Source organism: Ruegeria sp. TASC047 (assembly GCF_059612445.1).
The window spans coordinates 111,703-167,976 of the sequence record NZ_JBXWQP010000019.1; the positions used below are offsets into that span (position 1 = coordinate 111,703).

Consider the following 56,274-nt stretch of genomic DNA (forward strand, 5'->3'; position numbering starts at 1 on the left):
ATTCGCAAATAGAGCTGACGAGCTGCATAGCTTTTGTCTATACGTATCGTCATGGAATTGTTACACTTGTTCCATGGCCCGCATTTTGCATCTTGCTCTATTATGCCTGTTTCTTGGTCTCGCCTTGCCTGCGCAGGCCAAGTCCCCCATAGCTGAGGTTTTGTGCGAACCGACGCCCCGGTTGCACCAGAAACTGGAAAGGCAGTTCGGTGCGCGGCGCGTGGCATCAAGTGTTCGCGGGCCGGAACAGATTATGGAAGTCTGGGCAAGTCAGCACGGGGACTGGACCATGGTTGTCACCTACGCGACAGGCACATCCTGCATCGTTGCCATGGGCGAAAACTGGAATACCCACGCCGACGCCAAGCCCGCGCGAGGGTAATGGAACGAAACCGGTGGGGGATGGATAACGGCCGGAAATTGGCCGTCATCCTTAATGATCTACCGCGTGTTTAGCGGGATGTCGTTACAGTGGTTTCAAATCAGCTGCCATTTGGCGGCCGTCGCGTCCGTCCTGCAACTCGTACGAAACTTTTTGGTTGTCTGCGAGTCCGGTGAGGCCGGACCGTTCTACGGCCGAGATATGTACAAACACATCTTTGCCCCCTTCGTCAGGGGCAATAAATCCATAGCCTTTGGTGGTATTGAACCATTTCACGGTGCCGGTTGGCATGTCCCGTGTCTCCTTCTACTTACGCATTGTCCCACAAATTGGTGGGGGCTGTGGTCAGCGTCACCACGGAAAAAACTGCGTAGCGCGTGCTGAACAGTCCAATTCGTGCGTTTCGCCTTTTTCAACATTGCATGGTGAAGTAAAAAATCAAGAATAACCGCAAGAAACGGGCAAGATTGCCTAAAAAGGAAGCAAGGGCAGGAGCGTCAAAGACATGCAGCTTTATGGATTGAAAAACTGTGACGCCTGTCGCAAAGCATTGAAATCACTACCAGACGCCAAGTTTTTTGACGTACGCAGCGACGGCGTGCCCGATTCGGTGCTGTCACGGGCCTTTGCCGAGTTCGGCAATGACTTGCTTAATACCAGATCGACGACATGGCGCGGATTGGACGAAACCCAGCGTGCCAAGCCCCCTTTGGAGCTTTTGAAAGAGCACCCGACCCTGATGAAACGCCCATTGATCGAAGTCGATGGCAGGCTGTTGTTGGGTTGGACAGCTGAAACCCGTGCTCAGCTTGGCATTTCCTGAACGGGTGCTTATCTGCGTGAAAGCTACAATGAGGATTTTCAATGCGTAATGCCGCAATGTTATTGGGTGTAATCGCCGGGTTGATCGGAATGATCGTCGGGTTCTTCGGCTATGCGAAGGTGGTCGTGGTTGACCATGTCGGCGAGATTGACGGAGTTCTAAGCCAGGTCGACAATCCTGATCTGGTGCAAGCCATTTCGATTATCGCGCCCTTGCTGGCAATCGCGGGCGGGGCCATGGCACCAGCGCGCGTGTTGATTGGCGGGGTCTTGTTGCTGGGGTCAGCGGCTGCGATGTACTACGCCTTTGGTTTTGGTGTTTTCACCATGTTCCCGATCACATTTGCCGGGATCGCCGGGATACTTGGGCTGGCCGCGGGAAAACCGGACCAGCCCAAGGCACATTTCTAAGTTACTTAAGGCGAAGGATCCGGTCGAGCGAGATCGGCCCTGCGCCGTTGATGACGATCACCAGCATCAGGAAGGTCCACATCGTGCGCTGATCCATCAGGGACGGCGCCGCGTCGAACAGGCTGCCCAGTTTCACGCCATGGCCGGTGACGTCGACAAGAGTCTGTACCCAGATAAAACCGATCATGCCCAAAGCCGCCAGACGCGAGAACAGTCCAACCAGAAGAAGGGTCGGAAGAACAAATTCGGCAATTGTTCCCATGAAGATGACGATGCGTTGGAAGAACGTCATTTGGGAGACGTCATAAAGAACAGCCTCGGCCGCTTTTGGGAATATCTGACCAAAGGCACCTGCCGAAGGCGAAAAGATCGATCCGTCGATCTTCAGCATGGCTGAGTTCCAGTAATAAACCAGAAGAACCGCAACAAAGACCAGTCGTGCCAGCGTAGGGGTCAACCAGCCAGACGCAAGGTCCAGTTTTCCCATGGTGTTATTGTAGGTTGAGATCAAAGCAGTCATGTCTCCAGCCTTTCGATAGTCACAGAGGTTATTGCACCGCCCTGCAACAGCAGTGCCAGAGTGGTTCCAAGATCAAATTCAGGCAGTTCGGCAGTCGTTTTTTCAAATGCTTCACCGATTGTGTCGCCGCTCAGCATATGGGCGATCCAATCTGCACCACCTGCCGGAAGCAGATTGGGTGTGGGATCGAATTCGGCGCGGGTGATCAACACATCCTCGGCCCGTGCATCCGGTTTCGGAGCATTGGTTTCCATGTTGAAGCGCCAGATTGCGTGAATGGGCCAATCCGAGCGGATCACCTGCATGGCCGGTGCAAACTGCAATCGGGCCTGCATGACCTGTGCGGGCTCGACCGCTAGGACATCTGCCGGTGCAGGTTCGCTGTCGGCGGCGTGGTAGGACTTGCGCAAGGCAATCTCCAAGCGGGCCACGTCCGGCAGGTATCCAAGGTGGGAAAGTTGAGGCATTCCGGCCAGAAAATCAGGAAACGCCTCGCCATAAAACATCATCAGCGGAGAGGAGGGCGGATGTTGACGCAGGAAAATTCCGGCCAGCCCATCCATGTTCTGCGCCCCCAGCAATTTGGCAATCACGGGAAACGCCTGATGCATCGCCTCGGTCAGCGACACCGCAACATTGTTGCGGTACACGCTGAACCTGCGACCGGCAGGGCGCGCGCCGCCATCCAGTAATCCACCGGGAACGGGCGCTGACGCATCCATCATGGCCGCGCGGAATTCAGATTGCGAAACGCTCATACCGGTATCCGGTCCAGTGCGGATTGCGCGCGAACGGCCTCATCCCGCAGAACGGGCCAATCCGGCACATCCGTGTCCCATTCGATCAGAACGGGTTTTGGCCCCGAACGCTCCAGCACATAATCCAGCAGAGCCCACACCGGGTCGACCACTTCTCGTCCGTGACTGTCGATTAGCAGCGGATGACCGTGATCGTCTTCATCCTCATCATGGCCGCCAAGGTGAATTTCCGACACTTTTTTAAGCGGATAAGCGTCAATATAACCTTGCGGCGAGAAATCCAGATTGGTGGCTGAGACAAAGACATTGTTTACGTCAAGCAACAGGCCGCATCCGGTGCGCTTTGCAATCTCCCTCAGGAAATCAGGTTCGGACCAGGTGCTTTCCTTGAAGGCCAGATAGCTGGACGGATTTTCCAGCAGCATCTGCCGCCCGACAGTGTGCTGGACCTGATCGATATGTTCACAAACCCGCGCTAGAGTTTCGTCTGTATAGGGCAGGGGCAGCAGGTCGTTGTAGAAATGGCTGTCATGGGTGGACCAAGCCAAATGTTCGGAAAAGCTTGCGGGGTTCAGCCAGCCGACCAAGTGTTTCAGCCGGGCCAGATGATCGGGGTCCAGCGCGCCTTCACCGCCAATGGACAGGCCAACGCCATGGACCGAGATTGGGAAATGTTCGGAAAGGTGGCGCAGCTGCGCCAAGGGCCGCCCGCCGTCGCCCATATAGTTCTCGGCATGGATTTCCAGCCATGCAACGGGCTGTGCGTGTTCAAGTATCTGAGCAAAATGTTGCGGCTTGTAGCCAACGCCTGGTGCTGCGGGCAGGCGGTTTGACCGGTGGCTGTCATCCAACATGGGCCAGTTCCTTGATCACGAAAGGGAAAGGGCGGGCGATGGTGCCCGCCCCTTGAAATCGTCAGGCCAATCTTATGCCGGCAGGTCGCGTTCCAGCGCTTCCAACGAACCTTTGCGCGGCGTGCCGTTTGCTTCCGCAGGCAGTTCGATGTCGGCGCAAGTGCCTGCGTCAACCAGGGTCCATGCGTTGCCCTGATAATCAACGGTCGAGGTGCCTGCGCAGGTGGTGCCGGGGCCTGCGGCACAGTCGTTCTGACCGGCCAGCGATACACCATAGCACTTTTCTTTTGCTTGTGCGCTGGCTGTGGTTGCGGCACCCGATACGGCGGCTGCGACTGCGGTTGCGATAACCAGGGATTTAGCTGTTTTCGACATCTCGGTAATCCTCTTGATGACTGGGTATGTCTGCTTGTGACAATGACAAAGGTAGTGGCTTGGTGGGCAGAGTTGAATTCACGAGCCCGTGTCTCACAAGCGCGTCATGGGGCGGCCTGCCCCCTTGCAGCGTAATACACTGTTTTTGATGAAGAAAGGGTGAAATGTTACAATCCGACCCCATATGAGGGGTCGGATTTTTTTGGATATGGTGCTGTTTGTTACAGCAGATCTGGCGGGGTGGCGGCGCGTGCCAGCTCATTTGTTACAACATCAAGCGGTTGTACCTGGGTCTGTTTTTCACCCAGTCGCCGCACGCTAACGGTGCGTTCGTCAACTTCGCGGTGACCGACGGCCAGAATGACAGGTACTTTGCCGACCGAATGCTCACGGACCTTGTAGTTGATCTTTTCATTGCGGATGTCAGCCTCGGCCCGCACACCCGCAGAACGCAGGGTTTCGACCACTTCGGCGACATAGTCGTCCGCGTCTGATGTGATGGACGCGACGACGACCTGACGCGGGGCCAGCCAGAACGGCAATTTGCCTGCGTGTTCCTCGATCAGGATACCGATAAAGCGTTCGAAGGATCCCAGCGTGGCGCGATGCAGCATGACGGGGCGGTGCTTGGCCCCGTCTGCGCCGATATAGGTGGCGTCCAGCCGTTCGGGTAGAACGAAATCGACCTGGAAGGTGCCGCATTGCCAGTCACGCCCGATGGCGTCCGTCAGCACGAATTCCAGTTTCGGCCCGTAGAATGCACCTTCGCCCGGGTTCAGTTCCGGTTCGATCCCGGCGGCACGGGTGGCGGACAAAAGCGCCGCCTCGGCCTTGTCCCAGACCTCGTCCGATCCGGCGCGGGTTTCGGGGCGGTCAGAGAACTTCACCGAAAAATCCTCGAATCCCAGATCCTTGTAGATCACGCTGAGGAAACGGATGAACTCGGCGGTCTCCGCCTCGATCTGTTCTTCGGTTGAAAAGATATGGGCGTCGTCCTGCGTGAACCCGCGCACCCGCATGATGCCATGCAATGCGCCAGAGGGTTCGTACCGGTTGCACGATCCGAACTCGGCCATACGTAGCGGCAGGTCGCGATAGGATTTCAGGCCTTGCTTGAAAATCTCGACATGGCAGGGGCAGTTCATCGGTTTGAGCGCGTTGACGGCCTTTTCGCGGGCATGTTCCTCGTCGACTTCGACAATGAACATGTTTTCCTGATACTTGTCCCAGTGGCCTGAACGTTCCCACAGTTTGCGGTCAACGACCTGCGGCGTGTTTACCTCGACATACCCACCCCTGCGCTGCTGACGGCGCATGTAGTCCTGCAACTGGGTGTAGATGGTCCAGCCATTGGGGTGCCAGAAAATCTGACCGGGGGCTTCTTCCTGCATGTGAAACAGGTCCATCTCGCGGCCCAGTTTGCGGTGGTCGCGCTTTGCGGCCTCTTCCAGCATATGAAGGTGGTCTTTCAGCTTTTCCTTGCCGGTGAAGGCCACGCCGTAAATACGTTGCAACATCGCGCGGTTGCTGTCGCCGCGCCAATAGGCACCGGCGATGGACATCAGCTTGAACGCATCACCGGGGACCTGACCGGTATGTTGCAGATGCGGACCGCGGCACAAATCCTGCCAGTGGCCGTGCCAGTACATGCGCAACGGCTCATCCCCAGGAATGGCTTCGATCAGCTCAACCTTATAGGGTTCGTTGTTGGCCTTGTAGAACTCGATGGCCCGCTCGCGGTCCCAAACCTCGGTGGTGACTGGGTCGCGCTTGTTGATGATCTCTTTCATCTTTTTCTCGATGAGGCCAAGATCTTCGGGCGTGAACGGTTCTTCCCGGTCGAAGTCATAATACCAGCCGTTTTCGATAACGGGGCCGATGGTGACCTTGGTCGCAGGCCAGATTTCCTGCACGGCGCGGGCCATGATGTGGGCCAGATCGTGGCGGATCAGTTCGTTGGCCTGTGCGTCATCCTTCATGGTGTGGATGGCAATCTGTGCATTGGCTTCGATCGGCCATTGCAGGTCCCAGTGTTTGCCGTCAACGGTGGCCGAGATGGCCTTTTTGGCCAGCGAACTTGAAATATCGGCAGCCACCTGCGCAGGCGTAACCCCTGCGTCATAGGAACGTGCATTGCCATCTGGGAAAGTGAGAGAGACGGATTTTGAATCCAGGGCCATGTCGGCTCTCCTCGTCGGTTTGGCGCCCACTGAACGCCCGGTTGCGGGTTATTTGCGTCTGGCTGATGTGGCAGGTGGATATGCCTGTGTCAAGTGTAGGGGCGAGGGGCCAGCCCCTCGCGCTCCCCGGAGTATTTGAAAAAAGATGAAGTGGGCGGAATTGCACTCGGGGGTGGGGCGTGCATGATGCAATAAAAGGAAAGAAGGTTTCATGGCAGCGACGAATTTTCTGGAGACGCCGCAGGGGCGGCGACTGGCTTATCACAAGACCGAAGGGGCAGGGCCGACCATCGTTTTTCTGGGTGGGCTCATGTCGGATATGGAAGGCACCAAGGCAGTCCATCTGGAAGCTTGGGCGCAGGAGCGGGGGCGGGCCTTTTTGCGGTTTGATTATTCCGGTCACGGCGAAAGCTCTGGTGCTTTCACGGATGGCTGCATTGGGGATTGGCATGAGGACACTGTTGCTGCGGTCGATGCCTTGACCAAGGGGCCGCTGATCGTTGTCGGCTCGTCCATGGGGGGGTGGCAGGCGCTTTTGCTGGCCAAGGCCATGCCGGACCGGATAGCAGGTATGGTCACGATCGCCGCCGCGCCGGATTTCACGGAAGATGGTTATTGGGCTTCATTCAATGATGACCAGAAAGCCGCCCTGGAAACGGTCGGGCATGTCGAGTTGCCGTCCGATTACATGGAGCCTTATATCGTCACCAAACGGATGATCGAAGATGGGCGGCAGCGTCTTGTTCTGCGCGACACGTTGAACCTGCCGTTCAAGGTTCGTTTCCTGCAGGGAACAGCGGATACAGCCGTTTCGACTGAAACGGCCGTTCGGTTGCTGGACCACGCAACAGGGCCGGACATGCAGCTTCATTTGGTCAAAGATGCCGATCACAGGTTCTCGGATGATGCATGTCTTGGCTTGATCGAGGCGGCGGTTCTGGACGTGTTGGGAGACGCATGATGCGGCGTTTGGGATGGCTTCTGGGGCGCTTGTTCCTTGCGTTGATTGCCCTCGGCGGCCTTGTCTACTGGTTTGGCCCGAGCGAAGTAGTGAACCTGAGCCCAAGCTTTGATCCGCGCAAGTTTGGTGAGGGCGTACAGGTTTATTTCGAAAGCACCGAAGCCGCGTTTGACGATATCGTTCCGGGTGTCGAAAAACGAGTGATCTGGCAAGATGGCCATAACGAGCGGCGCACCCCGTATTCCGTTCTTTACATCCATGGCTTTTCAGCAAGTTCCGAGGAAATCCGGCCAGTACCAGACCTTGTGGCAGACGCGCTGGGAGCCAATCTGGTTTACACACGCCTGCAAGGTCACGGGCGAAGCGGATCAGCCATGGCGGAAGGCACTGCCTCGGGCTGGATGCAGGACACCGCCGAGGGGTTGGCGGCCGCGCGTGCTGTTGGGGACAAGGTGATTGTGATCTCAACGTCGACCGGTGCGACGCTTGCAGCCGCTGCTGCTTTGGATACCAGCCTTAGCGAAGATGTTGTCGGCATGGTCTTTGTCTCTCCTAATTTCGGGGTCAACACGTTTGCGGCATGGATCCCCACTTTGCCATGGGCAAGGGATTGGTTGCCGGTCCTGATGGGGGTCGAACGCGATGTATCGGGGCCAGACCCGGAAAAGAACAAATATTGGTCTACTGTCTATCCTTGGGAGTCGGTCGTGCCGATGTCCGTTCTGGTCGAAAAAGTCTATGCGCTGGATTTCTCGAATGCCCTGGTGCCCGTGCTGTTCTGGTTCTCGGACAACGATCAGGTGGTGCGCCCTGACCGAACCCACGAGGTCGCCAAAGCGTGGGGTGCGCCAGCATCCGTCAAACTGGTGACAATGGGCCCCGAAGATGATCCGTCATCCCATGTTATTGCCGGTCGCCTGATGTCGCCAGGGCAGACCGACGCGGCTGTGGACGGTATTCTGGATTGGCTAAAAGGGCTGGGGGTGGAATGATGGCGGCCTCGGGTCGAGGGACGATGCGAAAGCCGGGCAGTATGTGGAGCCTTGAGACGTTGGGGCGCGTTCGTCTGTCCCGTTATTTCTTCATGCGCGATTTCCTCTATTCCGAGATCGGGAACTTTCACCAGAAACAGAACATTCCAGACAACCCGGATCTGGCTATCGAGACAGGACGTGCGTTCTGTGAAACTCTGCTGGACCCGCTGGAAGAGACCTTTGGCAGGATCGCCGTGCGCTCGGGCTATCGCGCACCGTCGCTGAACAGGTTTGGCAATGAAAACAAACTGAACTGCGCCCGGAATGATCACCCGTTGGAATGCCACATCTGGGATCGTGGGGCCGGGGACGCAAGGATTGCCGGGGCGTCTGTTGTAATTCCCTGGTTCGCGGATCAGTATGCGCAGGGCAGGGATTGGCGGGATCTGGCATGGTGGATGCATGATCACCTGGATTACTCCGAGATCTGGTTTTTTCCGAAACTCTGCGCTTTCAATCTGGTGTGGCGCCCTAAACCGCAGCGCCGGATTGACAGCTACATTGCGCCACGCGGATGCCTGCTGAAACCGGGCGCTGAGCCCGAGGAAAGTGCAGCTTCACGACGGTCCCGCTATGCTGACTTTCCGGCTTTTCGGGCAATCGCCTATCCGTGACGTTCCGCTGGTTTGAATGTGATAAACTCTCAACCTGACTACAAACCCAAAGCAAAGGCTCGGAATACCGAGCGCATGGAGGCCCCGTGTGATCGAGCCGCTGGTACTGCTACCTGGACTGATGTGCGATGCCCGACTGTATCGCCCTCAGATTGAGGTGTTTTCGCGGACGCGACCCGTAACCGTTGCGCCGATTTCCGCAGGTGAGCGTATCGAAGAGACCGCCTCGGGTCTGCTGGACCAGCTTCCACATCGGTTTGCACTGGCTGGATTAAGCATGGGTGGTGTGGTGGCGTTAGAGCTGATCCGCCGGGCGCCGGAACGTGTGTCACGCCTGTGCCTGATGGCCACTGATGCACAGGCGGACACGCCTCAAATGGCTGCCAGTCGCGAAGACCTGATCATTGGCGCGCAGGGTGGCCGGTTGGAGGAGGTCATGCGGAAACTTGTGGGGTCCGACACGCTGGCACCGGGCCCGCAGCGTATTCCCATCCTGAACGGCTTGTTGGCAATGGCACAGGATTTGGGTGTTGAAACCTTCGTGCGTCAGATGCGTGCTCTGCAACGCCGCCCGGATCAACAAGCCGCATTGCGTCGCATCAAGGTGCCCACGTTGGTTCTGTGCGGTGCGCATGACACTCTGACACCGGTCAAACGGCATTCTTTCATGGCAGAGCTCATACCCGGTGCGGAACTGCTGGTTATTGAAAAGGCCGGTCACTTGCCGACCCTCGAAACGCCCGACATCGTCATTGAGGTGCTGCAAACCTGGTTGGACGCCCAGCAACGGTTTGATTACTGGTAAAGCGTCGCGCGTTCGGTCTTTGAAATGACAGTTGGCGTCACCACGGGTTTACCAGTTTTCGGTCAAAAAACGGTGCGTTCTTCCACCGCCCGGACAGTCGCGATCCGGCGGCCCTGCGCAACAGCCCAAAAATGGCGGGGCCGGGATTGTCGTGCTTCTGCTTTCCGTCCGGTTGGGGAACAAACCCACGTGTCGTGACGGGTCCCAGCGCCGAAGCTCCACCCGCAACCCGGCCGACGATAACGCCAGCAAACGGGAATTTCGCGGATTTGGGCGTTGCCGCCAAAGGTGCGTTACAGCAACTGGCGTACCAACGCAGCATACCCTTGGGGCTGAGTTGCATCGCCGCAAGATACTGACTTCCTGCGCTGATTTCGATTTCATCCGGTGCGATCTGAAAAATCCCGACAGGTCCGGGTGCTGGGTCCGGCTGCTTGAAATATAGTTGAGCGGCCCGGCAATCATGGCAGAAACACTCAACATGTGTGCCTTGCCGAACACCGCGGGGTGAAATACGCCCCTGCAACGCGCCGCATTGGCAGGAAAAGGTAAGGCCATTTTGCGATGGCCCGCTCATGTCGCTTAGGCAACCTTGTTGGAATTGGCCGCGCGACGGTTTGGTTTTCGTGCATTTTCGTTCATGAAATCAATCACAAGAGGGCGAATGTTGTCGCGCCAGCTGCGGCCTGCGAAGATACCATAGTGACCGGCGCCGGGTTCAACGTGGCTTGCCTTTTTGCTGTCGGGCAGGCCGGTGCACAAATCCAGCGCGGCAATACACTGGCCGGGTGCAGAGATGTCATCATTTGCACCTTCGACAGTCTTCACCGCAACATCGGTAATCTTACTGATGTCCACCTTGTGACCCGCGACCAAGAACTCGTTTCTCGCAATCTCTCGATTCTTGAAGACCCGCTCGACCGTCGAAAGATAGAACTCGGCAGTCATGTCCATCACGGCCAGGTATTCGTCGTAGAAGCGGTTATGGGCATCCTGATCCGAGGCTTCGTCCCGCATGACGCGCTGGATCTGGTCGGAAAACGCTTTGGAGTGACGATCTGCGTTCATGGACATGAACGAGGCCAATTGCAGCAGTCCCGGATATACCATGCGCCCTACGCCCTTGTACTTGAAGCCAACGCGCTGGATCATTGTTTCTTCCAACTGGCCCATAGTGACGCGACGGCCGAAGTCTGTCACATCGGTCGGCGTTGCGTCCGGATCGACGGGGCCACCAATCAGCGTCAGGGTGCTTGGCTGGGCTTTGGGTTCAATCTCGGCCAGGTACGCCGTTGCAGCCAATGTCAGAGGCGCCGGTTGGCAAACGGCAACAACATGGGTGTCTGGCCCAAGCTCTTTCATAAAATCTACAAGATAGAGCGTGTAGTCTTCGACATCGAATTTACCTGCGGATACAGGGATATCGCGCGCATTATGCCAATCTGTGATGTAGACTTCGCAATTGACCAGAAGGCTTTTCACCGTCGAGCGCAGCAACGTTGCATAGTGCCCGGACATCGGGGCAACCAACAGCACTTTGCGCGGTTGTTCTTTCCGGCCATTGACGCGGAAATGTACCAGATCACCAAAAGGGCGTTCCAGAACAGTCGTGATTTCAACCAGGTGGTCCTTGCCATCTTCGCAGGTGAATGTGCGAATACCCCAATCGGGCTTTGCCACCATCCGCTGGAACGTACGCTCGGTCACTTCACCCCAGGCGGCCATCCAGTTGAATGCGGGGTTCGGCACCATGGAAAACATCGGATAAGACGCCATCGCGCTGGCGGTTGCACCAAGCCACTGGTTGGTGTTTCGCGCAGTTTCCATCAGGTCGTAGGTCATCATGTAGCGCATAAATGGGGCCTCCTGAGTGTCAGCCTGATAGTTCGGACCATTCGTCGCTTTGCCCCCCAGCACCCACGACGTTATTCTGCATAGCAGCGAGGTTAGGGGGGAATTGTTAAAATGACAACTAGTGAAGACCACATGCCAGACGTATCCGAAGAACACATTGAACGCCTTAAAGAAAATATGGAAAAGGTTGAGAAGTTATCGAAGCGCCTGATTGAGGTCATGGCTGTAAAACGGCCCCACACGCCCGCGCTGGACGGCCCGAATCAAGAACTTTTCGCACGAGCAGCAAGTGCCTATTGGGCCGAGGCTTGGCAAAATCCCGCCAAATTACTGGAACAGCAGATAGAATTCTGGGGCAAGTCAGTGTTGAACTTTGCCGAGGCGCAGAAAGCACTGACTGCGTCTGACGTGGAAAGCGAAGCACCCAAGCCAGAAGACAAGCGATTTTCGAACCCCCTTTGGGAGACCAATCCCTATTTCCGTCTGATCCGCCAGCAATACCAGACCAATGCGCAAGCAATCGCGCAGGCTGTTGCGTCCGTGGATGATCTGGATGCCAAAGACAAAAGGCGGCTGCAATATTTCTCGCAACAAATCGTCGACATGATGGCGCCGACAAATTTTCTGGCGACCAATCCGGATGCCTTGCAAAAAGCGGTCGAAACCGAGGGCCAGTCACTGATCAAGGGGTTGGAAAACCTTGTGTCAGATCTGGAGGCCAATAATGGAGAATTGGTCGTCAAACTGGCAGATGAAAGTGCCTTTGAGGTCGGCGGTAACCTGGCGACGACGCCGGGGGAGGTGGTTTATCGCAACCGGATGATGGAACTGATCCAGTACAAGCCAGCGACTGAAACGGTCTACGAGACTCCGATTGTTCTGTTTCCGCCCTGGATCAACAAGTTCTATATTCTGGACCTGAAAGCCCAGAACAGCATGATCAAATGGATCACCGAACAGGGGTATACCCTGTTTGTTGTAAGCTGGGTCAATCCGGACGAAAGCTATGCCGAAACAGGCATGGAAGACTACATTCAGGACGGTTTCCTGACCGCAATCGAGACAGCCAAGAAGATTTGCAAGGTCAAACAGGTCAACGCTGTGGGGTATTGCATCGCGGGCACCACCCTGAGCCTGACGCTGTCTCTGCTGAAACAGCGAGGAGACAAATCGGTCAAATCGGCGACCCTGTTCACCGCATTGACGGATTTTTCTGATCAGGGAGAGTTCACGCCCTTCCTTCAAAACGATTTTATCGACGGAATCGAAGAAGAAGTGAAAAAGGAAGGTGTTCTGCGGTCGTGGATCATGGCGCGCACAATGTCCTTCCTGAGATCACGTGACCTGATCTATGGCCCGGCCATTCGCAGCTATATGATGGGTGAAGTGCCCCCGGCCTTTGATTTGCTGTACTGGAACGGTGACGGAGCCAACCTGCCGGCGAAAATGGCGGTGGAGTACTTGCGTGGACTATGCCAGCGCAACGAATTTGCCACCGATGGCTTTGAGTTGCTGGGGCATAAGCTAAAGCTTGGTGACGTTGATGTGCCCCTTATGGCCATCACATGCGAAACCGATCACATCGCGGCGTGGAAAGATTGCTATCGCGGTGTGCAAAAGATGGGCTCGCGATCAAAAACTTTCGTGGTTTCCGAGTCGGGTCATATTGCGGGTATTGTGAACCCGCCCAGCAAGAAAAAGTACGGGCATTACACCAACCCGGATTTGAAACCAGACGCCGCCACCTGGTTGAAGGAAGCCGACTTTCATGAAGGGTCATGGTGGCCCATGTGGGATGCCTGGCTGAAAAAACGGTCGGGCAAGCAGGTACCGGCCCGCAAACCCGGCGATTCGAAGCACCCGAGCCTGGCTGCTGCACCCGGAACGTATGTAGTGGCAAAACCAAACGCCTGATTTCATTCTGAAACTTAAATTTTTCTGCAATGCAGCAAAAAAAACTTGCAATGCTGCGTTGCAGCAATCATATTGTCCTGAAGCTGATGAAACCCGGGGTGGGCCCGGACTGGCTAAAAGGATTATGACAATGGCTAAGACCCAAGACTTTACCGCGATCATGAAAGACATGATGGGTGCATTCCCTGTGGACACAACCGCAATGGAAGGCGCATTCAAATCGACCGCTTCGCTGAACGAAAAGCTGTCGGGCGTTGCTCTGGAAGCAGCTGAGAAATCGGCAGAGATCTCGAGCAAATGGACCAAAGACACGCTGGCCAAACTGACCGAGATGTCGAAAGCCAAGGCAGAGCCTGCCGACTACGCAAAAGCAGCAACCGATTTCGCAAGCGCGTCCGCTGAAGTTGCAGCCGAGAACATGGCCGCTTTCGCAGAAATCGCAAAAAAAGTTCAGACCGAAACCGTCGAACTGCTGATGGCTGCTGGTAAAGAAGCTGCGGAAGAAGCATCCGCTGCTGTTAAAAAAGCAACCAACGACGTGACCACAGCCGCTAAAAAAGCTGCTGCTGCGAAGTAAGAAAAGTCAGCGAAACGCACCCGACCCTCCCTATAGGTGCAATCGCGGTGGGCAGGTCCATTGACCTGCCCTTTCTTTTTGTGCTGCACTCGCATAACCTGTGCTGCAACGCATCATCCTTGGGGAGGGAACACGGTGTCGGACCAAGAAAAACCGCTGCTGATCAAGCGCTATGCCAGCCGTCGGCTGTATAACACCGAGACCAGCGATTACGTGACGCTCGAAGATATCGCGGGATTCATTCGTGACGGGCGCGAAGTACAGATCATCGACCTGAAATCCGGCGACGACCTGACACGGCAGTATCTGCTGCAAATCATTGCTGAACATGAAAGCCGCGGCGAGAATGTGCTGCCGGTCAATGTTCTGAATGATCTGGTGCGCAGCTACATGCTGCCGGGCGGGGGCATGATGCCGCAATTCCTGCAAAGCTCGTTCGATATGCTGCGCGAAAGCCAAAGCAAGATGATGGAAAACATGAACGCTATGAACCCGATGTCCCAGATGCCGGGTTTTGAAGCGTTGCAAGCACAGCAGCAGGCATTTCTGAAGGCTATGACAGGTGGGTTGTCTGGCAGATGGTCCTCGCCAGAGAAGGAAAGTGAAAAGTCAGAGCCGAAAGAGGATCTTGACGATATCAAGAAACAGTTGGCTGAACTTCAACAGAAGCTTTCGAAACTGAATTAAGGTGAGCCGGAGGAAAAGGCCCACCATTTAAGTGAGCCAGTTCTAGTCTCAGGTACCGTAGACCGGCATTGGGCCGGTCACTTCGCCAACGGCGGCCAGCAGAATATCTGCAATCACGTCCAGCTCTGCGCGCGTCAGGCGTACGGGCAGTCGGACGTCACACGCTTTCATCAGCATGTCACGTGTTTGCGGAAGCTCGAACGTTTCCGGTAGGAATTGCCAGTTCCAGAAGGCGCGCGCATTGTCCTGGCTCAGGCCAAAGACCTGAACTTTGACACCGCGTGCCTCGGATGCGGCGGCAAATGCGCGAATCTCGTGTTCCTGCAACCCAACCAGATTGAACTGAATCGAATCCGGCGCGCGCTGTTCGGGGAGCAAGGGCGCGGGCACGTTGATATGGGGTGAGGTATTCAAGCGTCCGGCAACATAGTCGTGGTTCGCCAGACCGTCGCGAACACGACGGGCCAGTTCCGGGATCTGCGGGCGGATAACAGCGGCGCTCAGGTTGTTCAAACGCAGGTTATAAAGCGGCAACTTGTTCTGCCAGCGAGCGAAGGCCTCTTCCAGCTCGGGCGAGTTGTCGCCGTGCGGTCCTTTGTGTTTCTTCCAGTTATGTTCGTACGCGCCCGACATGATGACGGCACGGGCCACCAGATCAGCATCGTTTGAGATCAGAATACCGCCTTCGCCCGCATTGATCATCTTATAGGACTGAAACGAGAAACAGCCGACCTTGCCGATGGTTCCGATATTTTTGCCATGCCAGGTCGTGCCCAGCGAATGCGCAGCGTCTTCGATAACCGGGATGTCACGCGCGTCGCACAGCGCCATGATCGCGTCCATATCAGATGTGTGGCCGCGCATGTGACTGATGATAACCGCTTGAACGCTGTCGAGCTTGGCCTCGAAATCGGCCATGTCGATGCGATAATTCTCACTCACTTCGCACAGAACCGGGATGCAGTCCGCGTGAATGACTGACGAGGGAACCGCGGCAAATGTGAAGCCGGGGATCAGGACGCGCGCATCGCGCGGCAAACCCAGTGCCTTGAGTGACAGAAACAGCGCAGCAGAACAGGATGAAACAGCGAGAGCGTATTTTGTGCCCAGAAGTTCGGCAAACTCGGCCTCTAGCAAAGACACCGGGGCATCTTGCGGGGCGGTATAACGAAACAAGTCGCCCGACTGCATCAGGGCGTCGATGGCTTCTTTTGCTGCTTCTGGGATGGGTTCGGCGTCATGAACGTTTGGTGGAAGCGTCATATTTGGATTTCCCGAATTCTATCTTTGGTAAAGATAAAGCTATTCAGGTGGCAATCCAAGCCCTCAATCGCCGCGCCAGCGGAAATTCACCAATTTGTCACAAGTAACGTGGATCAGATCCCAAGCCGGTCCCGCAAGGCGAACCATGTCATTGCTAGCACCAGCAGCGGGTTGCGCAGGGCGGATCCGCCGGGGAAGGGCAGGGTTGGCACGCGGGCCATTGTATCGAACCCTTCTGCCTGTCCCTGAATGGCCAGCGCCATCAGTTGCCCGGCATGGGTCGCCGTGCCTACACCATGACCGGAATAGCCGGAAGCAGACAGAATATTGGGTGCGATACGCACCAGATAAGGCATCCGCCGCATGGTAATGGCCAGCGTCCCACCCCAAGCGTAGTCGATTTTGACATCGCGCAGATGTGGGAAAATCTCGGTCATCGGCTTGCGGACCTTCGCAGCGACATCCGCAGGAAAACGATAGCCATAGCTTTCGCCGCCACCGAACAAAAGCCGGCCATCGGCGCTAAGGCGGAAATAGTTCACCACGAACTTGGTATCCGCGACCGCGACATCCTGCGTCAGGACCCGCGCAGCCTCGCTACCAAGGGGTTCGGTCGCTGCGATGAAGTTGTTGATGGGCATGACACGGGCCGCGACGGTCCGGTTGAGATTGCCAAGATAGCCATTGCAGGCCAGCACAACATGGTCGGCCCTAACGTTCCCCCTGGCGGTCCGGATCAGGGCAGGCCGGGTTTCATCAATACCGATGACTTCGGTGCCCTCAAAGATGCGAACACCCGCTTTGGCCGCAGCCTGCGCCAACCCCAGCGCAAAGTTCAATGGGTGCAGATGAGCGGCCCCCATGTCCAGATACCCACCCTTATAAGCGGGTGAGGGGCACAGTTTGTGGCCTTCGTCTTCATCCAGCAGCTTGATCTGGTCATAGTGATACCGGTCGGACAGATGGCCTGCATGGTCATGCAGCTCTTTTCGTTCCGAAGCTGACAGACCCAGAACCGCGACACCGGGTTGCAAGTCGCACGCGATCTGATGCTTGGCGATCAGTGATTTGACCAGATCCTTGGCGTCTTCGGCCAGGTCCCACAGCTTTGCGGCATCCGGGTCGCCAACAAGACGCTCAAGGTCTTCCTGATCCATCCGCTGCGCGCTGCCCAGCTGGCCACCATTGCGCCCTGAGGCACCAAATCCGACACGGTGGGCTTCAAGCAGAACGACATCGAACCCCGCCTCGGCCAGATGCAATGCTGCGGACAGGCCTGTGTAGCCGCCGCCCACAACGCAGACATCCGCCGTAATATCTTCGGCCAAAACAGGAAAGCGTTCCGTTGGGTTTGCCGTCGCGGCATACCAGCTGGCAGGGTATTCGCCCTTGCGGTCATTGGAATAGAGCAGGTTCACGAAAAGTCTCAGACGTTGATCAGCAGATGTTCCCGTTCCCACGGAGAGATGACCTGCAGAAATTCTTCATACTCGGCCCGTTTCACGATGCCATAGACACGGGCAAACTCGGGGCCAAGGATTTCGTGCAGGGCTGTGGCTTCGTCAAACAGATCCAACGCATCGCCCATGACCTGCGGGATATCCCCTTCGCCTTCATAGGCGTCACCATAGAATTGACGACGCGGACGCTCCTGTTCGACCAGACCCAGATAGCCGCACGCCAGCGACAGGGCGATGCCCAGATACGGATTGCAATCCATACCGGCGATGCGGTTTTCGACACGGCGCGATTCAGGTCCGGACAGAGGAACGCGAATGCCTGTAGTGCGGTTGTCGCGAGCCCATTCCAGATTAATCGGCGCCGCGTGGTCTTTCACGTAACGACGATACGAGTTCACATAAGGTGCCATCACGGCCAGACCGGCGGGCAGATGGTTCTGCAACCCGGCAATGAAGTGATAGAACGCGTCCGTTTCGCCGCCCTGCGGGCCCGAGAAGATGTTCTGGCCGGTCTCCATGTCGATAATCGAATGATGGATATGCATGGCCGAACCCGGCTCTTCCTCGATCGGTTTGGCCATGAAGGTTGCAAAACAATTATGCCGCAATGCCGCTTCGCGGATCAGGCGTTTGAAGTAGAAAACCTCATCAGCAAGTTTGACCGGGTTGCCGTGGCGCAGGTTGATCTCCAACTGGCCCGCACCGCCTTCCTGGGTGATGCCATCGATTTCGAACCCCTGATGTTCGGCAAAGTCATAGATATCGTCGATGACCGGGCCGAACTCGTCCACCGCAGTCATCGAATACGCCTGCCGCGCCGCAGCCGGGCGGCCAGAACGCCCCATCATCGGCTTGATTTCCTGTGCGGGATCGACGTTGGGGGCGACCAGAAAGAACTCCATCTCTGGCGCAACAACCGGTTTCCAGCCTCGGTTGTGATACAGCTGGACCACGCGTTTCAAAACGTTACGGGGGCTATAAGGGATCGGATCACCATCCCGGTCATAGGCGTCGTGGATCACCTGCAGCGTCCAGTCCCCGGTCCAGGGCGCGGCTGAAGCCGTCGAATAGTCGGGCTTCAGGATCATGTCCTTTTCGATGAACCCGTCGTCACCCGCGGCTTCACCCCAGTCCCCCGTGATGGTCTGGAAGAAGATGCTGTCGGGCAAGTGAAAGTAGGATTGCTTGGCAAATTTCGTGGCAGGCACGGCCTTGCCGCGCGCAATTCCGGGAAGGTCCGAGATGATACATTCGACCTCGTCCAGCCGCTGTCCGTGGAAATAGGCTTTGGCGGCTTCCGGCAGTTTATCAGTCCAATCAGCCATCAGGCTCTCTCTTTCTTTAAAAACTCGGCCATATGGCGCGCGATTGTGGCGTTGTCATCCGGAGCGGTTTCGCGATTTGCGGCCTCGCGCATCAGGTCTTCGGGAACGATGCCTTTTCCCCGTGTGCGCATCAGGCCCGCGACAAACCCATTGGTGAATTCAGGGTGGGCCTGAACTGTCCAGATCGTGTCTCCATAAGCCAGCATAGCGTTTTCGCAAAATGCGTTCTGACCCAGAACGCGCGCCCCTTCGGGTAGCTCGACGACCTGATCCTGATGCCAGGCATTCAGCCAGACTGTGTTGCCGTCAAACTCGTATTCAGTGCGTCCGACAGCCCATCCGCCCTTGAATTTCTCGACCTTGCCGCCCAGTGCCTGCGCGATGATCTGATGTCCAAAGCATACGCCGATCAGTGGCTTTCCGCTTTGCTGTATCTCTCTGACCAAGTCTTCCAGTGGGGCGATCCATGGCAAGTCTTCGTACGCGCCGTGGCGCGAACCGGTAATGACCCAGCCATCTGCGTCATCCGCGCTGCCTGGGAATATGCCGTCGACCACGGCGAAGGTCTGGAACTCGAATCCGTTGCCACCGAGAAGAGCAGGAAACAGCTCATCATAGTCGCCGAATTCGCCATGCAACGCATCTGGTGTGTGGCCGGTTTGTAATATGCCGATTTTCATGTGTCACCAAATTTGATCAAATTCACTCTAGCTGAGTCCGAATGAGGCGGCAAGGGGGGTCAAACCGCCTCGAGATAGCTCAGCCAGTGATCTTCAGGAGTGATACGCTCAAATCGTTCAACTTCCTGTCGCTTAGTCATGGTCAGGTACTGGATCAGGTCAGCCGAGAAAAGTCGGGCGACCAGGGGGTCGGTTTCAAACCTGTCAATTGCAGTTGCCCAGTCCGGCATCAGTTGGGGCAGGTCTTCAATATCGTAAGCATTGCCTGTGATCGGGGCAGGGGGGTGCAGGCCGTCTTCGATCCCGACAAGGGCTGCGCCCAATACCGCCGTCAGCATCAGGTAAGGGTTGATGTCACCACCCGCGACGCGGTGTTCGATGCGCCGCGCTGCCGGTGCTCCACCCGGGATGCGAATTGCGGCTGTTCTGTTCTCATAGGCCCAGCAGGCCCCGGTCGGCGCATGCGCACCCGGTACAAGCCGGGTGTATGAATTGCCATGCGGAGCAAAAATCAAGGTGCTGCCTGGCATGGCCGCCACACAACCCGCGACAGCGGAATGCAGAATGCTGGTCCCTTCAGGCCCGCCATTGTCGAACACATTGCGCCCGCGTTGGTCCAGCACTGAGAAGTGCACATGCATCCCATTGCCCGCATCATCGGCATAGGGTTTTGACATGAATGTTGCGGCAAACCCGTGTTTGCGCGCCAGGCCGCGCGTCAACGCCTTGAAAAGCCACGTATCGTCGGCGCAGCGCATGGCATCCTGATGATTCAGGTTGATTTCGAACTGGCCAACGCCACTTTCCGAGATGGCGGTTTGCGCGGGGATGTCCATGGCGGCGCAGCCATCGTAGAGGTCTGTAAAGAAATCCTCGAACGCGTCCATTTCAGCGACCGACAGAACGGATTCGTGCAGCAGGCGGCGCCCGGTGATCGGGTTCAACGGAGGTTGCGGTTGCGCGCCCGAGGCATCGATGAGTGTGAATTCCAGTTCGGTCGCCGCGACGACCGACCAACCGCGTTTGGCATATCGGTCAAGAATGGCAGACAGAGCGTGACGCGGATCACCCGCAAACGGAGTGCCTGCATCGTCATACAAGCTCATCGGAACCAGCGCCGTTTCTTTCGGAAGCCAGGGGACAGGCACCGGGCCTCGGTCGGTTGGTCGCAGCACGCCATCAGCATCGCCGGTTTCAAACACCAGCGGGCTGCCGTGGATGTCCGCGCCCCAGAGATCGACATTGAGCGCCGAGAACGGCATTCGCACTGCGCCTTTCTCCAGCTTGCTCGCATATTCAGGGGGCACGCGCTTGCCCCGCATCTGACCGTTCAGGTCACAGGCAGTCACACGAAAACTGTGCAGGGCGCTCAGGTCCATTTGGGGCTCCGTCAATTCTGTTTCCCCGTGATGTACTTCAATGGATCGGATTTGTCACCAAATTTGATCAAATTTTGATTTTTGGGTCAGATGTGGCTGCTCGACATAGTTTTTGGTTGAGTGCAAAAGTGGTCCTGCCGACAAAGCTCGCGTCTCGCATTTCCAGCAGTGAAAACACCATGGGAGTATCTGTTAATCCATTGAACATATTCCACAATGGTGTTGTCTGCGGCAAGTCAGAGAGTGGTTAGATTTTCCCAGTGTTGAAAGCGCGGCGATCGGATTTGATGCGACGCCTGAACCCGCAAAGCAGCTTCTTTTGGCGACTCCTCAAAAATTGGCTTATTTCGACGATTTTTCTATGATAGCTGCGGGTTTCGTACTCTTGAGGATGGTTGAGTTGACTGCACGTGGAAGAGATAACATTCAACACCATGCCACGCTGAGCATTGCGCCGATGATGGACTGGACCGACCGCCACTGTCGGTATTTTCATCGACTGCTTAGCTCGGAAACCCTGCTGTATACCGAGATGGTAACCGCACCGGCGCTTGTTCGGGGTGGGGCGCTGCATCTGTTGGACCATTCACCGCAGGAACATCCCGTGGCTTTGCAGTTGGGTGGGTCCGATCCGGAGGAGCTGGCGCAAGCGGCGCGTTTGGGTGCTGATGCAGGATATGATGAGATCAATCTGAACTGTGGATGCCCGTCGGACAGGGTGCAGTCTGGTACTTTCGGGGCGGTTCTGATGAAAGATCCGGCGCGGGTTGCAGAATGCGTCGCAGCAATGCGCGACGCGGTAAATGTGGATGTCACGGTCAAATGCCGCATCGGCTTGGATAATCAAGAGCCAGAAAAAGTTCTGCCTGCGTTTCTTGAGCAGATCAGCGCGGCAGGTTGTCAAAGAGTAACGATCCATGCGCGCAAGGCGTGGTTGCAGGGGTTGAGCCCCAAGGAAAACCGCGATGTTCCACCGCTTGATTATGACCTTGTGCATCGGATGAAAGCCGCGTTTGCGGATCTGCATATATCGATCAATGGCGGTATCGCCAGCTTGGACGAAGCAGCCGCACATCTGGACGCGGGTCTTGACGGTGTCATGATCGGTCGGGCGGCCTATCATCAACCCGGTGATATCCTGGCAGATGCTGACCGGCGCGTATTTGGCGTTGGAACCGTTCGCGATCCGATGACGATTGTTCAAGAAATGGTGCCCTATGTTGAGGGGCACCTTGCCAATGGCGGGCGTTTGCACCAGATCACGCGGCATATGCTGGGTCTCTTTGCAGGGCGTCCCGGTGCGCGGGCATGGCGGCGCGCCTTGTCCGAAGGGGCCGTGCATGAAGCGGCCGGGCCAGAAGTCATGCTACAGGCCCTGAACCACATAGCGCCGATGGTCGAGGTTTAAACGGCAAAAGGGGGGACGATGCCCGAGACAATGTTGCTGGCCCAGATGATGGGCCTTTTGCTTGTGATCGGCGCGCTGGCCGGTGTGCTCGCCGGGCTGTTGGGAGTGGGCGGCGGTATCGTTCTGGTCCCCGCGTTCTTCTATGCGTTTCAAACGCTTGGCTATGGTGGTCCGCAATTGATGCAGCTCTGTCTGGCGACGTCGCTGGCCACGATCATTGTAACGTCGATGCGGTCAGTTCTTGCTCACAACAAGAAGGGTGCGGTGGATTGGGATATCCTGCGCGGTTGGGGGCCGGGTATTGTCGTCGGCGCAATTGTCGGAGTGCTGGTCGCATCGGCCCTGCGGACCGAGGCTTTGCAGGCACTGTTCGGAATTCTGGGCATGGTGATCGGTGCCTATCTTGGGTTGGGTCGCACAGAATGGCGGTTGGGCGACGCAATGCCCGGCGGTATCAAACGGGCCGTCCTTTCCCCTTTGGTCGGGTTTCTTTCCGTTCTGATGGGCATCGGCGGCGGCAGTTTCGGTGTGCCGCTGATGAGCCTCTATAACACCCCTATCCACCGCGCGGTCGCGACAGCTGCCGGGTTTGGGGTGATCATCGCCGTGCCCTCGGTCATTGGGTTCTTGTTTGTGGATATCACGCCCGAGCATCGCCCCCCGTTGACCATTGGCGCGGTTAATCTTGTGGCCTTCGGGATCGTTGTCGCAATGACAATGATCACCGCGCCCTGGGGGGTAAAGCTGGCCCATGCAATGGACCCAAAACCGTTGAAACGTGTCTTCGCCGTGTTCCTGACGCTGGTCGCGCTGAACATGCTGCGCAAGGCCGTGGGCTTATGAGCGATTTTTCGGCCCGGGGCTGGGTGAAATTCCCGTATGATCCGGTGCTGGCCGAATGGATGAACCACGCTTTGCCTGCCGCACGGGCGTCTACAAAGGATCCGGCCCATGCGGAATGGTTGGATTGTGAAGGGACGTGGTTCATCGGTGTCGACGCACTGCCCAATGACACGAAGGGCAGGGTCGGGCAGTCCGGGCCGTTGAACGGCAAGGCCATGGCATTCATCGACGAACACTTTGGAGATTTACCGCTGCACAAGGGGCAGGTTTCTGTTGTTTATCCGGGTTATCCGCGCCCGCGCCGGGGTGAGAATGAAGCGGCCACCCGCTACCGTCGAAACAGGGATGCGGCCCATGTGGACGGTTTGCGCCCAACAGGGCCGGATCGCCGCCGCCGGGTTGACGAACCTCATGCCTGGATTCTGGGCATTCCACTGACCGAGGCCAGCGCAGACGCGTCTCCGATGGTGGTGTGGGACGGCAGTCATGACATTCTACGGGCCGCGTTCAGGCAGGCGCTTGAAGGGATGCCGCCTGAGGTCCTGCACGACGTTGACATAACGGATATCTACCAATCCGCCCGTCGCGAGGTGTTTGCGACCTGCCCAAGGATCGAGGTGCCTGCAAAGCCGGGAGAGGCCTATCTGCTGCACCGCCATTGCCTGCACGGGGTTGCACCTTGGGCCGCAGGGGCGACGGCGGGGCAGGATGGTCGAATGATCGCCTATTTCCGCCCCGAATGCTCCGGTGGAGTAGCAGAATGGATCGAATCCGCCTAACGTCCTGTCATTATTTGGCTTTGGAGGTTTTGACCGATGATGACGGTTCATACGAATTCTGACGGTGCACTCATAGAAGTTGAGTTGTCGGGGCAAGTGACCAGCGCCGATTACGCCAATACTCTGGTTCCCGCGATCGAGGCTGCGCTAACCGAACATGACACGGTTCGGCTACTGGCGATAATACAACCTGAATTCCAGGGGTACGATCTGGGCGCGGCCTGGTCCGACACCAAGCTGGGGTTAAGCCATTGGCGAGGTTTCGACCGGATCGCAGTTGTTGCTGACCAGAGCTGGGTGCAGACAAGCGTTCGTCTGGCGGCCCCCATCCTGCCCTGTCCGGTTCAGGTGTTTGATCTGGTCGAGCTTGAGGCGGCCCGACGCTGGATGCGTGAGTCCCTGGGATCGATCCACGTGACTGACCTGAGCGGCCCATGTGTTCAGATCAGCCTATTGGGCAAGCTGGACCCTGAATGGTACAAACAGGCAGAACGTGATCTGGATGCCTTGTTACAGGACCGGCCAGGGTTTCGCCTGCTGATAGACCTCAGGGAGTTTGACGGCTGGCAAGGGCTGTCAGCGCTTGCGGCGCATTTTCGGTTGGCCAGCCGGCACATCGGACAACTGGACCGAGCTGCCATCGTTGGGGACAAAAGCTGGCAGCGTATGGCGCAGAAGGTCGCGAGCCACGTGTTAGGGACCAGGACTCAGTTTTTCCCGTCTGAAGAATACGACAACGCTAGGGCATGGCTTGCCGCCGGATAAAACCCTCGACTGTGAAACGCCTGAGCAGGCATCACCCAATCGGTCAAGGTCCGTGACGCAGTCACTGATCCGGTTGTGCGATGTCAGGCATGATTCGGCTACTGACGGCGGATTTTCACAGCTTCAGCCCCAACTTTCCCAGTCTTGGCAAAGTCGGATCGAAAAGTGACGTAAGGAAATTATGTGCTTTTGTGAGTTTTTCTTGATTGAGGCGTCAAAAACGATCAAAGGCCGCGTGTTTTCCCCCTACTTGTGACGGGAAATACCTTTAGCCACACCCTGTCGCTGCGGGTTACCACTCACGTTGAACCACAATGTTCAAGAGCTAGACCCCCACGGAGCTCGAACTCGACCCGCAGTGGCACGGTTACTGGAAACGGGACGTCCGCAATGCCACTAAAGACTTTGATCGGAAGACTCACTAATACCAAAAAGACCAAACGTGCGGCTGACGTGCTGCAATCGGAATGCGTGGGCAATGATGATCGGCGGTCCAAAACCAGCCAATCCGAGATTGCGTTTCTGTTTCAGAAAGAATTACGGGGCACCGCGCCGAACGCGCCTATCCCGAAAAGCGCTGCACAGCCGGCAGAAATGTCATCAAAACGTCTAGGCTGATCGGTCAGGAGCCATTCATGCGAGCGGCACGCCCGCCGCGCCGCTTGCTGAGCCGCGGTTTACGAGACGGCAGGTCGTTCATGATTTCAGCGCGTTCGCTGCTGTCCATCCTGGACCAGCGAGAGATCTCGTCAATCGTGCGGTAACATCCGGTGCAGATACGCTCGGCTGGATGGACAACACAAATCTGGACACAAGGGCTTTCGACCTCATTGCGCTTCCAAACCATGTTCGTCATCGATCGGTCTCCGACCTGTTACAAAAAGCGCAGCCTGTCCAGCGCTCCCTGCAAGATATAACCTGCTGCAACGTGATCAATAACCTGTCCGCGACGTTTTCGTGACGTATCCGCCTCAAGCAGTGCTTTTTCTGCCGCAACCGTACTCAGCCGTTCATCCCAGAATCCGATAGGTAATTCCGTCAGACGGGACAGGTTTCGCGCAAATGCCCGCGTAGATTGGCAGCGCGGCCCCTCTGTGCCGTCCATGTTTTTGGGAAGACCCAACAGAATGCCGCCAATCTCGCGATCCGTAGCAATTTCAATCAACCGGGCGGAATCGAGTGTGAATTTCTTGCGCCTTACAGTCTCCAACGGGCTGGCCACGCCCCGCATCCGGTCGGAGACTGCGACACCGATGGTCTTTTCGCCCAGATCCAGCCCAATCAGCGCTTGCATCGGGGGCAGCGCCTTGGCGAAGTCTTCGAACACGTCGTGGATCATTTCGCAATCCCGGCTTGCAGGGCTGCGGCATCAATGATCTGCAACGCCTCGGTGTTTCCGGCAAACACCTCCAGCGCCTCATTGTGGATATCCATGGCCCGTTGGCCCTGACCCAGAACACCCAGTGCGGCGATCAAACGAGCCCATTCCTCGGGCGCGCCGCCTTCTGTCGCCAGGCGGTCGGACAACTGATCCACCATTCCCTGAATCATCTGCTGCCGTTCCTCGGGGCTCATTTCCGCTGCTGCGGCCATGTCTTCGCGACTTGGGCCGGACGGAGCGCTCAGGTCCGGTGCGTTGAAAACCCCTGCCCGAAAGGCCAACTCATCTATCTGATCCCGGATCGCGCCTGCCCATGGTGCGCCTGTTGGGGCTTCCCTCAGCGTTTCAACCCAAATGCGGTAGGCAAGGTCTGGTCGACCTGTCTGAACCAGCATTTGCCCCCAGTAATACCGGGTCGGACCGTGATGAGGATCGCGTTTCAAAGCTTCGGCAAGGGCCTGTTCAGCTTCGGGCGACACATATCCACCCGCAGCCAGGATCATCATCTCGGCAAAATCCGCGTAATGCTCGGCTGTGGCTGCGTCGCCTGACAGTTCGATCACCCTTTGTTGCGCGGTATATCCGTCCTTGAAGTTCCCTGAATTGGTCTCATGCTGCGCCAAAAGCATCTGCCCCTGCAAATCATCTGGGCGGGCCGCAACGGTCTCTCGCAACTGCTTGAGAAGGGACGCGTAATTTTCGTCAAGCTGCGCCGCTTGAGGTGGGGTTGCCAGTTCTTCTGCGGCGCTTTGGGACGGACGATTGGCGCGCACCTCCTCGGCCAGTTCCAGTCGCGCGGTCAGGGGCATGTCGGGCAACCCGACGGCGCCAATACGATGATACATCGCCATCGCGCCCCCGATGATGATCAGCATGACAACCGGGATTGTCACAATCGAGACGGTCCGAGATGGCCCGGCACCCGAGCCACCCATTTTCATCTGTTCGTCAGCGGCAAGAATTCGTCGGGAGATTTCGGTGCGGACCCGTTCCGCATCTGCCTCACCAATCACCCCGCGCGCCAGATCCCGGTCCACACCGGTCAGCTGTTCGCGATACACCCGCAGATCGTACGCCGCCGCAGGTTCATCCCCGCGGCGTTTGCGCAGCAATGTGAAGCTCAGAAATGCCGCAATCAGAAGCGCGACAAGAAAAATCAGAACCCAGAACGTCATGGCCCCTCCGAAGATACTGCCCTGACTTAGACCTGTGGGGCGTCCGACAAAAGGGACAAATGGCCGCGAATGAACGACATGTCGCAATAGTGCGATATTGCGGCGTTGCGCGGCGCGGTTAAACTGTCGCCGCGCGGCATATCTGCGCGCAATCACCGAACCGGATGGATTCGCTTATGAAACACTACTCAGCCTTTGCTGTCGCGCGGGAGGCCCTGCGCTATCACACCGGATGGGAACGCGCCTGGCGTTCGCCCGAGCCCAAGAAACGTTATGACGTCATCATCATCGGTGCTGGCGGGCATGGTCTTGCGACCGCGTATTACCTTGGCAAGAACTACGGCATTCAGAATGTCGCGGTGATCGACAAAGGCTGGCTGGGTGGTGGTAACACGGGTCGAAACACAACGATCATCCGTTCGAACTACCTGCAGGATCCTTCGGCGGCGATCTACGAGAAAGCACGTGGCCTTTATGAGGATCTGAGCCAGGATCTGAACTACAACATCATGTTCAGCCCGCGTGGTGTGATCATGCTGGCGCAGACCCAGCATGAGATTCGCGGCTATCAGCGCACGGCCCATGCAAACGCCCTTCAAGGTGTGAAGACCGAATGGATCGGGCCCGAACGCGTCAAGCAACTTGTGCCTATCATCAATCTGGACGGTCCCCGCTATCCGGTTCTGGGCGGGCTCTGGCAGGAACGCGGGGGCACTGCGCGTCACGATGCCGTGGCGTGGGGCTATGCGCGCGCCTGTTCGGCGATGGGTATGGATATCATCCAACAATGCGAGGTCACCGGCGTACGCTCGGAAAACGGTCGTGTCGTCGGCGTAGACACCACCAAGGGTGCCATCGATTGTGACAAGCTGGGTATCGTCGTTGCGGGCCACTCCGGTCAACTGGCCGAGATGGCGGGCTTCCGTCTTCCGCTGGAAGCCGTCGCATTGCAGGCACTGGTATCCGAACCCATCAAACCCTGCATGGACGTGGTCGTGATGGCCAACACCGTTCACGGCTACATGTCGCAGTCTGACAAGGGCGAGATGGTGATCGGTGGTGGTACCGACGGGTTCAACAACTTCACCCAACGTGGCAGCTTCCATCATATCGAGGAAACCGTCCGCGCCTTGGTCGAAACCTTCCCGATGATCTCGCGCCTGAAGATGCTGCGCCAGTGGGGTGGGATTGTGGACATGACCGGTGACCGCTCGCCTATCCTGTCGAAAACTCCGCTGCAGGGCTGCTTTATCAATGGGGGCTGGGGCACCGGCGGCTTTAAGGCAATCCCGGGCTCGGGCTGGGGCATGGCGCAGCTGATGGCCACAGGTCATTCACCTTTGACCGAGGCCTTCTCGCTGGACCGCTTCAAGGAAGGCCGCTTCATCGACGAAAGCGTGGCCGCCGGGGTTGCCCACTGAAGGTGGGTCCGAGGTTGCCAAGAAACAGAATTCTGGTTGGCCGCGGCGCCAACCAACCGCCAAAAGGATGACAACATGCTGATCCTGAATTGCCCTTACTGCGGCGTTGACGCCGAAGAAACAGAACTGGCCGCCGGTGGCGAGGCGCATCTGAAGCGTTTTGGTCCCGGCTCGTCGGATGACGAGTTCCACGACTACCTGTTCATGCGCGAAAACCCCAAAGGCGTACACTTTGAACGCTGGCGCCATGCCAATGGCTGTGGCAAGTGGTTTCACGCGGCGCGCTGCACAAGCACGCTAGAAGTGTTCGGCACTTACACGGCTCAGACCTCCGAGCCGCCGCAGGACATCAAAGAGGCCATCGCCGCAAAGCGCCCTGGATGGACCTGGAGAGAATTCTCCTGATGCTTCATCTTTTCACAAATACTCCCGCCGGAGGCTCCGACGCCTCCACCCGCGAAAGGTCCGCACAATGAGCACCCGTCTCGCAAAACAAGGCCGGCTGATTGACCGGTCGAAAAAGGTCACGTTTACCTTCAATGGCACGTCGATGCAGGGCTATGAGGGCGACACGCTTGCCTCGGCGCTGCTGGCCAACGATCAGATGATGATGGGCCGGTCGTTCAAATACCACCGCCCCCGCGGCGTTGTCGCCAGCGGTGCGGAAGAACCAAACGCTCTGGTCGGGCTGGGGCAGGGCAACCGGTTTGAACCGAACCAGCGCGCCACCACGACCGAGCTGTTCAACGGCCTGACTGCGGTTTCGCAAAACCATTGGCCAAGCCTTGAACACGACATCGGCGCGGTGAATACGGCATTCGCCCGGTTCCTGCCGGCTGGCTTCTACTACAAGACGTTCATCCACCCCAAACCGTTCTGGAAGCACGTCTACGAGCCGTTCATCCGTCAGTCTGCCGGTCTGGGCAAAGCGCCCGACAAGGACAGCCGCGATGCCGATACCTATGAGCACTTCTATGCCTTCACCGATGTTCTGGTCATCGGTGGCGGTGTGGCTGGCCTACAGTCGGCAAAGGCGGCGGCAGCTTCGGGTGCCAAGGTTCTGCTGATTGAGCAGAGCGCACATTGGGGCGGTCGCGCTCCGGTTGACGGCGGCACAGTCAATGATGAGCCTGTGGATAAGTTCGTGGAGCAATTGGTTTCCGAACTCGAAACAATGGACAACGTCACCATGCGCTCTCGCTGCATGGGCGCGGGTGTTTATGACCATGGTTACGTTCTGGGTTATGAACGCCTGACAGACCACACGCCGGGCGTGCAGGGCCCGCGCCACCGCCTTTGGCGTATCCGCGCCAAGCAAATTGTGACTGCAACCGGCGCAATTGAACGCCCGTTGTCCTTTGCGGGTAACGATGTTCCGGGTGTGATGCTGGCCTCGGCCATGCGCGATTATGCCGTGAACTGGGGTGTAACCCCGGGCGAACGTGTCATCGTCGCCACCAACAATGACGACGCCTATCGCACCGCGATTACGCTGAAGCAAGCGGGTGTGGATGTTTTGCGTATTGTTGACGCACGGGCAACGGCTGGACTTTTGGCAGAGGAAGCCCGCCAGTTGGGTATCCGCGTTGATCCGGGCAAGGCCATTGCCAAGGTCAAGGGCGGCAAGCGCGTCAAAAAAGTCGCCATCTGCAACCAGGAAGGTGTTGGAGGCGCTCGTGAAGAGGTTGAAGCAGATGCAGTGGCCATGTCGGGCGGCTGGTCGCCGGTCGTTCATATGTGGTCTCATTGCGGTGGCAAGCTGACCTGGGATGACGCGAATGCCTTTTTCCGCCCCGATCCCTCGCGCCCGCCGCTGGGCGCAAATGGCGAAGGTTTTGTTCTGGCCGCCGGGGCATCGAATGGCGCGTTGGCGCTGGGCGATGTTCTGACTGACGCCCACACTGTAGGAAAAGCAGCAGCCAAGGCGGCCGGATTCAAGCCCAAAAACATCAAGGCTCCGGTTGGCGAAACCACTGCAGAAGCTCCTATGGAGGCTGTCTGGCTGATGCCGGCAAACGCCGAAATCCAGCTGCGCATGAAATCCTGGCTCGACTTCCAGAACGACGTCAAAGTCTCGGACGTCCAACTGGCTGCGCGCGAGGGCTATGAGAGCGTTGAGCACACCAAGCGTTACACCACACTTGGCATGGCGACGGATCAGGGTAAATTGAGCAATATCAATGGCTTGGCGATTCTGGCTGATGCGCTGGAATCCGAAATCCCGAAGGTCGGCACCACGACCTTCCGCCCGCCTTATACCCCCATCTCGATGGGCGCGATCGGCGGTGAAGCGCGGGGTGAAGTGTTCCAGCCGATCCGTCAGACCCCAATGCACAACTGGCACGACAAGAACGGCGCGGACTGGGAGCCGGTCGGCCACTGGCGCCGGACCTACGCCTATGTCCGTCCTGGTGAATCCGTGCATGACGCCGTGAACCGTGAGGTGAAGAACACCCGCGAAAACCTTGGCCTGCTGGACGCCTCGACGCTGGGCAAGCTGATCGTCAAAGGCCCCGACGCAGGCAAGTTTCTGGACATGTTGTACACCAACATGATGTCCACGCTGAAGGTTGGCAAATGCCGCTATGGGCTGATGTGTTCGGAAAACGGCTTTCTGATCGACGACGGCGTGGTCGCCCGCATCGATGAGGACACCTGGCTGTGCCACACCACCACCGGCGGGGCCGAGCGTATCCATGGTCACATGGAAGAATGGCTACAAACCGAATGGTGGGACTGGAAAGTCTATGTCGCCAACGTGACCGAGCAATATGCTCAGGTCGCTGTGGTCGGCCCGAACGCCCGCAAGGTTCTTGAAAAGCTGGGCGGTATGGATGTCAGCCGCGAGGCACTGCCCTTCATGGAATGGCGCGATGGCAAGATCGGCGCGTTCGACTGCCGCGCCTATCGCATCTCGTTCTCGGGCGAGTTGTCCTACGAAATCGCCGTTCCTGCCTCGCAGGGTCAGGCGTTCTGGGACGCCCTGGTGGAGGCAGGCAAGGAATTCGGTGTGATGCCTTATGGCACAGAATGTCTGCACATTCTTCGGGCCGAGAAGGGCTTTATCATGATCGGCGACGAGACCGACGGCACCGTGATCCCGCAGGATCTTGGGCTGCACTGGGCGCTGTCGAAAAAGAAAGAGGACTACCTCGGTAAACGCGCCCATTCACGGACTCACATGGCCGATCCAGAACGCTGGAAATTGGTCGGTTTGGAGACTGTGGATGGATCAGTTTTGCCGGACGGTGCCTATGCGGTCGGTGAGGGTGTGAATGCCAATGGTCAGCGCAACATGATCGGGCGTGTGACCTCGACCTATTACTCGGCCAACCTCGGTAAAGGGATCGCTATGGGCCTGATCAAGCACGGCCCGGACCGGATGGGTGAAATCGTCGAGTTCCCGGGCACGGACGGCAAAACCTACAAAGCCAAGATCGTGGACCCGATCTTCTTCGACAAGGACGGGGAGAAGCAGAATGTCTGAACCCATCAGCGCATTGAACCACGCCAGCTATGATGGCATCGCCAATGTCAGGGAATGTGGCCTGCAGGGTATGATCACCCTGCGCGGCGACTTGTCCGACAAAAGCCTCGCCAAGGCCGTAAAGGATGCGACTGGACAGAACGTACCCGGTCAGCGCGAGGCGTTGGTCAGCGGCGATACCGGCGTATGCTGGATGTCACCGGACGAGCTGCTGGTGCTGGTCCCTTATGCCGAGGTCGAGGCCAAACTGGCCGCAATGGTCAAAACTTTGGGAAAAACTCACGCACTGGCCGTGAACGTCTCGGATGCCCGCGCGGTATTCACGATATCAGGCGCCAGCGCACGAGAAGTGTTGGGCAAAGTCGCCCCGGTTGATCTGTCGGCCGAGGCCTTCCAACCCGGCCAAATCCGCCGCTCGCGCCTGGCGCAAGTGGCAGGTGCGTTCTGGATGGACGATGCCGAGACCTTCCGCGTGGTCTGCTTCCGTTCGGCAGCGGATTACGTTTTCAAACTGCTGAAGGTTGCGGCGCAACCGGGCAGTGAGGTTGGCGTTTACTGACAGTTTCCTCGGCCCGAAAATACAAGACCGCCCGCTGATTGCGGGCGGTTTCTTTTTTCAGGACAGCCAACTCAATATTCCTTTTCAACCTGGGCTTACGATTATGAGCGCGACGGCCTTGCATCCATTTGGAGAAAGTGCTTCAGTCTGTTCGCGCTGGAAGCGAAAGAGCGTCTGACTTAAAATTTGGTTGCAAATCAAAGCACTTGGTTTAGATGGCATGGTCATTTTCCCGGATAGGCCCTAAATTTCGCAAGGTCGTAATGACGAAGCATCATTATTCTCACAGCCCTTCTTTTGATCCCTCTGCTGCTAATGCAGGACCGGCGGCCGAAGGGCGCGAGTTGAAAACAAAGAGAACACAAGAAATGGTAAAACTAATGAAACTAACTTCTTTTTTTCTGGCTTTTTGTTTGTTGGCTGCCGCCGCTCAGGCGGAAGTGCAAAGCTATGAATGCGACCTACATAGCACACAGGATCGGGGATGGATTCCACGCAAGGTGCTTTTGAGCGTTGATGCAGACGGCAAGCGCGCAAGAGCCTATGACGGAGCAATTCGTGCGTCAAATGAACTGGCAAATACTCCTGTTGAAACACCGGCAGACGCCAAATTCAAGAAAACGGGGAAAGGGGATTATCGGTTGTCGTAGCGTGTGACCTTGCCAGCGCAAGCAACAGGCGACTACAGGGTCGCTTATACTGCAACGCTCAATCCCAAGAACAATGCCATAAAAATGAGGGTCAGCTTCTCGCACGCAAATGTGGGTCTGCGACCATATGGGACAGGCACGTGCAAACCAATTGCGTCTGCAGGCCTGTACTAGGCGAATACTAAGCCGTCGCGTCAATTGCGGCGCTTAACCTGTCAGCAAAAATGTTTTGAACCCGGAAAGGGTCGAAGCTTTGGTCATACACTCAAAGCTTCGAGAGGTCTCGTCACTTGTCTGGCAGTGAGTGTAGAACGAAAGTAGCTCAGCCAATTCCTCCATACGATCCAACCGCGTCTTCGAATCTAACAGTCCCGCATGTGTAGAAAGATAAAGGGCAGGGCGCTGTTGCTTTAACCATGGCACCAGTGTTGGCAGCACAGAAAATTCGGCGCCTTCGATATCCATCTTCACCAAAGACACGGCGGACAGATCGTTCACTGCGGCGAACTGATCCCAGGCAATCGTCAGGGCATCGGTTCCGTGCGCGCCGTCGTGCAGAAGGGAGCTGGTAGAATCTCCGGGTTCACCACGAACCGAGGCCATGCGGGCGACACCGAACTTATCCGACAGCGCGACACCCAAAGCGGAAACGTTATGAATGTCATTCAGGTCCAGATTCCACGCCAGAAATCGATAGGCCGAAGGATCTGGCTCAAAACACCAGACATGGCGAGCCTTGCGCGCGCCGTATAAAACGGTCGGTCCGATCCATGCGCCGATATCCAGGTAATCGCTTTCAGGCGAAAGATACCGGTCGAGAACAGCAAAGGTTTCAGGCTCCCACTGGCCTGTGGAGGCTTTACGCCAGAACTTTGAATGATAAGGGTCCAGACGAAACGGCTCACCGTTCAGGTTGCCCGCATAGTAACCGCGGGCGCGGTAGAACATCTTGCGCGCCTGTGTCAGCATCGCCTGCCTCCGGGTTTTCTTGTCTCGGCCCTTGACCTGCGGCGGCTGCCAAAGCATTTAACCTTGGGAACCGCAACTCAAATTTATACAGGGGGCCGACATGGCTTTTGAACTTCCTGATCTTCCTTATGCACATGACGCGCTGGCAGCCAAGGGTATGTCCGCGGAAACACTGGAATATCACCACGATCTGCACCACAAAGCCTATGTCGACAATGGCAATAAACTGATCGCCGGCACCGAATGGGACGGCAAGTCGCTGGAAGAGATCATCGTTGGCACCTACGACGCAAATGCCATCGCGCAGAACGGTATCTTCAACAACATCAGCCAGCTGTGGAACCACAACCAGTTCTGGGAAATGATGGGCCCCGGCGACAACGCCATGCCCGGTGAGCTTGAGAAAGCTCTAACCGAAAGCTTTGGTTCGGTTGACGAATTCAAATCGCAGTTCAGCGCCGCTGGTGCCGGTCAGTTCGGCTCGGGCTGGGCGTGGCTGGTCAAGAATGCTGACGGCTCGCTGGCCGTGACCAAGACTGAAAACGGCGTGAATCCGCTGTGCTTTGGTCAGACTGCGCTGCTGGGTTGTGACGTTTGGGAACACTCATACTACATCGACTTCCGCAACAAACGTCCGGCTTATCTGTCGAACTTCCTCGACAATCTGGTGAACTGGGAAAACGTCGCGTCGCGGATGTAAGTCATTGAACCGACGCCGGTTTATCAAGGGCCTGCTGGCGGTAACGCTGGCAGGCCTAATCACATCAGTCTACGGGTTTTTCATCGAACCCGCCCTGCGGCTGCGCGTGCGAAAATGGCGCGTCCGGAGAGAGGATTGGACTGCGCCGCCGCTCAGGATTGCCGTACTGGCAGATTTGCATCTGGGCGAACCTTTGGTCGGGCTGGACCGAATAAAACAGGTGGTGCGGCGTACGAATGCGCTTGCGCCGGATATGATCCTGCTTCTGGGTGATTTCTTCGCAAGCTACAAAGGCGTTTTGCGTCCTGTCGAAATGAAAGATCTGGCACCGGTTCTTGCCAACCTTGAGGCCAAGAACGGCGTCTTTGCTGTACTTGGCAATCACGACTGGTGGGATGACCGGCAGGCGCAGCGCCGTGGTGCTGGCCCCAACCAATATGTCGATGCGCTGGAGCAGAGCGGAATTACGGTTTTGTCGAATACCGCCATCAAGCTAGAAGCTCTTGGTTTCTGGTTGGCGGGTCTTGAAGATCAGCTTGCGATCTGGCGCAACGGTAAACCGCAGGGGCTGGATGATCTGTCGGGGACACTGGCGCAAATCACCGATGATGTCCCGGTTGTGATGATGGCGCATGAGCCTGACATCTTCCCTCAAGTGCCCGACAGGGTGGCTTTGACGCTATCCGGTCATACGCATGGCGGTCAGATTCGTCTGTTTGGCTGGTCGCCGATCGTGCCCTCCAAATACGGCAACAGATATGCCTATGGGCATGTGCGCGAAGGCGGGCGTGATCTGGTTGTGTCCGGCGGAATCGGATGTTCCATCCTTCCGGTTCGACTTGGTGTAACCCCCGAGATCACGGTTATCGAACTGTCTGCCTAAAGACCTGAGGCTTCACCAAATCGACCAGCCCAATTTCTTGCCCGCATATGTGCGGCAACGATGCACAGCTGCTTTCGGTCAGACACTTTCGCGACCTGCCGGGTTTACCGCAGCTTGTCGCGCAGGGCCGTCATCGCTGTTTCTGCATCTTCAGCCCAAATGACAAAGTCACCCAGTGATCGATCTGCAAAGCCTTGCCCGATCACCTGATGCAACAGGGTTTTCAACGCATCCCAATAGCCGTTTACATTGACGATGACGATGGGTTTGTCGTGCAGGCCCAGTTGCCGCCAGGTCAGCGCTTCAAAAAGCTCGTCCAGTGATCCCGGCCCACCGGGCAGGACAACAACGGCGTCAGCGTTCATGATCATGACCTTTTTCCGCTCGTGCATGGTTTCGGTGATCACGAAATGGGTCAGGTCGGTCTTGCCGACCTCTCGTGTGACCAAATGCACCGGAATGACGCCAAAGGTCTCGCCACCGGCCTGTTGCGCGGCCCGGGCGACTTCGCCCATCAGCCCGACATCTCCGGCACCGTAAACCAGCCGCCAGCCCTCCAGTGCAAGAAGGCTGCCAAACTGTCGCGCGGTTTCAGAATAAGCCTTCTCGGCCCCATTGCGTGACCCGCAATACACACAGACGGATTTCTGAGACATGAAAGAGACGCTCCGGGGTTGTGTCAGAGGTTTTGACCCCTGATAGCGGGATTGATAGATTGGCTCAACTGTCCGCTGGAAGGCTTTTGAAGACAAAGCTTTTGTACGGCGGGGTGAAAGGAAAACAATGGACGCCAAATCGGGAAACGGAAGCTCGGGCAATTTTGTCTGGGGTGTGATTGCGGGTCTGGTTGCCGTGCTGGGTGTTGGGGGTTTGTATCTGTCCGGCGCTTTCACCAAAGCGCCAGAGCCTGAGGCGGGTGCACCGCAGGAACCCGTGTCTGTTACGGCCACGCAGCCGCAGGAACAAGCCGCCGAAGCGCCCGCGGAAATCGCCACAACAGAACCAGCTGAGCAGGCCGCCGTGACACCGGATGAGGTACCAACCGCTGATCCCGCTGAAGATACGGCTGCGGCAACAGATGTTGTTTCAGACACAGATACCACAACGGCCCTGACGGAAGAGAATGCACAGGCACCCGCGCCCCCCCCGGTTTTGGATCAGATTTTTGTTGAAGCGGACGGAACGGCGCTTTTGTCAGGTGACGCTGAGCCGGGTAGCCAGATTGAGGTTCTGCTGAACGGTGAAACCGTGCATACATTCACGGTGGACAGCAGCGGGCAATTCGCCGAGTTCGTCTCGATCCCCTTCAGCGATGCCGCGCAGGGGCTAATCCTGCACAGCAAAAGCGGCGGGCAAACAACCCGGTCTGACGACTATCTGATCGCCGCTCTGCCGAAGCCGGTCGAGGAAGAGCCGGTTGCGCAGAAAACTGATGCTGCCGATCAGGGCGAAACAACCGAAGCTGAAGAACAGATAGCCTCGGCGGTTGTCGATCCAGAGACCGAAACCCCAGCTGAGACCGAAACATCAGACCCTGTGGCGACCGCGCCAGAAGCCAGCGAAGCGCAGGTTGCCGACCAGTCGGCAGAGACATCTGAAACGGGTCAGCAGATCGCGGTACTGCGGTCGGGCGAAGAAGGTGTTAAACTCGTGCAACCGCCCGTGGTTCGGGATACCCCGCCGGAACAGGTCGCGCTGGATACCATCGGGTATTCCGAAACCGGTGACGTCCAGTTGACCGGGCGAGTACAGGACGGGGCGGCCATCAGAGTGTATCTGGACAATCGTCTGGTTGCCGACTTCGCTCCGGAACAGGATGGATCCTGGCGGAGTGATCTGGACGGCATCGACCCCGGTGTTTACACGTTGCGTGTTGACGCTGTGAACACGGACGGGAAGGTCCTCAGCCGGGTCGAAACCCCCTTCAAACGCGAACCTGTGGAAGTTTTGGAAGCAGCATCAGGTGGCGGTGACGGAACGGCCGCGCAGGACAATGCCCCGGCAATCCGGTCGGTCACTGTGCAGCGGGGTGACACGCTGTGGGCGATCTCGCGTGACCGCTTTGGCGATGGCATCCTGTATGTGCGCCTGTTCGCAGCCAACCGCGACTTGATCCGCGACCCGGATCTGATCTATCCGGGGCAAATCTTTACGATACCGGAATAATCAACGCGCTGGCCCTTTGCGGGCCAGAGCCTTTCTCTGACCGCAGACAAGGTACGTGATGAGACGAACATCTCCGATGGCCTCGAGTGACGGGGTGCAGAGCGGCGAGCGCAGTTCAGGCTGGCGGACAATCCGCAAGGTTGCGCCCTACCTCTGGCCGCAGGACGAGGTTTGGGTAAAGCGCCGCGTGGTTATCGCGATGGCGATGCTGGTTCTGGCCAAACTGATCGCGGTCTATACCCCGATCCTTTACAAAGGCGCCGTTGACTCGTTGGCAGGTGAAGGCGTGCCGCCGCTGGCGCTGGGCGCAGTGGGTGTGACGGTTGCCTACGGCGTGGCGCGCATGATGACAGTTGGGTTCCAGCAATTGCGGGACGCCGCCTTTGCCCCTGTTGGACAGCGGGCCTTGCGGGCGCTGGCACTGGAGACGTTCAGACATATCCATAACCTTTCCATGCGCTATCACGTCTCGCGCCGCACCGGCGGGTTGAGCCGTATCATCGAGAGGGGCGTCAAAGGCGTTGAATTCCTGCTGCGCTTCCTGCTGTTCTCGATCGGGCCGCTGATCCTTGAGCTGTTGTTGGTTGCGATCATCCTGATGTGGTTGTTCGACGTCTGGTATCTGGTGGTCGTCGCCGTCACCATCGGCCTTTACATCTGGTTCACCTTCGCGGTGACCGAATGGCGGGTAAAGCTGCGGCGTGAGATGAACGATCAGGACACCGAAGCCAATCAGCGCGCCATTGACAGTTTGCTGAACTTCGAAACCGTCAAGTATTTCAACGCGGAAGCCCGCGAAGCTGCACGTTACGACGTGTCGATGAAAGCCTATGCCGGGGCGGCGCTGAAAACCGCCTATTCGCTGGCGTTTCTGAATTTTGGCCAATCCTTCCTGATCACCTGCGGTCTGATCGGAGTTATGGTTCTGGCCGCAATTGGCGTTCAAAATGGAAACCTGACCGTGGGCGATTTTGTCATGGTCAACGCCTACATGATCCAGATCACCGTACCGCTGAACTTTCTGGGGACGGTCTATCGTGAGATCCGGCAATCGCTGGTTGATATGGGGCAGATGTTTGATCTGCTCGAACAACCTGCCGAAGTCACCGATCAGCCCGATGCACCCGAGCTTGCGGTCAAAGGTGGTGAGGTCACACTTGAAGATGTGCATTTTGGGTATGACCCCGAAAGGGAAATCCTCAAGGGTGTTTCCTTGATGGTTCCGGCCGGACAGACGGTCGCAATCGTCGGGGCGACTGGGTCTGGCAAGTCGACCATCGGGCGGCTGTTGTTTCGGTTTTACGACGTGACCAAAGGCGCGCTGAAGATCGACGGGCAGGATGTGCGGAATGTGACCCAGACCAGCCTGCATGCAGCGATCGGCGTTGTGCCACAGGATACGGTGCTGTTTAACGACACCATTCGCTACAACATTGCGTATGGGCGCGACGATGCCACCCCTGAGGATGTCGAGGCCGCAGCCCGCGCCGCTCAGATTCATGACTTTATCACTTCGCTGCCCGACGGGTACGACACCATGGTGGGTGAGCGCGGTCTGAAACTGTCCGGCGGCGAAAAGCAACGGGTTGGCATAGCGCGGACATTGCTGAAGAACCCTCCGATCCTGTTGCTGGACGAGGCGACCTCGGCCCTGGATACCGACACGGAACAGGACATCAAGGATGCGCTGGCGCGCGCAGGGGAAGGGCGGACCGTGATCACGATTGCCCATCGCCTCAGCACCATTGCCGAGGCTGATCGGATTGTTGTTCTTGAGGCCGGTGAGATCATCGAACAGGGCACACATGACGAACTGTTGGCACGGTCTGGGCGATATGCTCAACTGTGGAACCGCCAGCAGTCGGACAGTGAGGCCGCCTGAGGGGCTCATCTTGCCCTGCGGAATATGCTAGGATGCGCCGCGCATGAAGGTGAACGCCATGATCAATGGATTAGCAAGACGAATAGTACCTGTCGCTGTTGCGGTTCTTCTTCCGGCTATGGTCGCAGCTGACACGATCGAGGGCGTTTGGAAGACCGAGCCTGATCGCAAGAACCTGATCTCGCATATCAAGATATCCGCCTGCGCGGACAAGTTCTGCGGCACGATACTTTCGGCTTTTGATTCATCAGGCAAGGAGGTTCAAACGCCGAATATTGGGAAAAAGCTGTTCTGGGATGTGTCGAGCGAAGGCGGTGGAAAATACGGCGGGGGTGAGTTCTGGGTTCCCCTGATCGACGTTGACGCTGTTCCTCAGATGACGTTGCAGGGAAACAAGCTCATGGTCAAAGGCTGTGAACACGCGATTTGCGCGCACCAGACATGGTCCAGATTGTGACGACAGAAAACGAAAAGGACCGGAAATCCCGGTCCTTTCATTCTTATTCTGCGGCTTTTAGCGGCGATCCCGGAACCTGATCTATAGGCTCGTCTCGTGACCAGGCTTCGGATTGTGACGGTTCGTCCCACACAATCTCGGTCGCCTGTAGTTTGCGGGCCGAGCGACCAATAGCCATGTCCTGCGCGATCTGACTGGACCGCCCCGCAGTCACACGGGCAAGCCCGCGGCTGAGCCAGACAGCGTAAGTTGTCACCCAGACACGCAGTGCCAGAAGCGACGGCGTCACGATCAGTGTAAGAACAGTGGCGATGCCAAGACCGAAGACAACCGCTGTGGCCAGCTGTTTCCACCACAGGGCGGTGGGACTGTCGATGGAATAGCCGCCATTGATAAAGTCCAGCGAAAGCCCAAACATCATCGGGGTCAGACCGGCCATCGTCGTCAACGTAGTCAGCAGAACCGGGCGGATGCGGGATTCCGCAGTGCGGACGATTGCATCGATCCTCGGCATATAGGCACTGTATTCCTGATAGGTATCGATCAGAACAATGTTGTTGTTCACCACAATTCCTGCCAGCGCAACGATACCGGTGCCCGTCATGATGATCGAGAAGGGTTGCTCCATCACGATCATGCCGATCAGAACCCCGGTGGTCGAAAGAACAACCGCCAACAGCACCAATACCGAATTGTAGAACGAGTTGAACTGGGCGAGCAGGATCACGAACATCAGCCCCAATGCGCCCATGAAGGCGTTCACCAGAAATGCGCCGGATTCTTCCTGCTCTTCCTGATCACCGGTCCATTGCCAGCTGATCGAGTTGGCGAAGGGGCTGGTTTCCAACCATTCGGTCAGAACTGCGATCCGCTCATTTGGGTTGATCAGGGCGAACTGCGCGTCTCCTGCGTCAATCGTGCTACGCAGCTGGTCAATATTCTCTGCACCGGTCAGTTGAACCAGTTCGTAGGACTTTCCACCGTCGCCGTCCAGCACGGTGCCGGTAGGGGTATAACCGTCGGTCACTTCACGCATTACAGCCAGACGTTTTTCTTTCCCGTCCGGCCCTTTGGTCACAACCTTGCTCAGCCCCGGTTCGACATCGGCCTTCACATCGTAATAACGTTGCTGGTCGACACGGTTGATCTGGGCCAGTTTGGCCACGGGTTCCCGGGTCACGAAGTTCGACAGCGGAACCAACCCGTCCGGAGTGCGGACCTTGAGCGTGTCCAATGTCGACAGCACGCGATCCTGTTCCGGCAATCGGACACGGATCTCGATCTCTTCATCCGTGCTGTCGGGGCGCATCTCACCCAGCAGGATGCCGCGTGTCACCAGCTGCACCATGGCACCGACGGTTGCCACATCAGCACCGAACCGGCCGGCCTTTGCCACGTCGACATCAATCTGCCAATCGATGCCCGGCAAGGGTAGGGTGTCTTCGGTTTTGATCAGCCCCGGCGTTTCGTCAAAGACCTGGCGCGCGGTGACGGTGGCCGATGTCAGTTCGTCCCAACCGTCCCCCTTGATGCGCAGGTGAACGGGCTTGGCCGAGGCCGGGCCCTGTTCCAATGCCAGGATTTCAACAACGATACCGGGTATTGTCGCCAGTTTGGCGTTGAGATCGTCGATTACGTAATCGCCATCATATTCGGGTGCCACAAAGTGGCGCTCAAACAATCCCCACAAAGCGGATTCCGAAACGTTCGGGCGATCTTCCCATGGGATAATTTCAAACTGGACGCGCCCCACCGTGTCCGCCGGTGCCTGCGCGCCGCCGGTGTTCTGGTTCAGACCGCCTTCGCCCGCAAAGGAAAAGACGTTGATTACCGCCGGATGAGATCCAATGATCTGTTCGGCCTGCAGCACCATTTCGTCTTTTTCAGCCAGTGACAGGTTACCACGGGCGCGGACATAAGCAGTTGCCTGTTCCGGTTCGCTTTCAACGAAGAATTCGACACCTCGGGATTCCTGTGGGAACCAGACGAAGGTCACGAGATACACGGCAGAGAAAACTGCCGCCAGCGACACAATCGGCATAATCGGGTTGCCGACAAGGAACCCGATCACATGTCCGAAAGGTGTGTGTTCGTCCGCCGTGTGAACGTGGTTTTCTTCCGCCCGCTCGAACTTGGCTGCGCTCAGCGTTACAGACCCGGCAAAGGCCCCGAACAGGAACAGCAGGGCACCTGCGATCACTCCTCCGGGCAGCAGATAGTCAGGGTTCAGAACTTGCATCGCACCCAGGAAAATCATGTAGAGCGACGGGGGTACCATCACTGCCCGAACCCACCACCGGGTACGCGCCCGGAGCCAGTTCGAAGACCGGTCGAAAACGCGGCTCAGACGCCCCGAAACGCCTCCCATGACCGGCAGGTAGATCAGCGCCACAATCAGCGAAGCCGACAGAACAAAGATCAGCGTGACCGGCAGCATCCCCATGAATTCGCCCGGAATACCGGGCCAGAACAGCATGGGCAGAAAGGCACATAGCGTCGTCGCGGTCGAGGATACGATGGGCCAGAACATACGTTGGGCCGCCTCGACATAGGCATGCATCGGGCCGACACCTTCCTTGATGCGTTTGTCTGCGTATTCCACCACCACGATGGCACCGTCGACCAGCATCCCCACGGCCAGAATGAGGCCGAACATAACGATGTTCGAGATACTGATGCCCATGACCGCAAGAAACGCGAAACACAGAAGGAACGAGGTCGGGATTGCAAAACCGACCAAAAGCGCGGCCCTCGTACCCAAAGAGGCCAGAACCACGATCATCACCAGGGCGATTGCGGTCAGAACCGAGCCTTCAAGCTGGCTGACCATCGAACCGACAATGCGGCTCTGGTCGTTCGATGTCCCAAGCTCGACCGCCGCCTGAAGCTCGGGCGGCCATTTGGTCTTGGCCTCAGCAATGGTTTCCTTCACCTGCGTAACGGTGTCGATCAGGTTAAAACCCTTGCGTTTGACAACCTGCAGCGCGACGGTCGCCTCGCCGTTGAAGCGGGCGGTACCTTCGCGATCTTCAAAAGTGTAGTTGATCTGTGCAAGCTCACCCAGCGTTACAACCCTGTCGCCATTGACCTTGACCGGCAAGGCATAGACATCCTGCGCCGTTTTGAATGACGATGGGATCTTGACCGAGAATGTACCCTGTGCGGTTTCGACTTCGCCCGCTGCGATCAACTGGTTGTTGTTTCGCACGACATTGATCAACTCGGCCGCGGTCACGTTGTATGCTTCAAGCCGCAGTGGGTCGATCACGACCTCAAGCAACTCGTCACGATTGCCCGCGATACCCGCTTCGAGAACGGAATCCAGCGCCTCAAGCTCGTCCTGCAAATCCTTGGCGACACGGGCCATTGTGCGTTCCGGAACAGCCCCCGTCAGGTTGACGATGACGATCGGGAACTCGGAAAAGTTGATTTCCGTCAGCGAGTATTGTTCCGCACCTTCAGGGAAATCAGCCTGGGCCGTGTTCATGGCATCGCGCACGTCCGCCATGATCGAGGTCTTGTCCCAGCCGAATTCAAACTCCAGCGCGACCCCGGCATAGCCTTCGGCCGCAGTCGAAGACATTTCCTTGAGCCCGTCGAGATCCGCCAGTTCGGTCTCCATCGGCTTGACCAGAAGGTTTTCCGAGTCTTCCGCTGAAATCCCGGGAAACTGCACCGAAACGAAAAGGGCAGGGATTTCGATATCCGGCTCACCCTCTTTCGGAAGCGAGACATAGGCAAAGCCGCCTACGACCAGTGAAATGGCGATAAACGCCATTACCATTCGGGCCCTGCCTGCGGCCCATGCGACGATACCCGTCATTGCGAGGCTTCCCGATAAGTTGGCGCAACGGTAACACCCCGGATCACGAATTCCTGCCCGACCACGATGATATCAACCGTTTCCGGTAGGCCGTCGATCCAGACACCTTCGGCGGTGTCGCGCAGGATGCGGACTGGCATGAAGTCAACAACGTTGCCCGCGCCAACTGTGCGCACACCCAATTTTCCTTCGTTGCTGAGTGTCAGCGCCGATTGCGGCAGCAGGTGGGCTTTCGTTCCTTCTGCCGCGATGAGGATGGTGGCGGTCTGACCGTCGCGAATGGTCAAGTCTGGGTTCGGAACGGTGATTTCCACCTCGAATGTACGTGTTGTCTCGTCCGCGGACCGGCTGAGAAACGTGACCCGACCGCCCAGTTGCCGACCGGTCACAAGTGTTGCCGTTGCTTCGGACCCGACAAGCACCCGATTGACTTCGGTCTCGGGCACGAAGCCGACCAGCTTGATCGGGTCCAGTTGAATGACAGTCGCGCAAAGTGATCCAGGCTGCATCAGGCTGCCCAGTTCTGCAGTGTCGCTTTCCAGCAAACCCTTGAAGGGGGCTTTGATGGTCAGGCGGCCAACCTCTCGCCGTGCGGCCTCGACTGCTGCTGCGGCTGCTTCGATGCCTGCACGCGTGGCTTCCAGCCCGGCTTCGGCAGATTTCACACCGGCTTTTGCAGAGCTCATCACCGCTTCGCTGGAGATGCGGCGGGTCTCCGACGCATATCCGGTTTCAGCCAGCTTGCGCGAGGCAGTCAGATTGATCTCGGCCTCGGCCACAAGCGCATGTGCCTCTGTCAGGCGTGCTTCGGCTTCGGGAATGCGGCTCTGGGCTTCCAATTTCCCCGCCATGGCTTCGGCCAGTTGTGCCGGGCGCGTGCCGGGGTCAAGTTCGCATAATATGTCACCGGCCTCTACAAACGCACCTTTGCGTTTGGGCTCAGAGATAACGGTGGACGTGGTTTCTGAAAGCACTTCGACCTGCCGGTTCGCCTTGGTCTGACCACGCAGCAGCACGGCGCTGTCAATTTCGCGCGCTTGCGAGCGCACGGCGACAACGCCCACGGCAGAGATATCGGAGTTTTCGGTTTCTGCTGCTTCGTCTTGTGTTGCTTCCACGGCATCACCGCGTCCGGCAAAGGCGAACAAGGTGTCTCGTTCAAACACCAGAAAATACAGTGCAACAATCACGAGAAGGGCGTTGATGAATGAAATCAAACGCATACAGTGTTTCTCCTAAGAATCTGCGCCATTAATACTTGGGCTGTCACGCCATGAAATGGGGTCTGTTCGGCATCTTTTCCATACTGAACTGAATAGTTCGGTTTGCATTTTTTCGCAAGAGGGAAGCAAAGCGGTCAAAATGTGCAAAATCGAACCCTTGGCTTGGCGTTGGTGCCGGGGTATGACATGGCGCACTTACACAAGATAGACAGCCCGGGGGCTTGGATGAGCGATATTGACAGTTTCATTGATGAGGTCACCGAAGAGGTGCGCCGCGACCGGATCTATCTGTTGCTGCGCCGCTGGGGCTGGGTGGGTGTCGTCGCCGTCGTGTTGATCGTAGGCGGTGCCGCTTTCAATGAATACCGCAAGGCGCGGGACACGGCGCAAGCTCAGCAATTGGGTGACACCATTCTTGCTGCGTTGTCCGAAAATGACCCGGCTGCAAGGGCTGCTGGTCTTGCGCAGGCAGAGGCGATGTCACCGGGCGGGAAAGCAGTGCTGGATATGTTGCTGTCCGCGTCACAGGTCGAATCCGGATCCCGAGAGGACGCGGTCAACAGCCTGAACGCGGTGGCCGTTCAGGGCGACCTGCCCGAGATTTACCGCGCGATTGCAAGCTTCAAATCGCTGCTGTTGCAGGGTGACACCTTGCCTGCCGCCGACCGGCGTCAGCAGTTCGAGGCGTTGGCATCCCCCGGAGCTCCTCTGCGGCTGCTGGCGGAAGAACAGTTGGCCCTGATTGACGTGGCCGATGGCAATATCAATGCTGCGCTGGACCGGTTGCAGGCGCTGCGGCAGGATGCCGAGGTGGGTATCGACCTGCAACAGCGCGCCGCGCAAATGATCATTGCTTTGGGTGGGGTACCTGAACCATTGGTGGCGCAGCAAGGCTGACCAGGCGGGACAAAAGACTTAACGACAGGCGAGTTCGGAGTATCATGGTAAAAAGATTTTTTTCCCGCACGGGATTGCCTTTTGCGGCGTTGGCCCTGACCGCATTGGCGGCCTGTGAGCCGCCCGAAGCCATTCTGCCGGGTGAACGCGAGGATATTCGCCCTGTTTCAGATCTTGAAACGGTCGAAAAGCGCGGCTCGCAACCGATCAGCCTGCCGGGGCAACAGGTCAACGCTAGCTGGTCCCAAAGTCCGGGAACGCCCGCGTACCGGACCACGCATGCCGCCTTGCGCGCGACGCCACAGCGGATCTGGTCTGTTTCGATCGGGCAGGGTGACTCGCGCAAGCAGCGCATTACCGCCGAGCCGGTGGTTGCGGGTGGATTGATTTTTACACTGGATTCGGGGGCGACCGTTTCAGCGGTCACACCGCAGGGGCAGTTGGCATGGGAGACCGACCTGATCCCGCCAAGTGATGGCGACTCGGACGCAACAGGTGGTGGCTTGGCTTATGCCGACGGCGTCCTTTATGTGTCGTCAGGGTTCGGTCGGCTGACTGCGCTGGACGCCAAATCGGGTTCTGTGCGCTGGCAAAAACGCTTGGAAGCGACTGGCAGCGGCGCTCCGCTGGTGAACGACGGGCTGTTATACGTTGTGGCCGGAGACGAAACCGGCTGGGCTGTAAACACCAAGGACGGACGCATAGCCTGGCAATTCGAAGGCACACCAAGCGTCGGGAACGTTCTGGGTGCGCCTGCGCCTGCAATTGCGTCTGATCTGGCCGTATTTGCCTTTGGCTCGGGCGACGTAGCCGCCACCTTCCGCCGCGGCGGTATCCGTCGATGGAACGCGTCTGTGGCGGGGGGGCGTCGCGGGCGCGCTGCGGCACAAATCGTCGATGTGACCGGCGGTCCGATGGTTGTTGGCAACAGTATCTACATCGGCAATCACTCGGGTCGGACCGTCGCATTTGATGCCGCTTCCGGTGAGCGCCATTGGACGGCGGATGAAGGTGCGGTCGATACTGTCTGGCCTGCGGGCAACAGCATTTTCCTGATCAGTGATCGCAGCCAGCTGGTGCGCCTGAACGCGGCGGACGGGTCTGTCATCTGGGCGCAGGACCTGCCGGGCTTTGTCAAGGACAAGCGTGGCCGCCGAGGACCGATCTTCGCGCACTACGGCCCAATTCTGGCCGGGGGTCGTATCGTGGTTGCGTCCAACGACGGATATCTGCGGTTCTTCAATCCAGTTGACGGAACACTGGTACATCAGGCTGAGGTTCCCGGAGGCGCGACAGCATCCCCTGTTGTGGCCGGGCAGACGCTGTATGTTGTTTCGACCAAAGGTGATCTACACGCTTTCCGTTGACGGCAAGATGCGTTAAAGGGCGCAACTTGAGTCTTGAAAGTAGAGTATCATGTCGCTGACCCTCGCCATCGTGGGGCGCCCGAATGTGGGCAAATCCACATTGTTCAACCGCCTCGTGGGCAAACGTCTGGCCCTGGTCGACGATCAGCCTGGTGTGACGCGTGACTTGCGCGAGGGCGAAGGGCGTCTGGGCGATCTGCGCTTTACCGTAATCGACACGGCCGGGCTTGAAGACGCGACAGATGACAGTTTGCAGGGCCGGATGCGCCGCCTGACCGAGCGCGCCGTGGACATGGCCGATGTCTGCCTGTTCATGATCGACGCGCGGGTCGGGCTGACGCCCACGGATGAGATGTTTGCAGAAATCCTGCGCAAGCGGTCCAAGCACGTGATCCTTGCGGCCAACAAGGCTGAAGGCAGCGCAGCGGATGCCGGGGTGCTCGAAGCATACAATCTGGGTCTGGGTGAACCGGTGCGGATGTCGGGTGAACATGGCGAGGGGATGACCGACCTTTATGCTCAGCTGATGCCGTTGGCGGATGCCGCCGAGGAAAAGCAGGTCGAAGAAGCCCCGGAAACGGATATTGAGCTGGATGAAGACGGTGAGGGCGAAATGCCCCTGATCACCGCTGCCAAGCCTTTGCAAGTGGCCGTGGTTGGCCGTCCGAATGCGGGCAAGTCCACGCTGATCAACAAGATCATCGGCGAAGACCGCCTGTTGACGGGACCTGAGGCCGGGATCACCCGTGACGCTATCAGCCTGCGGATCGATTGGGCCGACCCGGATGGAGAAAGCACTCCGATGCGGATCTTTGACACGGCAGGAATGCGCAAGAAAGCAAAGGTACAGGAAAAGCTGGAAAAGCTTTCCGTGTCAGACGGTCTGCGCGCGGTGAAGTTCGCCGAGGTTGTCGTCGTACTGCTGGACGCGGCCATTCCGTTTGAACAACAGGACCTGAGAATTGCCGACTTGGCCGAACGTGAAGGCCGGGCTGTTGTTGTTGCTGTAAACAAGTGGGACGTCGAGGAAAACAAGCAGGAAAAGCTGCGGGAGCTGAAAGATGCCTTCGATCGCTTGCTGCCGCAGCTGCGCGGTGCCCCTCTGGTTACCGTCTCGGCGAAAACGGGCCGCGGGCTGGAGAGATTGCGCGCCGCCATCTTGCGCGCCCATGATGTCTGGAACCGCCGTGTGCCAACCGCGGCGTTGAACCGGTGGCTGACTGCCATGCTGGAACAACACCCGCCGCCGGCCCCGCAGGGCCGCCGCATCAAGCTGCGCTATATGACCCAGGCGAAAACGCGGCCGCCGGGTTTTGTTGTGATGTGTTCCCATCCCGATAAGATGCCCGAAAGCTATACCCGCTATCTGGTCAACGGGTTGCGTCAGGACTTTGACATGCCTGGCACCCCAATCCGTCTGACGCTGCGCGGGCAGGGTGACAAGAACCCATATAAGGGGCGGCGCAAGAAAAATGCGGGCGCATTGGCCAAGCATCTCAAGGGCCGCGCGTAACTGCGCCAATTTTCAGCATCTTACCTCACGGGGGCGTGACAGTTTCTGTTCTCCACGCTAGCATTCATGCGTGTGCATTTGTTTGGGCACGCACTGCTTGCACGCGGACTAGCCGCACCTAGATTTGAACAGAAAACTGAACGGCCATCGTAAGGAGACGGCTGGATGGATTTGAGGGAATATACAAGACATTACGCGGTGCAGGACAACAGATTGGCCGCGGCAAGTTATTTTGGCACATTTGCGGTGTATTTCGCGTCGCTGACCGTTGCGATCACCTTTGTTGATCGATGGTACATCATGATACCCGCCGGGATCGTGTTCGCCTTTGCCGCAGTACGGCTTTATGTGCTGCAACATGATTGTGGGCATCACTCTCTGTTTGAAACACGGATTCAAAACGAATGGGCAGGGCATGGCCTGTCTCCCTTCACTTTCGCCCCGTTCGAGGTGATGAAACAGAACCACAATCTGCACCATGCGGGCATCGGAAATCTTGAGCACCGCGAGACAGGTGAAATTCACACGATGACCCTGCGAGAGTGGAATGCAGCTGATTGGAAAACACGTTTGTTTTACCGGCTGTATCGCAATCCGTTCATCCTGGTTCCGGTCGGCGCGTTGTTCACCTACTTCATCCGATACCGCTGGCCCAAGAATACGGCGCGTTTTGGCGCCAAAGGTGTGGTGTTGCACAACCTGTCGATCGTTGTTTTTCTTGGATTGTTGTATCTGATCGCGGGTATGACGGGCATTTGGGTCTGGCTGGTGTTTTCCTTTTTGGGTGGAATGCTGGGCGTCTTCCTCGTTTATCTTCAGCACAACTTCGAAGATACCTATTGGGATCGCCGCCCTGACCTGAATCCTCAGACAGCAGCGCTTGAGGGGTCATCCGCGCTGGATTTCGGATGGTGGTTCGATATGTCTGTGGCTTGCATCACGTTGCATGACATCCACCATTTCAACGCGCGTATCCCATCATATCGCCTGCGTGCCTGCCACTATAACCTGCCGCCGGAATATACCCCCCGCCGGATCAAATTTCCCGAGGCCGTGGCAGCATTGAACCTGAAGCTATGGGACGAAGATGCTAAGCGCCTCGTACCCTTTCCGAGAGACAACCGAGCCGCTGGTCTTGCCCATAACTAAGCTGGCAGAACAGGGGCGACCACCACACAGCTTGCGGGCTCGTGTATCTTTTGTATATACGAGCCGGTAACGAGACAGAGAGAGGACCTATAATGACCGCTGTGACCGACATAAAAGGTGTAGGAGAGGCGCTTGGCCAGGCCCTTGTTGCCAATGGCTTCAAGACGGCCGAGGCGATAGCCAAGGCCACTCCTGCTGATTTGGTCAAGGTCCCTCGGATCGGTGAGGCGCGCGCGTTGGTTTTGATTGCATCTGCCAAAGATGCCGTTGCTGCAAAACCGGCGGCTGCGAAACCGGCAACACGCCGAACTGCGGCCCGGACTCCGGCGGCGCGCAGACCGACCGAACGCAAAGCCGCGCCACGCAAAACAATCGCTGCAGCCGCAGTCAAGAAACGGGTCGAGGAAGCCGCACGCAAGGCGGCAGAAGAAAAAGCAGCGGCTGAAAAAGCCGAAGCTGCTGAAAAGAAAAAGGCCAAAGCCAAGGCCAAGGCCGAAAAAGCCGCGAAGAAACGTAAAGAGATGGAAGCCGCTTTTTCAAAGGCCAAGGACAAGGTGAAAGCCAAATCCAAAAAGGACAAAAAGTCAAAAAAGGACGGAAAAAAGAAAGACGGTAAAAAAAGCGGAAAGAAGAAGGACAAGAAAAAAGCGAAGAAGTAAAACCTCTTCGCCTTCTGTTGATGTCCTAACCGGTGCCTGACGGCGACGGTTTCGTCTGTCAGGCCAACGTACCGTCCAGTTGCAGGGTCAGTTTGCCACCCAGATAGGGGCCAAGTACCTCGGGCAGCGAAACAGTGCCGTCTTCATTCTGACCATTCTCCAGAACTGCGATCAGACAACGCCCGACAGCCAGACCGGAACCGTTCAGAGTATGAACAAATTCGGGTTTGCCACCACTTTCAGGCCTGAACCGGGCATTCATCCGGCGTGCCTGAAACGCGCCTGTAGTCGAGACCGAGCTGATCTCGCGATAGGTGTCCTGTCCGGGCAGCCACGCTTCGATGTCATAGGTGCGGCGCGCGCCAAAGCCCATATCACCGGCGCACAAAACAACAGTGCGATAGGGAATACCCAGCTGTTCCAGCAGATCCTCGGCGCAGCGCAACATGCGCTTTTGCTCATCGTCTGACGCGTCGGGATGGGTGATCGAGACCATCTCGACCTTTTCGAATTGGTGCTGGCGCAGCATTCCTGCGGTGTCCTTGCCCGCGCTTCCTGCCTCGGACCTGAAACAGACAGTATGGGCGGTCATACGGATGGGCAGGGCGGACTCTTCAAGAATGTCACCGGCCACTGAATAGGTCAGCGTGACCTCGGAGGTCGGGATCAGCCACCAGCCATTGGTCGTCTGATAACTGTCGTCACCGAATTTAGGCAATTTATCAGTGCCATACATCGCCTCATCCCGAACCAGAACCGGTGTCTGCATTTCTGTCAGACCGTTCTTGTCGATATGTGTGTCCAACATGAACTGGGCCAGCGCACGGTGGAGCCGGGCAACCCCCTTGGACAGGTTCACAAACCGGCTGCCGCTGGTTTTGGCGGCGGTTTCGAAATCCATTGCGGCTGCGACGGCGGGAATGTCGTAGTGCTCTTTCGGTGCAAAGCTGAAATCGCGCGGGGTGCCCCAGCGGTTGGCTTCGACATTGTCGTTTTCGTCCGCGCCTTGCGGCACGTCATCGGCGGGCAGGTTGGCAATGCGGGCCAGTTGATCGGTCAGCAAGGCATCCAGATCCTTGGCCTCGGTCTGCATCCGGGCGACTTCGGCCTTTTTCTCGGCGACCAGCGCGCGCAGGCGTTCGAATTCAGCCTCGTCGCCGCGCCCTTTGGCTGCACCGACTTCCTTGCTGGCCTTATTTTGTTCGGCCTGTGCGGTTTCGGCAGCCAGAATCTTGGCACGCCGGCTTTCGTCCAGCCTCAGCAGATCTGACGACACCGGCGCGTCCCCACGGCGCGCTAGGGCGGCGTCGAAAGCGGCAGGGTTTTCGCGAATGGCGCGGATGTCGTGCATGTCTCAGATCCTTGAATGCGTGAATCACTGAACCCGCTTATGCACCATCTGCGGGGCAGGGTGTAGCACCGGTTACGACTTATCAGCGTCTTCGTGGGTTTCATGCGCCAGATGGCCCTCCCATGCCCCGGCCGGTATTTTAGGCTCAGGCGGGTCAGCCACATAAGAAGGTGTCATGATCTGCACATTGTTTTCGTTAAATACCGCAACAATGTTTCGATGCAGGTCCGAACGGATTTTGGGAATGATGCTGCCACGGGTGGTATAGCCGTTGATCTGATAGTTGATCGCGTAATCGGCCAAGGCCGTCCACAGCACAAAAGGTTCGGGATTGGCCTTGATGCCCGAGGTGCGGTTGGCCGCCTCGATCAGCATCGCCTCTACCTTCTCAGGGGGTTCTTCGTAGCCGATACCAACGGTCGTGTGCAGCAACAGCCCGCTACCATCAGTTTTCTTCGAAAAGTTCACGACATCTGAATTCATCAGTTGTGCATTGGGGATTGAAATCAGCTCGTTCTTGATCGACTTCAGGTGGGTCTCCATCAGTTTGATCTGAACCACATCGCCGATATGGTCCCCGATCTGGATTCGGTCGCCGATCGAGGTAGACCTGCGGTAAATCACAAACAGCCCGGCCAGCATGTTGGACACGACCGAATTCGCGCCCAAAGACAGCATGGCGCCGACCAGAATGGTCAATCCCTGGAACGCGGCAGAACCTGAGCCCGGAATATAGGGAACCGCAAAAACCAGCGCGATCAGAATGACGGCGACACGGACAATGTTGAAGGTCGGGTTGACCCAGTGTTTTTCGAAATCGCCCATTTCGAATGAACCGGCTTCGACCGCATCAAAGAACACGCGCAGACCTTTGATGATATACAGCGTGACCCATGTGATCAGGCCCAGCATAATCAGATTGGGGATATAGCTGAAGATGCCCCGGAAGATAAGCAGCACCGGCTCGGTCAGATAGGTTAGCAGAAGCTGCGCGAAATATCGGGTTTCCGCAAAAGCCAAAAGAACAAAGGACAGGTAATAGTAGAAGCCGAGAAAGAAGATAACCAACAGCACGAAGTTCAGGCTATAGCGGATAAGCGCCGCGATTGCTTCGGCCTGAACGCTTTTGGCCGTCGCCGTTTCGACATCCTTTAAGTAGCGTTTTACCAGCTTCAACGTGCGCCGCCTGATCCGACGGTGTAGCCACAAGATAGTGACAACAAACAGGACAAATCCCAACGTCCAGGCAGCCGCTTCTATGGCACCGGAAACACGCGCCTGATCGGTTCGGTTGGCTCGGTACGCCTCGATGGACTGTTTGATCGCATTGCCATGCAAAACGCTCAGAACACTTAGTTCCATCTGATCCAGTTCAGCGTCAGCCTTGGTAACGATCGAGATTCTTTGACCATCGGCCAGAATCCAGATGCCAAACTGGGTCTCTTCATAGGTGATCTCGACCAAAGGTGCTTCCGACGCTTCCGCAACCGCAATGATCTTGTCCTGTACGCCCTCGGCGCGCTCCGGAGCAGGCAGGGCGCTTGATCCTCGCACCTGAAACAGAACGTCCCCGTCCACGATGACCGGAGCCATGAACGTGTCTGGTTCCGCCGTCTCGGTCAGGGGGGATTCCGCGGGTGCTTCCTGCGACAGGGCCGCACCGGACAGCCACACGGGCACCGACAGGGCAGTCAGTAAATAAAGCAACGAAAGGAAAGGCTTGAGCGGCCGTGTCATGTGTCCCCCTTCGGACAAACTATACCCGGTTTCGGTTATGTTCCTAGGGCATATCTGCAACGCTTTGCCCGTGGTTGCCGGGACATGCCAGTATTCAGGTGGGTTACATGACCGCCTTTGCTTGCAAACCTACATTTCAAAGCATAGGTTCCGCCCAAATTTGCGGAACTGTGCCGCAAGACTAGAACAAAGGAATATCCCATGGATGGTGGCGCAATCGCCCAGTTTCTCCCGCTGATCCTGATCTTCGCGATCATGTATTTCCTGCTGATCCGTCCGCAGCAAAAGAAGATGAAGGAACATCAGGCCATGGTTGATGCCGTGCGTCGGGGTGATCAGGTGATCACGCAAGGCGGCGTGATCGGCAAGGTATCGAAGGTCAAGGAAGGCGATAACGAGATCGAGGTCGAAATCGCCGAGGGCGTCAAGATTCGCGTGGTCAAATCGACCATCGCCCAGGTTCTGAACAAGACCGAGCCGGCGAAGTAAATTCGCGCGACAATTCCTTGAAAAGGCAGGGTAATGCTGCAATTTGATACCTGGAAGCGGGTTCTGATCTGGCTGGTCTGCGTGACCGGTCTGCTCATGGCCCTGCCAAACGCGTTTTACACGCGGGTCGAGCAATCCAACGACGCCAAGGCCGCGATCGAGCTGGGCAATGATACGCCGCAGATGCAAGCTGAAGCCGCGCAATGGCCGAACTGGCTGCCGTCATCCCTGGTCAATCTTGGCCTCGACCTGCGCGGCGGTGCGCATTTGCTGGCTGAAGTTCAGGTGCAGGACGTATACGAATCCCGGATGGAGGCGATGTGGCCGGAAATCCGCGACGCGCTGCGCGATGAACGTGCCACGGTGGGAACCATCCGCCGTCAGGACTCGGCCGCGGATGAGATTCGCGTGCGCATCAGCCAGCCCGAAGGAATGCCACAGGCGTTGGAGGTTGTTCGCGGTCTGGCCCGGCAGGTGCAGACCCTGACAGGTGTAGGTGCCACAGACATCGAAGCCCGCGCGGATGGCGACACGATTGTTGTTCAACTGTCCGAGGCAGAAAAACTGGCCTCGGATGATCGCACGGTGCGTCAGGCGCTGGAAATCATCCGCCGCCGGATCGACGAAGTCGGTACGCGAGAGCCCACAATCCAGCGTCAGGGGACGGATCGCATCCTGATTCAGGTGCCGGGTATCGGCAGTGCGGGCGAACTTAAGGAAATTATCGGAACAACGGCACAGTTGACGTTTAATCCGGTTGTCGGGCGCGGAACCGATCCGGATGCCGTCGCAGGCGTCGGTGAAAAAATCGTGCCGTCGATTGACGAAAACGAAGTTTATTACAACATCGAATCCGCTCCGGTCGTGACAGGAGAGGAACTGGTCGACGCCCAGCCGTCCTTCGATCAGAACGGCCGCCCTGCGGTCAACTTCCGGTTCAACACATCCGGTGCGCGCAAGTTCGGGGATTATACCCGTGACAACATCGGCGCACCCTTTGCCATCGTGCTGGATGACGAAGTGATCTCGGCCCCCGTGATCCAAAGCCATATCCCGGGCGGGTCGGGCATCATCACCGGTAACTTCACCGTCGAGGAAAGCACCAATCTGGCCGTCCTGCTGCGTGCCGGTGCTTTGCCTGCAGGGCTAGAATTCCTGGAAGAACGCACCATCGGCCCCGAACTGGGGCAGGACAGTATCGACGCAGGTAAAGTTGCCACAATCGTGGCCTTTATCGCGGTGCTGGTATTCATGGCGCTCAGCTATGGCCTGTTCGGTGTCTTCGCCAATATCGCGCTGATCATCAACGTGGGCCTGTTGTTCGGCTTGCTGTCCCTGATCGGCGCAACCCTGACTCTGCCGGGGATTGCGGGGATCGTTCTGACGGTCGGTATGGCAGTGGATGCCAACGTGCTGATCTTTGAGCGCATCCGCGAAGAACTGAAATCCGCCAGAGGTCCGGCCCGCGCCATCGATCTGGGCTATGAAAAGGCGTTGTCGGCCATTCTGGACGCCAACATAACCACCTTCATCACCGCCGTTATCCTGTTTGCCATGGGCAGTGGCCCTGTGCGCGGGTTCGCGATCACTCTGGGCCTGGGTATCCTGACATCGGTCTTCACCGCGATCTTCGTGACGCGCCTGATGGTTGTCATGTGGTTCGAACGCCGCCGACCGAAAACGATC

General features: G+C 57.5%; 54 protein-coding genes (2 of these 54 cut by a window edge). 32 read left to right on the forward strand and 22 right to left on the reverse strand.

The window, feature by feature from the left end; all coding sequences use genetic code 11:
* On the forward strand, positions 1–12 hold the 3' portion of the coding sequence (gene thyX / locus AC2FLO_RS03055; RefSeq protein WP_480484204.1) for an FAD-dependent thymidylate synthase. It extends 897 nt beyond the left edge of the window; 12 of the gene's 909 nt are visible here — the last part of the coding sequence; its start codon lies beyond the left edge, outside the window; its stop codon occupies positions 10–12.
* Positions 13–73: 61 nt separating this feature from the next.
* The gene (locus AC2FLO_RS03060; RefSeq protein WP_496751289.1) at positions 74–382 is read left to right on the forward strand and encodes a hypothetical protein; all 309 of its coding nucleotides are present in this window, start codon (positions 74–76) and stop codon (positions 380–382) included.
* An 84-nt stretch (positions 383–466) separates the two neighbouring features.
* Here AC2FLO_RS03060 and AC2FLO_RS03065 read toward each other — a convergent pair whose 3' ends face one another.
* Positions 467–673 carry a cold-shock protein gene (locus AC2FLO_RS03065; protein WP_008758035.1) on the reverse strand — a complete coding sequence of 69 codons (207 nt, stop codon included), beginning with the start codon at positions 671–673 and terminating at the stop codon, positions 467–469.
* A 214-nt stretch (positions 674–887) separates the two neighbouring features.
* Between AC2FLO_RS03065 and AC2FLO_RS03070 the strand changes: the two genes are divergently transcribed.
* Together AC2FLO_RS03070 and AC2FLO_RS03075 are read left to right on the forward strand one after the other, a co-directional pair.
* On the forward strand, positions 888–1,205 hold the full coding sequence (locus AC2FLO_RS03070; protein WP_496751290.1) for an ArsC/Spx/MgsR family protein: 318 nt from the start codon (positions 888–890) through the stop codon (positions 1,203–1,205).
* 41 nt (positions 1,206–1,246) lie between these two features.
* A complete protein-coding gene (locus AC2FLO_RS03075) occupies positions 1,247–1,615 on the forward strand; it encodes a hypothetical protein (protein ID WP_496751291.1) in 369 nt (122 codons plus the stop codon).
* 1 nt (position 1,616) lies between these two features.
* Here the strand turns inward: AC2FLO_RS03075 and AC2FLO_RS03080 are convergent, their stop codons facing one another.
* From AC2FLO_RS03080 to thrS, 5 genes are all read right to left on the reverse strand, one after another.
* Positions 1,617–2,135 (reverse strand): DoxX family protein, encoded by a 519-nt coding sequence (locus tag AC2FLO_RS03080; RefSeq protein ID WP_480504609.1) that lies wholly within the window; start codon positions 2,133–2,135, stop codon positions 1,617–1,619.
* Positions 2,132–2,893, reverse strand: a complete 762-nt coding sequence (locus AC2FLO_RS03085) for an HvfC/BufC family peptide modification chaperone (RefSeq protein ID WP_496751292.1) — start codon at positions 2,891–2,893, stop codon at positions 2,132–2,134. Before AC2FLO_RS03085 ends, AC2FLO_RS03080 begins: the two co-directional genes overlap by 4 nt.
* A complete protein-coding gene (gene bufB, locus AC2FLO_RS03090) occupies positions 2,890–3,747 on the reverse strand; it encodes an MNIO family bufferin maturase (protein WP_496751293.1) in 858 nt (285 codons plus the stop codon). Before bufB ends, AC2FLO_RS03085 begins: the two co-directional genes overlap by 4 nt.
* A gap of 72 nt (positions 3,748–3,819) precedes the next feature.
* Entirely contained in the window at positions 3,820–4,122 is a 303-nt protein-coding gene (locus AC2FLO_RS03095) for a BufA1 family periplasmic bufferin-type metallophore (protein ID WP_267365389.1), read from the reverse strand.
* Positions 4,123–4,343: 221 nt separating this feature from the next.
* Positions 4,344–6,302, reverse strand: a complete 1,959-nt coding sequence (thrS, locus tag AC2FLO_RS03100; RefSeq protein WP_496751294.1) for a threonine--tRNA ligase — start codon at positions 6,300–6,302, stop codon at positions 4,344–4,346.
* Positions 6,303–6,513: 211 nt separating this feature from the next.
* Between thrS and AC2FLO_RS03105 the strand changes: the two genes are divergently transcribed.
* The 4 genes from AC2FLO_RS03105 (at position 6,514) to AC2FLO_RS03120 (ending at position 9,716) form a co-directional block, all read left to right on the forward strand.
* Positions 6,514–7,263, forward strand: a complete 750-nt coding sequence (locus AC2FLO_RS03105; RefSeq protein WP_496751295.1) for an alpha/beta fold hydrolase — start codon at positions 6,514–6,516, stop codon at positions 7,261–7,263.
* Positions 7,260–8,255 carry an alpha/beta hydrolase gene (locus AC2FLO_RS03110; RefSeq protein ID WP_496811633.1) on the forward strand — a complete coding sequence of 332 codons (996 nt, stop codon included), beginning with the start codon at positions 7,260–7,262 and terminating at the stop codon, positions 8,253–8,255. Before AC2FLO_RS03105 ends, AC2FLO_RS03110 begins: the two co-directional genes overlap by 4 nt.
* Before the next feature lie 41 nt (positions 8,256–8,296).
* Complete coding sequence (locus AC2FLO_RS03115) at positions 8,297–8,911, forward strand: hypothetical protein (RefSeq protein ID WP_496751957.1); 615 nt, start codon at positions 8,297–8,299, stop codon at positions 8,909–8,911.
* Between the two features lie 88 nt (positions 8,912–8,999).
* A complete protein-coding gene (locus AC2FLO_RS03120; RefSeq protein WP_496751297.1) occupies positions 9,000–9,716 on the forward strand; it encodes an alpha/beta fold hydrolase in 717 nt (238 codons plus the stop codon).
* Between the two features lie 37 nt (positions 9,717–9,753).
* Here the strand turns inward: AC2FLO_RS03120 and AC2FLO_RS03125 are convergent, their stop codons facing one another.
* Both AC2FLO_RS03125 and phaZ read right to left on the reverse strand, forming a co-directional pair.
* Positions 9,754–10,293, reverse strand: a complete 540-nt coding sequence (locus AC2FLO_RS03125; RefSeq protein ID WP_496751298.1) for a DUF6151 family protein — start codon at positions 10,291–10,293, stop codon at positions 9,754–9,756.
* A 5-nt stretch (positions 10,294–10,298) separates the two neighbouring features.
* Positions 10,299–11,570, reverse strand: coding sequence for a polyhydroxyalkanoate depolymerase (gene phaZ / locus AC2FLO_RS03130; protein ID WP_496751299.1), 1,272 nt, complete (start codon positions 11,568–11,570; stop codon positions 10,299–10,301).
* A 111-nt stretch (positions 11,571–11,681) separates the two neighbouring features.
* Between phaZ and AC2FLO_RS03135 the strand changes: the two genes are divergently transcribed.
* The 3 genes from AC2FLO_RS03135 (at position 11,682) to phaR (ending at position 14,748) form a co-directional block, all read left to right on the forward strand.
* On the forward strand, positions 11,682–13,484 hold the full coding sequence (locus AC2FLO_RS03135) for a PHA/PHB synthase family protein (RefSeq protein ID WP_496751300.1): 1,803 nt from the start codon (positions 11,682–11,684) through the stop codon (positions 13,482–13,484).
* A gap of 130 nt (positions 13,485–13,614) precedes the next feature.
* Positions 13,615–14,061, forward strand: a complete 447-nt coding sequence (locus AC2FLO_RS03140; protein ID WP_209503426.1) for a phasin family protein — start codon at positions 13,615–13,617, stop codon at positions 14,059–14,061.
* Between the two features lie 135 nt (positions 14,062–14,196).
* A complete protein-coding gene (gene phaR, locus AC2FLO_RS03145; RefSeq protein ID WP_267365377.1) occupies positions 14,197–14,748 on the forward strand; it encodes a polyhydroxyalkanoate synthesis repressor PhaR in 552 nt (183 codons plus the stop codon).
* Positions 14,749–14,796: 48 nt separating this feature from the next.
* On the opposite strand, the gene AC2FLO_RS03150 is transcribed toward phaR, so the two are convergent.
* The 5 genes from AC2FLO_RS03150 to AC2FLO_RS03170 form a co-directional block, all read right to left on the reverse strand.
* The gene (locus AC2FLO_RS03150; protein WP_267365379.1) at positions 14,797–16,011 is read right to left on the reverse strand and encodes a DegT/DnrJ/EryC1/StrS family aminotransferase; all 1,215 of its coding nucleotides are present in this window, start codon (positions 16,009–16,011) and stop codon (positions 14,797–14,799) included.
* 113 nt (positions 16,012–16,124) lie between these two features.
* Positions 16,125–17,429 carry an NAD(P)/FAD-dependent oxidoreductase gene (locus AC2FLO_RS03155; protein ID WP_496751301.1) on the reverse strand — a complete coding sequence of 435 codons (1,305 nt, stop codon included), beginning with the start codon at positions 17,427–17,429 and terminating at the stop codon, positions 16,125–16,127.
* An 8-nt stretch (positions 17,430–17,437) separates the two neighbouring features.
* Positions 17,438–18,796, reverse strand: coding sequence for a glutamine synthetase family protein (locus AC2FLO_RS03160; RefSeq protein WP_209596891.1), 1,359 nt, complete (start codon positions 18,794–18,796; stop codon positions 17,438–17,440).
* Complete coding sequence (locus AC2FLO_RS03165; RefSeq protein WP_496751302.1) at positions 18,796–19,476, reverse strand: type 1 glutamine amidotransferase; 681 nt, start codon at positions 19,474–19,476, stop codon at positions 18,796–18,798. Before AC2FLO_RS03165 ends, AC2FLO_RS03160 begins: the two co-directional genes overlap by 1 nt.
* A 59-nt stretch (positions 19,477–19,535) precedes the next feature.
* Entirely contained in the window at positions 19,536–20,855 is a 1,320-nt protein-coding gene (locus AC2FLO_RS03170) for a glutamine synthetase family protein (RefSeq protein WP_496751303.1), read from the reverse strand.
* Between the two features lie 400 nt (positions 20,856–21,255).
* On the opposite strand from AC2FLO_RS03170, the gene dusA reads away from it, so the two are divergent.
* Genes dusA through AC2FLO_RS03190 form a run of 4 tightly spaced genes read left to right on the forward strand, consistent with a single transcriptional unit; the run spans position 21,256 to position 24,650 of the window.
* Entirely contained in the window at positions 21,256–22,263 is a 1,008-nt protein-coding gene (dusA, locus tag AC2FLO_RS03175) for a tRNA dihydrouridine(20/20a) synthase DusA (protein WP_496751304.1), read from the forward strand.
* 18 nt (positions 22,264–22,281) lie between these two features.
* On the forward strand, positions 22,282–23,106 hold the full coding sequence (locus tag AC2FLO_RS03180; protein ID WP_496751305.1) for a sulfite exporter TauE/SafE family protein: 825 nt from the start codon (positions 22,282–22,284) through the stop codon (positions 23,104–23,106).
* Entirely contained in the window at positions 23,103–23,885 is a 783-nt protein-coding gene (locus tag AC2FLO_RS03185; protein ID WP_496751306.1) for a hypothetical protein, read from the forward strand. Before AC2FLO_RS03180 ends, AC2FLO_RS03185 begins: the two co-directional genes overlap by 4 nt.
* A gap of 36 nt (positions 23,886–23,921) precedes the next feature.
* Positions 23,922–24,650, forward strand: a complete 729-nt coding sequence (locus AC2FLO_RS03190) for a SpoIIAA family protein (protein ID WP_496806678.1) — start codon at positions 23,922–23,924, stop codon at positions 24,648–24,650.
* A gap of 622 nt (positions 24,651–25,272) precedes the next feature.
* On the opposite strand, the gene AC2FLO_RS03195 is transcribed toward AC2FLO_RS03190, so the two are convergent.
* The 3 genes from AC2FLO_RS03195 to ccmI are packed head-to-tail and all read right to left on the reverse strand — an operon-like array spanning position 25,273 to position 27,206.
* A complete protein-coding gene (locus AC2FLO_RS03195) occupies positions 25,273–25,506 on the reverse strand; it encodes a DUF1289 domain-containing protein (RefSeq protein WP_209503450.1) in 234 nt (77 codons plus the stop codon).
* A gap of 18 nt (positions 25,507–25,524) precedes the next feature.
* On the reverse strand, positions 25,525–25,989 hold the full coding sequence (ruvX, locus tag AC2FLO_RS03200; RefSeq protein WP_267365234.1) for a Holliday junction resolvase RuvX: 465 nt from the start codon (positions 25,987–25,989) through the stop codon (positions 25,525–25,527).
* Positions 25,986–27,206, reverse strand: a complete 1,221-nt coding sequence (gene ccmI / locus AC2FLO_RS03205; RefSeq protein ID WP_496751308.1) for a c-type cytochrome biogenesis protein CcmI — start codon at positions 27,204–27,206, stop codon at positions 25,986–25,988. Before ccmI ends, ruvX begins: the two co-directional genes overlap by 4 nt.
* A gap of 176 nt (positions 27,207–27,382) precedes the next feature.
* Between ccmI and AC2FLO_RS03210 the strand changes: the two genes are divergently transcribed.
* From AC2FLO_RS03210 to AC2FLO_RS03230, 5 genes are all read left to right on the forward strand, one after another.
* On the forward strand, positions 27,383–28,627 hold the full coding sequence (locus AC2FLO_RS03210) for a sarcosine oxidase subunit beta family protein (protein ID WP_496751309.1): 1,245 nt from the start codon (positions 27,383–27,385) through the stop codon (positions 28,625–28,627).
* A 75-nt stretch (positions 28,628–28,702) separates the two neighbouring features.
* Complete coding sequence (locus tag AC2FLO_RS03215) at positions 28,703–29,032, forward strand: sarcosine oxidase subunit delta (RefSeq protein WP_480473438.1); 330 nt, start codon at positions 28,703–28,705, stop codon at positions 29,030–29,032.
* A 67-nt stretch (positions 29,033–29,099) separates the two neighbouring features.
* Positions 29,100–32,114, forward strand: a complete 3,015-nt coding sequence (locus AC2FLO_RS03220; protein WP_496804144.1) for a sarcosine oxidase subunit alpha family protein — start codon at positions 29,100–29,102, stop codon at positions 32,112–32,114.
* On the forward strand, positions 32,107–32,673 hold the full coding sequence (locus AC2FLO_RS03225; RefSeq protein ID WP_480584975.1) for a sarcosine oxidase subunit gamma: 567 nt from the start codon (positions 32,107–32,109) through the stop codon (positions 32,671–32,673). The genes AC2FLO_RS03220 and AC2FLO_RS03225 overlap by 8 nt, the downstream gene beginning before the upstream one ends.
* A 263-nt stretch (positions 32,674–32,936) precedes the next feature.
* Positions 32,937–33,323: a hypothetical protein gene (locus AC2FLO_RS03230; RefSeq protein ID WP_496751311.1), complete on the forward strand. Its 387-nt coding sequence runs from the start codon at positions 32,937–32,939 to the stop codon at positions 33,321–33,323.
* Between the two features lie 207 nt (positions 33,324–33,530).
* On the opposite strand, the gene AC2FLO_RS03235 is transcribed toward AC2FLO_RS03230, so the two are convergent.
* On the reverse strand, positions 33,531–34,292 hold the full coding sequence (locus AC2FLO_RS03235) for an FkbM family methyltransferase (RefSeq protein ID WP_496804145.1): 762 nt from the start codon (positions 34,290–34,292) through the stop codon (positions 33,531–33,533).
* A gap of 100 nt (positions 34,293–34,392) precedes the next feature.
* Between AC2FLO_RS03235 and AC2FLO_RS03240 the strand changes: the two genes are divergently transcribed.
* Both AC2FLO_RS03240 and AC2FLO_RS03245 read left to right on the forward strand, forming a co-directional pair.
* Positions 34,393–34,992, forward strand: a complete 600-nt coding sequence (locus tag AC2FLO_RS03240) for a superoxide dismutase (RefSeq protein ID WP_496751313.1) — start codon at positions 34,393–34,395, stop codon at positions 34,990–34,992.
* Positions 34,993–34,996: 4 nt separating this feature from the next.
* Positions 34,997–35,875 (forward strand): metallophosphoesterase, encoded by an 879-nt coding sequence (locus AC2FLO_RS03245; protein WP_496751314.1) that lies wholly within the window; start codon positions 34,997–34,999, stop codon positions 35,873–35,875.
* Positions 35,876–35,979: 104 nt separating this feature from the next.
* Here AC2FLO_RS03245 and AC2FLO_RS03250 read toward each other — a convergent pair whose 3' ends face one another.
* Positions 35,980–36,531: an LOG family protein gene (locus AC2FLO_RS03250; RefSeq protein WP_496751315.1), complete on the reverse strand. Its 552-nt coding sequence runs from the start codon at positions 36,529–36,531 to the stop codon at positions 35,980–35,982.
* 127 nt (positions 36,532–36,658) lie between these two features.
* Between AC2FLO_RS03250 and AC2FLO_RS03255 the strand changes: the two genes are divergently transcribed.
* From AC2FLO_RS03255 to AC2FLO_RS03265, 3 genes are read left to right on the forward strand one after another with little or no spacing between them, the layout of a single operon-like run.
* Complete coding sequence (locus tag AC2FLO_RS03255; RefSeq protein WP_496751316.1) at positions 36,659–38,041, forward strand: LysM peptidoglycan-binding domain-containing protein; 1,383 nt, start codon at positions 36,659–36,661, stop codon at positions 38,039–38,041.
* A 58-nt stretch (positions 38,042–38,099) separates the two neighbouring features.
* On the forward strand, positions 38,100–39,923 hold the full coding sequence (locus AC2FLO_RS03260; protein WP_496751317.1) for an ABCB family ABC transporter ATP-binding protein/permease: 1,824 nt from the start codon (positions 38,100–38,102) through the stop codon (positions 39,921–39,923).
* Positions 39,924–39,981: 58 nt separating this feature from the next.
* Positions 39,982–40,380, forward strand: coding sequence for a DUF2147 domain-containing protein (locus tag AC2FLO_RS03265; RefSeq protein ID WP_496751318.1), 399 nt, complete (start codon positions 39,982–39,984; stop codon positions 40,378–40,380).
* Between the two features lie 43 nt (positions 40,381–40,423).
* Here AC2FLO_RS03265 and AC2FLO_RS03270 read toward each other — a convergent pair whose 3' ends face one another.
* Positions 40,424–44,203 (reverse strand): efflux RND transporter permease subunit, encoded by a 3,780-nt coding sequence (locus AC2FLO_RS03270; RefSeq protein ID WP_496751319.1) that lies wholly within the window; start codon positions 44,201–44,203, stop codon positions 40,424–40,426.
* Entirely contained in the window at positions 44,200–45,426 is a 1,227-nt protein-coding gene (locus AC2FLO_RS03275) for an efflux RND transporter periplasmic adaptor subunit (RefSeq protein ID WP_496751320.1), read from the reverse strand. The genes AC2FLO_RS03270 and AC2FLO_RS03275 overlap by 4 nt, the downstream gene beginning before the upstream one ends.
* A gap of 225 nt (positions 45,427–45,651) precedes the next feature.
* On the opposite strand from AC2FLO_RS03275, the gene AC2FLO_RS03280 reads away from it, so the two are divergent.
* The 5 genes from AC2FLO_RS03280 to AC2FLO_RS03300 all read left to right on the forward strand — a co-directional run bounded on the left by AC2FLO_RS03280 (position 45,652) and on the right by AC2FLO_RS03300 (position 51,011).
* Positions 45,652–46,323 (forward strand): hypothetical protein, encoded by a 672-nt coding sequence (locus tag AC2FLO_RS03280; RefSeq protein ID WP_496751321.1) that lies wholly within the window; start codon positions 45,652–45,654, stop codon positions 46,321–46,323.
* 44 nt (positions 46,324–46,367) lie between these two features.
* Positions 46,368–47,690: a PQQ-like beta-propeller repeat protein gene (locus AC2FLO_RS03285; protein ID WP_496751322.1), complete on the forward strand. Its 1,323-nt coding sequence runs from the start codon at positions 46,368–46,370 to the stop codon at positions 47,688–47,690.
* A 49-nt stretch (positions 47,691–47,739) separates the two neighbouring features.
* Complete coding sequence (gene der, locus AC2FLO_RS03290; RefSeq protein ID WP_496751323.1) at positions 47,740–49,203, forward strand: ribosome biogenesis GTPase Der; 1,464 nt, start codon at positions 47,740–47,742, stop codon at positions 49,201–49,203.
* 165 nt (positions 49,204–49,368) lie between these two features.
* Entirely contained in the window at positions 49,369–50,352 is a 984-nt protein-coding gene (locus AC2FLO_RS03295; RefSeq protein WP_496751324.1) for a fatty acid desaturase, read from the forward strand.
* Between the two features lie 92 nt (positions 50,353–50,444).
* Positions 50,445–51,011: a helix-hairpin-helix domain-containing protein gene (locus tag AC2FLO_RS03300; RefSeq protein WP_496751325.1), complete on the forward strand. Its 567-nt coding sequence runs from the start codon at positions 50,445–50,447 to the stop codon at positions 51,009–51,011.
* A 58-nt stretch (positions 51,012–51,069) separates the two neighbouring features.
* Here the strand turns inward: AC2FLO_RS03300 and serS are convergent, their stop codons facing one another.
* Both serS and AC2FLO_RS03310 read right to left on the reverse strand, forming a co-directional pair.
* Positions 51,070–52,362, reverse strand: a complete 1,293-nt coding sequence (gene serS, locus AC2FLO_RS03305) for a serine--tRNA ligase (protein ID WP_496751326.1) — start codon at positions 52,360–52,362, stop codon at positions 51,070–51,072.
* A gap of 72 nt (positions 52,363–52,434) precedes the next feature.
* A complete protein-coding gene (locus tag AC2FLO_RS03310; RefSeq protein ID WP_496751327.1) occupies positions 52,435–54,099 on the reverse strand; it encodes a mechanosensitive ion channel family protein in 1,665 nt (554 codons plus the stop codon).
* A 201-nt stretch (positions 54,100–54,300) separates the two neighbouring features.
* Here AC2FLO_RS03310 and yajC point away from each other — a divergent pair, with 201 nt between their 5' ends.
* Positions 54,301–54,588, forward strand: coding sequence for a preprotein translocase subunit YajC (yajC, locus tag AC2FLO_RS03315; RefSeq protein WP_209503494.1), 288 nt, complete (start codon positions 54,301–54,303; stop codon positions 54,586–54,588).
* A 33-nt stretch (positions 54,589–54,621) separates the two neighbouring features.
* Positions 54,622–56,274, forward strand: the 5' portion of a protein-coding gene (secD, locus tag AC2FLO_RS03320; protein WP_496751328.1) for a protein translocase subunit SecD. 9 nt of this gene lie beyond the right edge of the window; the window shows 1,653 of its 1,662 coding nt (coding positions 1–1,653); it begins with the start codon at positions 54,622–54,624; the stop codon falls past the right edge of the window.

What these genes read in the sequence shown, in the direction of transcription:
- AC2FLO_RS03095 (WP_267365389.1), bottom strand. Translation starts at nt 4,122, where the DNA reads ATGTCGAAAACAGCTAAATCCCTGGTTATCGCAACCGCAGTCGCAGCC.
- AC2FLO_RS03125 (WP_496751298.1), bottom strand. Translation starts at nt 10,293, where the DNA reads ATGAGCGGGCCATCGCAAAATGGCCTTACCTTTTCCTGCCAATGCGGC.
- AC2FLO_RS03210 (WP_496751309.1), top strand. Translation starts at nt 27,383, where the DNA reads ATGAAACACTACTCAGCCTTTGCTGTCGCGCGGGAGGCCCTGCGCTAT.
- AC2FLO_RS03300 (WP_496751325.1), top strand. Translation starts at nt 50,445, where the DNA reads ATGACCGCTGTGACCGACATAAAAGGTGTAGGAGAGGCGCTTGGCCAG.
- ccmI (WP_496751308.1), bottom strand. Translation starts at nt 27,206, where the DNA reads ATGACGTTCTGGGTTCTGATTTTTCTTGTCGCGCTTCTGATTGCGGCA.
- AC2FLO_RS03160 (WP_209596891.1), bottom strand. Translation starts at nt 18,796, where the DNA reads ATGGCTGATTGGACTGATAAACTGCCGGAAGCCGCCAAAGCCTATTTC.
- der (WP_496751323.1), top strand. Translation starts at nt 47,740, where the DNA reads ATGTCGCTGACCCTCGCCATCGTGGGGCGCCCGAATGTGGGCAAATCC.
- AC2FLO_RS03060 (WP_496751289.1), top strand. Translation starts at nt 74, where the DNA reads ATGGCCCGCATTTTGCATCTTGCTCTATTATGCCTGTTTCTTGGTCTC.
- AC2FLO_RS03260 (WP_496751317.1), top strand. Translation starts at nt 38,100, where the DNA reads ATGAGACGAACATCTCCGATGGCCTCGAGTGACGGGGTGCAGAGCGGC.
- phaZ (WP_496751299.1), bottom strand. Translation starts at nt 11,570, where the DNA reads ATGCGCTACATGATGACCTACGACCTGATGGAAACTGCGCGAAACACC.
- AC2FLO_RS03195 (WP_209503450.1), bottom strand. Translation starts at nt 25,506, where the DNA reads ATGACGAACATGGTTTGGAAGCGCAATGAGGTCGAAAGCCCTTGTGTC.
- AC2FLO_RS03080 (WP_480504609.1), bottom strand. Translation starts at nt 2,135, where the DNA reads ATGACTGCTTTGATCTCAACCTACAATAACACCATGGGAAAACTGGAC.
- AC2FLO_RS03275 (WP_496751320.1), bottom strand. Translation starts at nt 45,426, where the DNA reads ATGCGTTTGATTTCATTCATCAACGCCCTTCTCGTGATTGTTGCACTG.
- AC2FLO_RS03235 (WP_496804145.1), bottom strand. Translation starts at nt 34,292, where the DNA reads ATGCTGACACAGGCGCGCAAGATGTTCTACCGCGCCCGCGGTTACTAT.
- AC2FLO_RS03220 (WP_496804144.1), top strand. Translation starts at nt 29,100, where the DNA reads ATGAGCACCCGTCTCGCAAAACAAGGCCGGCTGATTGACCGGTCGAAA.
- AC2FLO_RS03165 (WP_496751302.1), bottom strand. Translation starts at nt 19,476, where the DNA reads ATGAAAATCGGCATATTACAAACCGGCCACACACCAGATGCGTTGCAT.
- AC2FLO_RS03105 (WP_496751295.1), top strand. Translation starts at nt 6,514, where the DNA reads ATGGCAGCGACGAATTTTCTGGAGACGCCGCAGGGGCGGCGACTGGCT.
- AC2FLO_RS03150 (WP_267365379.1), bottom strand. Translation starts at nt 16,011, where the DNA reads ATGACGCTTCCACCAAACGTTCATGACGCCGAACCCATCCCAGAAGCA.
- AC2FLO_RS03075 (WP_496751291.1), top strand. Translation starts at nt 1,247, where the DNA reads ATGCGTAATGCCGCAATGTTATTGGGTGTAATCGCCGGGTTGATCGGA.
- AC2FLO_RS03085 (WP_496751292.1), bottom strand. Translation starts at nt 2,893, where the DNA reads ATGAGCGTTTCGCAATCTGAATTCCGCGCGGCCATGATGGATGCGTCA.
- AC2FLO_RS03180 (WP_496751305.1), top strand. Translation starts at nt 22,282, where the DNA reads ATGCCCGAGACAATGTTGCTGGCCCAGATGATGGGCCTTTTGCTTGTG.
- AC2FLO_RS03215 (WP_480473438.1), top strand. Translation starts at nt 28,703, where the DNA reads ATGCTGATCCTGAATTGCCCTTACTGCGGCGTTGACGCCGAAGAAACA.
- AC2FLO_RS03295 (WP_496751324.1), top strand. Translation starts at nt 49,369, where the DNA reads ATGGATTTGAGGGAATATACAAGACATTACGCGGTGCAGGACAACAGA.
- AC2FLO_RS03240 (WP_496751313.1), top strand. Translation starts at nt 34,393, where the DNA reads ATGGCTTTTGAACTTCCTGATCTTCCTTATGCACATGACGCGCTGGCA.
- AC2FLO_RS03225 (WP_480584975.1), top strand. Translation starts at nt 32,107, where the DNA reads ATGTCTGAACCCATCAGCGCATTGAACCACGCCAGCTATGATGGCATC.
- AC2FLO_RS03280 (WP_496751321.1), top strand. Translation starts at nt 45,652, where the DNA reads ATGAGCGATATTGACAGTTTCATTGATGAGGTCACCGAAGAGGTGCGC.
- AC2FLO_RS03140 (WP_209503426.1), top strand. Translation starts at nt 13,615, where the DNA reads ATGGCTAAGACCCAAGACTTTACCGCGATCATGAAAGACATGATGGGT.
- AC2FLO_RS03230 (WP_496751311.1), top strand. Translation starts at nt 32,937, where the DNA reads ATGACGAAGCATCATTATTCTCACAGCCCTTCTTTTGATCCCTCTGCT.
- AC2FLO_RS03310 (WP_496751327.1), bottom strand. Translation starts at nt 54,099, where the DNA reads ATGACACGGCCGCTCAAGCCTTTCCTTTCGTTGCTTTATTTACTGACT.
- AC2FLO_RS03185 (WP_496751306.1), top strand. Translation starts at nt 23,103, where the DNA reads ATGAGCGATTTTTCGGCCCGGGGCTGGGTGAAATTCCCGTATGATCCG.
- AC2FLO_RS03110 (WP_496811633.1), top strand. Translation starts at nt 7,260, where the DNA reads ATGATGCGGCGTTTGGGATGGCTTCTGGGGCGCTTGTTCCTTGCGTTG.
- AC2FLO_RS03255 (WP_496751316.1), top strand. Translation starts at nt 36,659, where the DNA reads ATGGACGCCAAATCGGGAAACGGAAGCTCGGGCAATTTTGTCTGGGGT.
- AC2FLO_RS03270 (WP_496751319.1), bottom strand. Translation starts at nt 44,203, where the DNA reads ATGACGGGTATCGTCGCATGGGCCGCAGGCAGGGCCCGAATGGTAATG.
- thrS (WP_496751294.1), bottom strand. Translation starts at nt 6,302, where the DNA reads ATGGCCCTGGATTCAAAATCCGTCTCTCTCACTTTCCCAGATGGCAAT.
- AC2FLO_RS03190 (WP_496806678.1), top strand. Translation starts at nt 23,922, where the DNA reads ATGATGACGGTTCATACGAATTCTGACGGTGCACTCATAGAAGTTGAG.
- AC2FLO_RS03265 (WP_496751318.1), top strand. Translation starts at nt 39,982, where the DNA reads ATGATCAATGGATTAGCAAGACGAATAGTACCTGTCGCTGTTGCGGTT.
- AC2FLO_RS03070 (WP_496751290.1), top strand. Translation starts at nt 888, where the DNA reads ATGCAGCTTTATGGATTGAAAAACTGTGACGCCTGTCGCAAAGCATTG.
- AC2FLO_RS03170 (WP_496751303.1), bottom strand. Translation starts at nt 20,855, where the DNA reads ATGGACCTGAGCGCCCTGCACAGTTTTCGTGTGACTGCCTGTGACCTG.
- AC2FLO_RS03250 (WP_496751315.1), bottom strand. Translation starts at nt 36,531, where the DNA reads ATGTCTCAGAAATCCGTCTGTGTGTATTGCGGGTCACGCAATGGGGCC.
- serS (WP_496751326.1), bottom strand. Translation starts at nt 52,362, where the DNA reads ATGCACGACATCCGCGCCATTCGCGAAAACCCTGCCGCTTTCGACGCC.
- AC2FLO_RS03065 (WP_008758035.1), bottom strand. Translation starts at nt 673, where the DNA reads ATGCCAACCGGCACCGTGAAATGGTTCAATACCACCAAAGGCTATGGA.
- AC2FLO_RS03135 (WP_496751300.1), top strand. Translation starts at nt 11,682, where the DNA reads ATGACAACTAGTGAAGACCACATGCCAGACGTATCCGAAGAACACATT.
- bufB (WP_496751293.1), bottom strand. Translation starts at nt 3,747, where the DNA reads ATGTTGGATGACAGCCACCGGTCAAACCGCCTGCCCGCAGCACCAGGC.
- yajC (WP_209503494.1), top strand. Translation starts at nt 54,301, where the DNA reads ATGGATGGTGGCGCAATCGCCCAGTTTCTCCCGCTGATCCTGATCTTC.
- AC2FLO_RS03285 (WP_496751322.1), top strand. Translation starts at nt 46,368, where the DNA reads ATGGTAAAAAGATTTTTTTCCCGCACGGGATTGCCTTTTGCGGCGTTG.
- ruvX (WP_267365234.1), bottom strand. Translation starts at nt 25,989, where the DNA reads ATGATCCACGACGTGTTCGAAGACTTCGCCAAGGCGCTGCCCCCGATG.
- AC2FLO_RS03115 (WP_496751957.1), top strand. Translation starts at nt 8,297, where the DNA reads ATGTGGAGCCTTGAGACGTTGGGGCGCGTTCGTCTGTCCCGTTATTTC.